Source organism: Aliivibrio sp. 1S175, from assembly GCF_001690985.1.
GTDB lineage: Bacteria > Pseudomonadota > Gammaproteobacteria > Enterobacterales > Vibrionaceae > Aliivibrio.
In genome coordinates this window covers 105,200-162,870 of the sequence record NZ_MAJS01000035.1, presented here as the reverse complement: position 1 = coordinate 162,870, position 57,671 = coordinate 105,200, and the positions used below count along the sequence as shown (strand labels likewise).

52 protein-coding genes (2 of these 52 running past the window's edge) are annotated in these 57,671 nt (G+C 38.5%); 36 read left to right on the top strand and 16 right to left on the bottom strand.

The window, feature by feature from the left end:
* A protein-coding gene (locus A6E06_RS12180) for a hypothetical protein (RefSeq protein ID WP_065593457.1) crosses the window boundary here: on the top strand, positions 1–50 show its end. 733 nt of this gene lie to the left of the window's left edge; 50 of the gene's 783 nt are visible here — the last part of the coding sequence; its start codon lies off the left edge, out of view; the stop codon is at positions 48–50.
* A gap of 68 nt (positions 51–118) precedes the next feature.
* On the opposite strand, the gene A6E06_RS12175 is transcribed toward A6E06_RS12180, so the two are convergent.
* The 4 genes from A6E06_RS12175 to A6E06_RS12160 form a co-directional block, all read right to left on the bottom strand.
* On the bottom strand, positions 119–1,285 hold the full coding sequence (locus tag A6E06_RS12175; protein WP_065593458.1) for an OmpP1/FadL family transporter: 1,167 nt from the start codon (positions 1,283–1,285) through the stop codon (positions 119–121).
* Positions 1,286–1,471: 186 nt separating this feature from the next.
* A complete protein-coding gene (locus A6E06_RS12170) occupies positions 1,472–2,695 on the bottom strand; it encodes an HlyD family secretion protein (RefSeq protein WP_065593459.1) in 1,224 nt (407 codons plus the stop codon).
* 2 nt (positions 2,696–2,697) lie between these two features.
* Positions 2,698–3,021: an MFS transporter gene (locus tag A6E06_RS12165; protein WP_065593460.1), complete on the bottom strand. Its 324-nt coding sequence runs from the start codon at positions 3,019–3,021 to the stop codon at positions 2,698–2,700.
* A 271-nt stretch (positions 3,022–3,292) separates the two neighbouring features.
* Complete coding sequence (locus tag A6E06_RS12160; protein ID WP_065593461.1) at positions 3,293–4,069, bottom strand: response regulator transcription factor; 777 nt, start codon at positions 4,067–4,069, stop codon at positions 3,293–3,295.
* Between the two features lie 296 nt (positions 4,070–4,365).
* Between A6E06_RS12160 and A6E06_RS12155 the strand changes: the two genes are divergently transcribed.
* From A6E06_RS12155 to A6E06_RS12115, 9 genes are all read left to right on the top strand, one after another.
* Positions 4,366–5,883 (top strand): arylsulfatase, encoded by a 1,518-nt coding sequence (locus tag A6E06_RS12155; protein WP_255312091.1) that lies wholly within the window; start codon positions 4,366–4,368, stop codon positions 5,881–5,883.
* Between the two features lie 335 nt (positions 5,884–6,218).
* Positions 6,219–7,466: an anaerobic sulfatase maturase gene (locus A6E06_RS12150; RefSeq protein ID WP_369688550.1), complete on the top strand. Its 1,248-nt coding sequence runs from the start codon at positions 6,219–6,221 to the stop codon at positions 7,464–7,466.
* 11 nt (positions 7,467–7,477) lie between these two features.
* A complete protein-coding gene (locus tag A6E06_RS12145; RefSeq protein WP_065593464.1) occupies positions 7,478–8,011 on the top strand; it encodes a hypothetical protein in 534 nt (177 codons plus the stop codon).
* 14 nt (positions 8,012–8,025) lie between these two features.
* On the top strand, positions 8,026–9,012 hold the full coding sequence (locus A6E06_RS12140) for a HEAT repeat domain-containing protein (protein ID WP_065593465.1): 987 nt from the start codon (positions 8,026–8,028) through the stop codon (positions 9,010–9,012).
* 764 nt (positions 9,013–9,776) lie between these two features.
* Entirely contained in the window at positions 9,777–10,208 is a 432-nt protein-coding gene (locus A6E06_RS12135; RefSeq protein ID WP_065593466.1) for a PTS sugar transporter subunit IIA, read from the top strand.
* A gap of 23 nt (positions 10,209–10,231) precedes the next feature.
* Positions 10,232–11,632, top strand: a complete 1,401-nt coding sequence (locus tag A6E06_RS12130) for a fructose-specific PTS transporter subunit EIIC (RefSeq protein WP_065593467.1) — start codon at positions 10,232–10,234, stop codon at positions 11,630–11,632.
* Between the two features lie 145 nt (positions 11,633–11,777).
* On the top strand, positions 11,778–14,231 hold the full coding sequence (locus A6E06_RS12125; protein ID WP_065593468.1) for a GH92 family glycosyl hydrolase: 2,454 nt from the start codon (positions 11,778–11,780) through the stop codon (positions 14,229–14,231).
* Positions 14,232–14,287: 56 nt separating this feature from the next.
* Complete coding sequence (locus A6E06_RS12120) at positions 14,288–17,023, top strand: GH92 family glycosyl hydrolase (RefSeq protein ID WP_065593469.1); 2,736 nt, start codon at positions 14,288–14,290, stop codon at positions 17,021–17,023.
* Positions 17,024–17,081: 58 nt separating this feature from the next.
* Entirely contained in the window at positions 17,082–19,925 is a 2,844-nt protein-coding gene (locus tag A6E06_RS12115; RefSeq protein WP_065593470.1) for a GH92 family glycosyl hydrolase, read from the top strand.
* A 191-nt stretch (positions 19,926–20,116) separates the two neighbouring features.
* Here A6E06_RS12115 and A6E06_RS12110 read toward each other — a convergent pair whose 3' ends face one another.
* Positions 20,117–20,683 (bottom strand): HdeD family acid-resistance protein, encoded by a 567-nt coding sequence (locus A6E06_RS12110; protein ID WP_065593471.1) that lies wholly within the window; start codon positions 20,681–20,683, stop codon positions 20,117–20,119.
* 316 nt (positions 20,684–20,999) lie between these two features.
* Between A6E06_RS12110 and A6E06_RS12105 the strand changes: the two genes are divergently transcribed.
* The 12 genes from A6E06_RS12105 (at position 21,000) to A6E06_RS12050 (ending at position 32,152) form a co-directional block, all read left to right on the top strand.
* The gene (locus A6E06_RS12105) at positions 21,000–22,256 is read left to right on the top strand and encodes a mechanosensitive ion channel family protein (protein ID WP_065593472.1); all 1,257 of its coding nucleotides are present in this window, start codon (positions 21,000–21,002) and stop codon (positions 22,254–22,256) included.
* Positions 22,257–22,466: 210 nt separating this feature from the next.
* Positions 22,467–24,503, top strand: a complete 2,037-nt coding sequence (locus A6E06_RS12100) for an EAL domain-containing protein (RefSeq protein ID WP_369688354.1) — start codon at positions 22,467–22,469, stop codon at positions 24,501–24,503.
* Positions 24,504–24,678: 175 nt separating this feature from the next.
* The gene (locus A6E06_RS12095; protein WP_065593473.1) at positions 24,679–25,287 is read left to right on the top strand and encodes a sigma-70 family RNA polymerase sigma factor; all 609 of its coding nucleotides are present in this window, start codon (positions 24,679–24,681) and stop codon (positions 25,285–25,287) included.
* Positions 25,280–25,939: a ChrR family anti-sigma-E factor gene (locus tag A6E06_RS12090; RefSeq protein ID WP_065593474.1), complete on the top strand. Its 660-nt coding sequence runs from the start codon at positions 25,280–25,282 to the stop codon at positions 25,937–25,939. The genes A6E06_RS12095 and A6E06_RS12090 overlap by 8 nt, the downstream gene beginning before the upstream one ends.
* A 140-nt stretch (positions 25,940–26,079) precedes the next feature.
* Positions 26,080–26,508 carry a nuclear transport factor 2 family protein gene (locus A6E06_RS12085; RefSeq protein WP_065593475.1) on the top strand — a complete coding sequence of 143 codons (429 nt, stop codon included), beginning with the start codon at positions 26,080–26,082 and terminating at the stop codon, positions 26,506–26,508.
* A complete protein-coding gene (locus tag A6E06_RS12080) occupies positions 26,505–27,242 on the top strand; it encodes an SDR family NAD(P)-dependent oxidoreductase (RefSeq protein ID WP_065593476.1) in 738 nt (245 codons plus the stop codon). The genes A6E06_RS12085 and A6E06_RS12080 overlap by 4 nt, the downstream gene beginning before the upstream one ends.
* On the top strand, positions 27,242–28,519 hold the full coding sequence (locus tag A6E06_RS12075) for an NAD(P)/FAD-dependent oxidoreductase (RefSeq protein WP_065593477.1): 1,278 nt from the start codon (positions 27,242–27,244) through the stop codon (positions 28,517–28,519). Before A6E06_RS12080 ends, A6E06_RS12075 begins: the two co-directional genes overlap by 1 nt.
* Positions 28,516–29,247 (top strand): DUF1365 domain-containing protein, encoded by a 732-nt coding sequence (locus A6E06_RS12070; RefSeq protein WP_065593478.1) that lies wholly within the window; start codon positions 28,516–28,518, stop codon positions 29,245–29,247. Before A6E06_RS12075 ends, A6E06_RS12070 begins: the two co-directional genes overlap by 4 nt.
* Positions 29,248–29,257: 10 nt before the next feature.
* The gene (locus A6E06_RS12065) at positions 29,258–30,532 is read left to right on the top strand and encodes a cyclopropane-fatty-acyl-phospholipid synthase family protein (RefSeq protein WP_065593479.1); all 1,275 of its coding nucleotides are present in this window, start codon (positions 29,258–29,260) and stop codon (positions 30,530–30,532) included.
* 81 nt (positions 30,533–30,613) lie between these two features.
* Entirely contained in the window at positions 30,614–31,183 is a 570-nt protein-coding gene (locus tag A6E06_RS12060; RefSeq protein ID WP_065593480.1) for a DUF2878 domain-containing protein, read from the top strand.
* Positions 31,131–31,631 (top strand): chalcone isomerase family protein, encoded by a 501-nt coding sequence (locus A6E06_RS12055; protein ID WP_065593481.1) that lies wholly within the window; start codon positions 31,131–31,133, stop codon positions 31,629–31,631. The genes A6E06_RS12060 and A6E06_RS12055 overlap by 53 nt, the downstream gene beginning before the upstream one ends.
* A gap of 2 nt (positions 31,632–31,633) precedes the next feature.
* On the top strand, positions 31,634–32,152 hold the full coding sequence (locus A6E06_RS12050) for a DUF3833 domain-containing protein (RefSeq protein WP_065593482.1): 519 nt from the start codon (positions 31,634–31,636) through the stop codon (positions 32,150–32,152).
* A gap of 129 nt (positions 32,153–32,281) precedes the next feature.
* Here the strand turns inward: A6E06_RS12050 and hxpB are convergent, their stop codons facing one another.
* From hxpB to dalD, 4 genes are all read right to left on the bottom strand, one after another.
* Positions 32,282–32,959 (bottom strand): hexitol phosphatase HxpB, encoded by a 678-nt coding sequence (hxpB, locus tag A6E06_RS12045; protein ID WP_065593483.1) that lies wholly within the window; start codon positions 32,957–32,959, stop codon positions 32,282–32,284.
* Positions 32,960–33,027: 68 nt separating this feature from the next.
* Positions 33,028–34,293: an MFS transporter gene (locus A6E06_RS12040; protein WP_065593484.1), complete on the bottom strand. Its 1,266-nt coding sequence runs from the start codon at positions 34,291–34,293 to the stop codon at positions 33,028–33,030.
* Between the two features lie 87 nt (positions 34,294–34,380).
* A complete protein-coding gene (gene xylB / locus A6E06_RS12035; RefSeq protein ID WP_065593485.1) occupies positions 34,381–35,844 on the bottom strand; it encodes a xylulokinase in 1,464 nt (487 codons plus the stop codon).
* Positions 35,845–35,853: 9 nt separating this feature from the next.
* Positions 35,854–37,221, bottom strand: coding sequence for a D-arabinitol 4-dehydrogenase (gene dalD, locus A6E06_RS12030; RefSeq protein WP_065593486.1), 1,368 nt, complete (start codon positions 37,219–37,221; stop codon positions 35,854–35,856).
* A gap of 206 nt (positions 37,222–37,427) precedes the next feature.
* Here dalD and A6E06_RS12025 point away from each other — a divergent pair, with 206 nt between their 5' ends.
* The gene (locus tag A6E06_RS12025) at positions 37,428–38,369 is read left to right on the top strand and encodes a sugar-binding transcriptional regulator (protein WP_065593487.1); all 942 of its coding nucleotides are present in this window, start codon (positions 37,428–37,430) and stop codon (positions 38,367–38,369) included.
* A gap of 69 nt (positions 38,370–38,438) precedes the next feature.
* On the opposite strand, the gene A6E06_RS12020 is transcribed toward A6E06_RS12025, so the two are convergent.
* A complete protein-coding gene (locus tag A6E06_RS12020) occupies positions 38,439–39,386 on the bottom strand; it encodes a ChaN family lipoprotein (RefSeq protein WP_065593488.1) in 948 nt (315 codons plus the stop codon).
* A 181-nt stretch (positions 39,387–39,567) separates the two neighbouring features.
* Here A6E06_RS12020 and A6E06_RS19830 point away from each other — a divergent pair, with 181 nt between their 5' ends.
* Positions 39,568–39,705, top strand: coding sequence for a hypothetical protein (locus A6E06_RS19830; RefSeq protein WP_141676960.1), 138 nt, complete (start codon positions 39,568–39,570; stop codon positions 39,703–39,705).
* Positions 39,706–39,744: 39 nt separating this feature from the next.
* Here A6E06_RS19830 and A6E06_RS12015 read toward each other — a convergent pair whose 3' ends face one another.
* Genes A6E06_RS12015 through A6E06_RS12005 form a run of 3 tightly spaced genes read right to left on the bottom strand, consistent with a single transcriptional unit; the run spans position 39,745 to position 44,051 of the window.
* On the bottom strand, positions 39,745–41,625 hold the full coding sequence (locus tag A6E06_RS12015) for an alkaline phosphatase D family protein (RefSeq protein WP_065593489.1): 1,881 nt from the start codon (positions 41,623–41,625) through the stop codon (positions 39,745–39,747).
* Positions 41,626–41,677: 52 nt separating this feature from the next.
* On the bottom strand, positions 41,678–43,117 hold the full coding sequence (gene phrB, locus A6E06_RS12010; protein WP_065593490.1) for a deoxyribodipyrimidine photo-lyase: 1,440 nt from the start codon (positions 43,115–43,117) through the stop codon (positions 41,678–41,680).
* The gene (locus tag A6E06_RS12005) at positions 43,107–44,051 is read right to left on the bottom strand and encodes a DUF523 and DUF1722 domain-containing protein (RefSeq protein ID WP_065593491.1); all 945 of its coding nucleotides are present in this window, start codon (positions 44,049–44,051) and stop codon (positions 43,107–43,109) included. Before A6E06_RS12005 ends, phrB begins: the two co-directional genes overlap by 11 nt.
* Before the next feature lie 151 nt (positions 44,052–44,202).
* Between A6E06_RS12005 and tyrR the strand changes: the two genes are divergently transcribed.
* The 3 genes from tyrR to A6E06_RS11990 all read left to right on the top strand — a co-directional run bounded on the left by tyrR (position 44,203) and on the right by A6E06_RS11990 (position 46,657).
* Positions 44,203–45,747: a transcriptional regulator TyrR gene (gene tyrR, locus A6E06_RS12000; protein ID WP_065593492.1), complete on the top strand. Its 1,545-nt coding sequence runs from the start codon at positions 44,203–44,205 to the stop codon at positions 45,745–45,747.
* An 11-nt stretch (positions 45,748–45,758) separates the two neighbouring features.
* Positions 45,759–46,316 carry a ribosomal protein S5-alanine N-acetyltransferase gene (gene rimJ / locus A6E06_RS11995; RefSeq protein WP_065593493.1) on the top strand — a complete coding sequence of 186 codons (558 nt, stop codon included), beginning with the start codon at positions 45,759–45,761 and terminating at the stop codon, positions 46,314–46,316.
* A 131-nt stretch (positions 46,317–46,447) separates the two neighbouring features.
* Complete coding sequence (locus A6E06_RS11990) at positions 46,448–46,657, top strand: hypothetical protein (protein WP_065593494.1); 210 nt, start codon at positions 46,448–46,450, stop codon at positions 46,655–46,657.
* A gap of 90 nt (positions 46,658–46,747) precedes the next feature.
* Here the strand turns inward: A6E06_RS11990 and bioA are convergent, their stop codons facing one another.
* A complete protein-coding gene (gene bioA / locus A6E06_RS11985; protein ID WP_065593495.1) occupies positions 46,748–48,028 on the bottom strand; it encodes an adenosylmethionine--8-amino-7-oxononanoate transaminase in 1,281 nt (426 codons plus the stop codon).
* A 159-nt stretch (positions 48,029–48,187) separates the two neighbouring features.
* Here bioA and bioB point away from each other — a divergent pair, with 159 nt between their 5' ends.
* Genes bioB through bioD form a run of 4 tightly spaced genes read left to right on the top strand, consistent with a single transcriptional unit; the run spans position 48,188 to position 51,876 of the window.
* Positions 48,188–49,240, top strand: coding sequence for a biotin synthase BioB (bioB, locus tag A6E06_RS11980; RefSeq protein ID WP_065593496.1), 1,053 nt, complete (start codon positions 48,188–48,190; stop codon positions 49,238–49,240).
* On the top strand, positions 49,224–50,375 hold the full coding sequence (bioF, locus tag A6E06_RS11975; RefSeq protein WP_065593497.1) for an 8-amino-7-oxononanoate synthase: 1,152 nt from the start codon (positions 49,224–49,226) through the stop codon (positions 50,373–50,375). Before bioB ends, bioF begins: the two co-directional genes overlap by 17 nt.
* Positions 50,376–50,381: 6 nt before the next feature.
* Positions 50,382–51,203: a malonyl-ACP O-methyltransferase BioC gene (gene bioC / locus A6E06_RS11970; protein ID WP_065593498.1), complete on the top strand. Its 822-nt coding sequence runs from the start codon at positions 50,382–50,384 to the stop codon at positions 51,201–51,203.
* Positions 51,196–51,876 (top strand): dethiobiotin synthase, encoded by a 681-nt coding sequence (gene bioD / locus A6E06_RS11965; protein WP_065593499.1) that lies wholly within the window; start codon positions 51,196–51,198, stop codon positions 51,874–51,876. The genes bioC and bioD overlap by 8 nt, the downstream gene beginning before the upstream one ends.
* An 85-nt stretch (positions 51,877–51,961) precedes the next feature.
* Here the strand turns inward: bioD and A6E06_RS11960 are convergent, their stop codons facing one another.
* Positions 51,962–52,843: a LysR family transcriptional regulator gene (locus A6E06_RS11960; protein WP_065593500.1), complete on the bottom strand. Its 882-nt coding sequence runs from the start codon at positions 52,841–52,843 to the stop codon at positions 51,962–51,964.
* A 295-nt stretch (positions 52,844–53,138) separates the two neighbouring features.
* Between A6E06_RS11960 and A6E06_RS11955 the strand changes: the two genes are divergently transcribed.
* The 4 genes from A6E06_RS11955 (at position 53,139) to A6E06_RS11940 (ending at position 56,819) form a co-directional block, all read left to right on the top strand.
* Positions 53,139–54,206, top strand: a complete 1,068-nt coding sequence (locus A6E06_RS11955) for an HlyD family secretion protein (protein ID WP_065593501.1) — start codon at positions 53,139–53,141, stop codon at positions 54,204–54,206.
* Positions 54,207–54,219: 13 nt separating this feature from the next.
* Positions 54,220–55,245 carry a DUF2955 domain-containing protein gene (locus A6E06_RS11950; protein ID WP_065593502.1) on the top strand — a complete coding sequence of 342 codons (1,026 nt, stop codon included), beginning with the start codon at positions 54,220–54,222 and terminating at the stop codon, positions 55,243–55,245.
* Between the two features lie 122 nt (positions 55,246–55,367).
* On the top strand, positions 55,368–56,372 hold the full coding sequence (locus A6E06_RS11945) for a glycosyl transferase family protein (protein WP_065593503.1): 1,005 nt from the start codon (positions 55,368–55,370) through the stop codon (positions 56,370–56,372).
* Positions 56,373–56,549: 177 nt separating this feature from the next.
* Positions 56,550–56,819: a DksA/TraR family C4-type zinc finger protein gene (locus tag A6E06_RS11940; protein WP_065593504.1), complete on the top strand. Its 270-nt coding sequence runs from the start codon at positions 56,550–56,552 to the stop codon at positions 56,817–56,819.
* Positions 56,820–56,918: 99 nt separating this feature from the next.
* Here the strand turns inward: A6E06_RS11940 and A6E06_RS11935 are convergent, their stop codons facing one another.
* Positions 56,919–57,413, bottom strand: a complete 495-nt coding sequence (locus tag A6E06_RS11935) for a GNAT family N-acetyltransferase (RefSeq protein ID WP_065593505.1) — start codon at positions 57,411–57,413, stop codon at positions 56,919–56,921.
* 200 nt (positions 57,414–57,613) lie between these two features.
* Here A6E06_RS11935 and A6E06_RS11930 point away from each other — a divergent pair, with 200 nt between their 5' ends.
* A protein-coding gene (locus A6E06_RS11930) for a hypothetical protein (protein ID WP_065593506.1) crosses the window boundary here: on the top strand, positions 57,614–57,671 show its 5' portion. 590 nt of this gene lie beyond the right edge of the window; only the first 58 of its 648 coding nucleotides appear in the window; the start codon lies at positions 57,614–57,616; the stop codon falls past the right edge of the window.

Here is a 57,671-nt window from a genome sequence, read left to right as displayed (position 1 = left end):
TATCATCAAATGAAACAACAGCCTCTCTTGGTGTTGATTATCGCTTTTAATTACTCTTGTTTACGCCTGATTTATGCTAGAAATGAAGCACTTACAACAGTGCTTCACTTTTAACTCACTAGAATGTTACGTTCATACCGACAAAGTGGATATGTCCTTCGAATGTACCGTCAAGATCAGGAAGAGGAGCGTTAGGGCCACGAACTGGACCAATTTCACGATCCATTGCCATTGTGCCGAAATCAGCGTATTCATAAAAGAAATCGATTCGGTTAGTGTTCCAGTAGGTACTTGCTCCCATTGAGTAACGGTATTGTTCTCCGACAGGAAGGTCTACCCACTGCATTGATGGGTCATCTTGTGGAGAGGTCTCATAAGAGAAGCCCGCTTTTAATGCCCATTTTTCATTGAGTTGGTAGTCAGCACCAATGGCGAATTTCCAAACATCTTCCCAATTACGGTCGATTGATTTTGGAGAAAGCGAATCAGTATAAATTGGTGTGTTAGCGAAATCACTCCAACCGTGGTATTGAACTGAAGCCAATAATACCAATTGAGGAGTTAAGTTATAGTTACCGCTTAGATCTATGATGGTTGGGATAAGCAATTCAGTGCCAAGTGGAATAGTTCTATTTATGGTATTAGCTTCAACATCAAACTCATGTGTAACTTTTGAGCGATAACTTAAACCTATAGCCCATTTGTCTGCTTGGTACATGGTTCCGGCATTAAATCCATAAGCCCAATCGGTATCTAAATTGGTTTGAAGAGAAGAGGTAGATACTTCTAATAGACCGTAGCTAAATTGAGCGCCAACAGCAACAGAGAGGTTGTCATTAATTTTATAACTTAGGCTTGGGTTGATCTGCATTCCTGACATGAATGCTTTATCTAAATATGCGGCACCAGCCCAATCATCCCCATACTCAATGGATGATCCGCCAACGATACCAAAGTTTATGCCAAGATGAACGGTCTCGCTTAATTGGCGAACATGAAAAATGCCGGCAGAGGGCATAACAGTATGAGCCTCACCGTTGTTGTTCTGTAGATTGTCGTCATAGTCCATGCTGAGATCCAATACCATCAAATTAACGGTGGTTTTGCTTTCTCCCATGTAAGACATGGTTGCAGGGTTAGTCCAGTTTGCGGTGGCTGTTTCTGTATAAACGCCATCACCCGCGCCAGCAGTACCGGCATTGGCGGTGACTGCCTCTTGCAAGAGTAAGCCGCTTGCCTGTGAGTAAGAAGAGCAAAGAAGTAATGCAAGTAGTGTCTTTTTCATAATGATCCCAAAAAAGAATAAGCTGAGTATGAACCAAAAAATAAATAAGGAACATAACTCAGCTAAATAGTGGTTTTATCGGTAGTTAATTAGTACACAAAATAGATAAACAATATTCATTGGCTTCTCTTTCTGTGAATTTTATTAATATAATCATGAGATTGATGGAACTATTTCAAGGTTTATCTACATACTGTATATGTAATAAATCTGTGCTTTCATACGGATGATGATGCCGCGTATAACATTTAAGAAATTTAAAAACGGAACGGGTTTTTCTGCGTTCACCCAAGCTAAACCAACAGCGCCTACAGGTATATCGTAGCCTTCAGGTTCGTTTATTTTTAAGCGGACAAAGTGATGTTTGTTTTTTACATTTTTGCCTGTTGTTGCACGAACGTTTGTTTCGCGGGCTATTAGAGAACCTTGAGATTCGCCTGTTGCTTCAACAATGCCTTCTACTTGGGCAGAAAAGACTTTTCCAGGGTAGATAGCGGTTGCAAATTCAGCGTCTTGCCCAACATGGATATTACGGAATGCTTGATGATTAATACGCATAAGAACGAATTTTTCATTGCTGTACATTTTAAGACGAGGAGCGGCCCCAATAAATTGCCCCTCACGAGCCATAAAGTTAGTTACGTAACCATCAGCAGGTGCATAAATTTTGGTTTGAGATAAATCCCATTCCGCTTGTTTTAACGATGCCTGTTTATTTGAGTAATCCGCTTTTTTACTCATTACGGTGATGTGTGATTTCTGAAGTAGATTTTGGTTCTTTTTCGATGTAATTAGAGATTTGTCGTATTGTGAGTTAAGAATGGCTAACTGGCTTTTTGCTATTTCAACGATTGTTTTTTGTTGGTCAATCACGCTTTCAGTAATGGTGTTTTTTACTTTACTGTTTTGATCCATATAACGTTTTAAGGTACGCTTTTTAAGTTTTAAATCGTGTTGCGATGCCATTATTTGGTTTTTGATTATTTCGATGTCTTCCAGTGCGGCTTGGTAATTTGTTTCTGAAATTTCAATGTCTTGTTCAGACGACTTATACGCCATATCCGCAATGGACAATTGTGCTTTAGCTTTATCAAGCGCAGTAATAAATGAGTCGTCATCGATCTCATAGATTAATTGACCTTTAGTGAGTTCTTGGTTTGGGGAAATATAAAGGCTTTCAATGTTGCCAGTGATGCGAGTTGAACCCGGACGAAGTTGAATGTGTGGAGATTGCACAACAGAGCCACCAGAAAGATCCATTGGTGCCCAAGTAATTAATCCTACCCATACGAATAATAGCCAAGCGGAGCCACCACCATAAGCAAATATTTTAAAGGGTTTTCCCCACGGAATACCAACCAGACGGAGTATATAAATAAAGAGCGCCCAAACAGCTAAGCCTTCTAACATAACTATTCTCCTCGGTTTGGTTGGTGTTGTGGCGTACTGTCGTTCCAGATAGTTCTGATACGTCGAATGGTTTCTTCTGAATCAATAAATGCAATTATGACTGCTAGTACCCATACCCAATGCCAGATAAATCCTATCCAGGTAAGAGTGGTGACAAGGGCCATTTGACCATGCTTCTTTTTATCTGCATGATGAATTGGCAGTTCGTGAAATTTCCAAAAGCCATACAGTGCACCAAAAACAGTACCAATAAGTACAATGGTAGCAACAACATGGAGACCAGTATCAAAGCCAGTATCAACGAATGGCATGGAGATCAAACTCATATCGTTTCCCAAAAGGTGTAATACCCATTTAAATCAGCATTTGATTAATCAACTATTTAAATAGGTATAAATTAAAAGAGAGCTTTATCTTTGGAGATAAAGAAATTAGGAGGGATGTTACGTATTAAATTGATGGGATTAATCAGTAAATTTACTGTTTTTTGCTAAAAAAGATAAAAAAGATAAAAAAGATAAAAAAGATAATAAAGGAGAGGGTTGTATCGCTTTATTAAAAATAGAACTAAAACTAAAAATAAAGCGATAAGCGTAGCTAGTCTTTAATTCCTAATCCATTTCGCAGGGCAAATTGGATAAGTTCGTTGTGATTATCTAAGTTGAGAATATCGAGCATGCGATATTTATGAGACTCAATAGTTCGAGAACTTAAAAATAATTTATCTGCGCATTGTTTTGCGGTTAGCCCCTGAGCTAATAACGTTAAAACGGAACATTGCTTTTTACTTAAAAGCAGTAATTTCTCACCTTCATTGTCTGTTTGCTGAGAATCAGTTTGAAGACTACGAGAAATTGTTGTGTGCTGCCAATAGCATAACCATGTGTCAGATAACAATTTAAGCCGAGTCATATCTTGGTGAGAAAGTTGAACATGTTTGTCATCAAAACGAGAAAAAGTTAAAGCCCCCCAAGTTTGACCAAACAGCTGTAAACTAACAACACCATGCCACCTAACGCCTTCCACATAAAGTTCTTTTATGACATCAAGTTTATGCGTTTTTAATGTTTCGCCATCAAATGTTTGCCAAGGTTGTTTGGATTTTAATAGATTGAGGTAATCTTTATAGTTTCCTTTTAAAAAACGGTTTTTGACTAAATCTGGGATCTCATTACGAGCAACTGAAATGGTTTTTCCATCGTTGAGTAAGATCATCGAATTTGGGAATAAGCTCAATCTATCAAGGTTAAACCATTCAAGAGCTTGAGTTGCGACAATCTTAAATGTCTTATTAAACTCATGGGGTTTGCTGGCAGTTAAAATGTTTGACTGTTCAATAAGTAATGATTCAAAGCTTTTAAAATTATCAGACACTTGAGTATAAACCCTTTGTTTTTATAATAATTTCATTATTTAGTTTTGTTGGTCTGTTGTCAATTTTTCTCAATGAAAGTGTTGCATTTGTTGGGGTTGGTTGTGGATGTCTAATTGATCTTCAAAATAAAAATAAAAAATGGTAAGCAGTAAATATACTGATTACCTAAAACCACAAAGATCGAATAATAAAAAGGTATCCACATTTTATTTTTAATTATTATAGGTCTGAACTTATGTTTAATAAAAAAACCTTTTTACAAGTAGCAATCGGTGCGGTATTAGCGTCTACAGCTATGTCTAGTTACGCAACAACTGATACGAGTCGTCCAAATATTCTTGCAATATGGGGTGATGATATCGGTATGGATAATTTAAGTGCTTACACCAAGGGCCAAGCGGGTCATTGGACGCCAAATATCGATCGTATCGCTAATGAAGGTGTGTTATTTACTGATTTTTATGGTGAAAACTCGTGCACCGCTGGCCGCTCTGCATTCATTACTGGTCAACACCCAATGCGAACTGGTCTAACCAAAGTAGGTATGCCGGGGGCAACTCAAGGCATGAGAAAAGAAGATCCAACCATTGCTACCATGTTAAAACATAAGGGGTATATGACAGGACAATTTGGTAAAAACCATTTAGGTGACTTAGATTCACATTTACCAACAAAGCACGGTTTTGATGAGTTCTTCGGTAATTTATACCACTTAAATGCAGAAGAAGAGCCTGAACATCCTGATTACCCAAAAAGCCCTGAGTTTAAAAAGCAATTTGGACCGCGCGGTGTCATTCACTCATACGCCGATGGAAAAATTGAAGATACAGGTCCATTAACGCGCAAACGTATGGAAACAGTGGATGAAGAGTTCTTATCAGCAGCCCTGGGTTTTATTGATAAAGCTCATAAAGAGAAAAAACCTTTCTTTGTATGGTTTAACTCAACACGTATGCATGTGTGGACGCACTTAAAAGAAGAATCTAAAGGGATATCTCAACGTGGTGGTATTTACGGCGATGGGTTAGTGGAACACGACAATATGGTGGGTGAGCTGCTAGATAAACTGGATGAGTTAAAAATCGCAGACAATACCATTGTTTCATACACCACAGATAATGGTGCAGAGAAATTATCTTGGCCTGATGGTGGTACAGTACGTTTCCGTGGTGAGAAAAACTCATCGTGGGAAGGTGGACACCGTGTTCCTGCAATGATGCGTTGGCCTGGTAAGATCCCTGCTGGATCATTTGCAAATGAGATGGCAGCACATAACTATTGGGCTCCAATGTTCTTAGCAGCAGCAGGCGAGAAAAATATTGTTGCGGAATTAAAAGAAGGTAAAACACTAAATGGCACTAAATACAAAGTGCATTTAGATGGCTATAACTTGCTGCCTGCGTTAGAAACGGGTAAAGCAAACACTCAGCATAACTTAGCATCATGGCCTCGTAAAACTTACATCTATGCAACGGATGTTGGTGATATTTCTGCGGTTCGTGTTGGTGATTACAAAATAATGTTCAGCGTAAATAATTGCCATGGTTTAGAAACATGGAACTGTTCATTTAATGAGCTTCGCGCTCCGAAAATGTACAACTTACGCCAAGACCCTTATGAGAATGCAGACCGTGAAGGTCAATACACTAAGTGGTATGTTGAACATCTACCATACATGTACTTAGGTGCAGCTTCGACTGCTCAGTTCTTACAAACATTCCAAGAGTTCCCACCACGTCAAGTTCCTGGTTCATTCTCTATCGATCAGATGGTTGAGAAAATGAATATTTGGCAGCGTGCGCAATATCAATAAATAAACATATATTTTTGGTGAAAAATCTAAGCCCAGCACTTGTGTTGGGTTTAGTTCGTTAGGAAAGAACAGAAATCACACTTCATGGTATTAAATGGCGGCTATTGAAGCGATTCGGATGTCCTGTCCCTACCTAAAATCAGTATATTTACTGGTTATCTTTATGAATAAATTCTCGATAATAACCCTTCAAACATCATCATCTATTTTGATTTGGACGTTATTAGCACAAGGCGTGTGCATTTATATCGAGGTTTACTATGTTCACAACAGCTCAATCTACACAAGCCCAAGATTTAAATTGCCTATCTACTAGTAGCAAACCAATCCAAAGAATGAACATCATGACAAAGCCGATTGGCTCTGCGTGTAATATTGACTGCACTTATTGTTATTACTTAAGCAAAGAAGAGTTGTTGGGGCATGAAAAAGGCTGTGGTACTCAAATGTCTGAAGAGATGCTAGAGACCTATATCAAAACCTATATTGAGCAACAAAACTTCCCTGACATAGTCTTTCACTGGCAAGGTGGAGAACCCACATTATTAGGTGTTAATTTTTTCAGAGATGTCGTGAAACTGCAAAAAAAATATTGTCCCAAAGGTGTCACCATTGAGAATAACTTACAAACAAATGGTACTTTATTAACGGATGAGTGGGGCAAATTTTTAAGCAAAAATAATTTTCTAGTTGGTTTAAGTATTGATGGCCCTGAGATGATCCACAATGCGTATCGTACCAATCGCTCAGGTCGTGGTACGTTTAAGCAAACCATGAAAGGCGTAGATATTCTTCATAAATATAAGGTTAGATTTGCAACATTAACCTGTGTTAATAATCTTACTGGCTCAAATCCATTAGAAGTTTATCGTTTTTTAAGAGACGAAATTCGCTCACCTCAACTGCAATTTATTCCCATTGTTGAGCCAACATCATTCCGTGATACGGCACCTCAAAAATGGACAGATGATGAAATTCTATTTCAAGGCATGCCAGAATTAGAACCAAGCCATCCTAACTCCGTGGTGGAGTCTTGGTGCGTCTCTCCATCACAATGGGGTTCTTTTTTGTGTACGATTTTTGATGAATGGTTAGCAAACGATATTGGGCAAGTGAATGTTCCTTATTTTGAGGCCTGTATCGAAACATGGATGGGGCGTGTGAACCCATTATGTACATTTGCGCCTATGTGCGGAAAAGGCTTAGCTATTGAGCATAACGGAGATATTTTTGCTTGCGACCATTATGTTTATCCAGATTACAAACTAGGAAATATTAATGATGAAAACCTAGAGGATATGCAGTTTTCATCAGGACAAGAAGCCTTTGGTAAAGCCAAAGAAGGTGATTTACCAAATCAATGTCGACAATGCACCTATCAATTTGCTTGTTATGGCGAGTGTCCTAAGAATCGTTTTACTAAAACGCTTGAGGGGGATACGGGGCTAAATTACTTATGTGCAGGTTGGAAGCAATTCTTTAGTCATATTGACCCTTATATTTCAATGATTGTTGCAACCATGGGGTATCCCGTACATAAGAAAATTAACGCTGACGCAATGAAAATTAAGTTCATTAAATAAGGAAAGTGATTATGAGATTACCGAAAAAAACAGTATTACTCGCCGTGTGTTTATTTGGTTTATCAAGCTATGCACAGTCATCAGAAAAAAAGGAGTACGAGTTTGATAGTGTGCAAGTAGACAAAATAATGTCAGTGGCTTATGAAAATAAAAAAGCGCGATATACCGAGTTTGCACAGTTATTTAATTTCTGTCAGCAGAAGCCAAACCATCAAGATTGTCAGCAAAAATATGAGAAAGCAACATCAAATTATGAGTCAGTGAAAGCAAATTACAGTGTAATTAACATGGTGAACACGCCAGAATTACAAACACTTTTAATGCCAGAAATTACCTACCCAGAGTTAGTTGATAGTTTAAAAGGTTTGGGTTATTTAAAAAACGGTATGACTAGCGATATAAATTATGAAGATACGCTTTCAGCGTTGAATGAATGGTTAGAAATACATGAGATGGAAAAGACGTCAACAATATACTTATTGCACGCTTTAATGGTACAAACTGAAGAGCTGTCTCAAATTATTTTGGATGAAAAACTCAGCTAATGAAAATACTCTCAATGTTGAAAATATTTATCCCTATATTATATTTGATATTTTATGCTGAATTTTCTCGTGCAGATGACGCAGCACTGACTCATGGTAGTTGGCGAGATATTTCTATTGAGGAGCAAGAACAATATTTATCTGAATCCTCTCAAAATACAAGTTTACCAATATCACAGCGTGTTTCTGCAACCATTGAGCTTGGTCGCTTTTCAGGGGCTAATGCGATTATAGCGGTTGGTAGAGCCTCTCGTTCGGCGGATCCTGAGCTTCGTATTGCGTCAGTTCAAGCGGCAGAGCAATGGCAAGGAAGAGCAAAATGGGATGTGGTGTCACCTTTACTTGACGACGACTCAGAGTTAGTAAGATCGGTAGCGGTAAGGGCGTTAATTCCTATTTGGCCAATATTACCTGAATCTTATCAAAACTATCTGGGGCAAAATATAGATATTTATTTACGAGGCTTACCTGAAACACTAGAAGCGGATCTCGAACGTGCGTGGTTTTACTCGATTCAGAATGACTTATTAAAATCAAAAGACAACTATCAGCGACTTAATCGAAAATATTCTGATGCTCGCATCAGTGTAGCCTATGTTCAAGTCTTGAATAATAATCAGGAGCATGATGAAGCAAAACGCATTTTATTAGAGCAGCTTACCGTATACCCAAAAGATGCAAACTTACATTACCGTCTAGGATTAACAAACCATCAATTAGGGTTGGTGGAACAGTTCAAATCTCACCTCTCGATTGCTTATGAGTATGGGAAAGATAATGCAAAGATTGGTTACACTTATGCACTTTCAATTAGAAGTACACAGCCTAATAAAGCGATTGATACGTTAACCCAAGCGTATGCAATTGATCCCAATCCAAGTTACTTATATGCAAAATGCGACACGCTTCTTATGGTAAATAAAGAGGCGAATCGTTGTCTTTCCCAATTAGAAACGGTAGCGCCGGAACACATAGTGACAGAGCTAAAGTCACATTACTGATTACTTCGTAGGGGGGGAGTTTAGACTTTAACGTTACCTCTATTTAACTTTGAAGTAAAAAAGTGTGCCTTCCTTAAACGTTGACTTGATATTTAAGCAGATAACTTGAGTGTTTATAACAAGGTGATATTAATGCGTATTCTTAGTCGTAATATTGCAAATCGTTGTCGTTTTCAGGACGTGAATTACTTTTATCAATGATTTAAAAATAAACCACTTATGCACCATTAGATTATCGAATCATGGTGAAATAATTATTCATGAATGCTAATTGAACAATGTAAAATATAAGTGGAATTTATTTTCATATCACTTTTCTAGTGACTCTTTATGTTCTTTCTCTCTGTATTACTTATTCATTAATCCTGGAAGGGAAATAGAAAGTAAATTCATCTAGTTTTCGCATTTAATACCAGTCTAAATCACTACTCCTCTATTAATTGCTACAATGTTGTCTAGTTCAAAATTCTGTGTTCTCTATTTAATTGTCTGTTATTTTATCCGCTTCAGTATATTTAACCTCTCGTTTCGTAATCTATCGCATTGATTATTATGTATTTTAAATGGCTATTTCAGTGCGTCAATGGTTTTTGTTTGGTCATCATCGTAGATTTGTTATCGCCATCACAGTTTGATTTCTCGGGTACAAAAGTCCAGTAAATGCTTTAAATGTCAACTTACCAAGAAGTCGTTTAATTCATATTATTCCCTTATCAACTTAATGCAGTTTGAATTAAGTAAAAACATTATTTAAGGGCAATACCATGATCACAACACTAGTAAATACTAATCTAATTAAATTGAATCTAGAGGCTACAACGAAAGAGGGCGTATTTTCTGAACTTGCTGAAATGTTATTAAAAAATAACAGAATTGATAATAAAGAAAACTTTTTAGCGGGTATTCTAGCTCGTGAAGCTCAATGTGTAACTTCTGATATGGGAATTGCTTACCCTCATACTAAAAACGCCGCTGTTATTGAACCAGCCATTGCTATCGGCGTATCAAAAACAGCAATTGAATACGATGCAGAAGACGACCAACCTACGGTATTTTTCATGATTGCGTCACCTGAAAGTGGTGATCATCATATTTACGCTCTACAAGCTTTATTTGAAAAATTTGGCGATGACCTAATTGCCGACATGCACAAGGCGACAACAGAACAAGAAATTTTAGACCTACTGACTAATTAATCACACTTTTAGGAATACTTTTTATGTCAACGATGACTGCAACGCAAAGTCCAAGTGATTGGAAAAAAACATTGTCCACCCTTAAAGGACACTTACTTTTTGGTACGTCTCACATGCTTCCATTCGTGGTTGCTGGTGGGGTTTTATTAGCACTGGCTGTAATGGCTACAGGTAAAGGCGCGGTTCCTGATACAGGCATTCTGGCTGACATTTCTACTATCGCTATTAAAGGTTTAGTTCTTTTTCCAATTATCCTTGGTGGTTTTATTGGTTACTCAATTGCTGATAAACCTGCATTAGCTCCTGCTTTTATTGCATCAGGCATCATGGCTGATTTGGGTGGTGGTTTCCTTGGTTGTATCGTTGCTGGTTTCATCGCTGGTGGTGTAGTTCTTCAACTTAAGAAGCTTCCTATTCCTGCACATCTAAGTGCATTAGGGGTTTACTTTATCTACCCTCTAGTTGGTACATTAGTATCTGCGGGTATCGTAATGTGGGGCCTAGGCGCAGCTATCTCTTCATTCATGATCGCAATGAACGAATTCTTAGCATCAATGGCGGGTTCTTCTAAAGCGGTTCTAGGTGCAATTCTTGGTGGTATGACTGCATTTGATATGGGTGGCCCAATCAATAAAGTGGCAACTTTGTTTGCTCAAACGCAAGTAAACACACAACCATGGTTGATGGGTGGCGTTGGTATCGCGATTTGTACTCCGCCGCTAGGTATGGCTCTTGCTACTTTCATGTTTAAGAAAAAATTCTCTAAAGAAGAGCAAGAAGCAGGTAAAGCAGCAGCAATCATGGGTTCAATTGGTATCTCTGAAGGTGCTATCCCATTCGCAGCAAATGACCCAATGCGTGTTCTTCCGTCTATCGTTGCTGGTGGTATGGTTGGTTGTGTGTTCGGCTTCATGACTGATGTTTTACTTCACGCACCTTGGGGTGGATTAATTACTGCTCCTGTCTCTAGCAACATCCCAATGTACGTGGTTGGTATTGCTTTAGGTTCATTAACAACAGCGATGATTGTTGGCTTCTGGAAGCCGGTTTATGTAGAAGAAAATGAGGTCGTTGCAGCAGCGCCAGTACAAGCACAAACACAAACAGCGGCACCAGTTGCTGGTGAAGGCGAGTACGATGTTCTTGCAGTTACTTGTTGTCCTTCAGGTGTGGCTCACACATTCATGGCAGCAAAAGCGCTAGAAAAAGCGGGTGCAGCAGCAGGTATCAAGATTAAAGTTGAGACTCAAGGTTCTAATGGTTTAATGAATAAACTGACGGAAAAAGATGTTGCGAACGCGAAGTTCATCATCCTTGCTCACGATATTCCAGTAAAAGAAGGCGAGCGTTTCACGAATATTCGCCAAGTTGAATGTTCAACTAAACAAGCAATGAAAAACGCGTTAAGCCTTATTCAAGGTTAAGTTTCAGCCTAAATAAAGTGGGGATCGAAAGGTCCCCACTCTAAAGAGAGTTTTGTTATTAATCTTGATTAAGGTTAATACCAAAATCATCAAAGAGGATGAGTTTACTCATCCTCTTAAACTTTAGAATAAAGGTATAATAATAATGAAGTTTAAACGCAGTATACTTTCACTTGCGATATTTGCTAGCTTGATAGGATTAACTGGCTGTAATGAAGAAACCACGAACATTACCAATGTAGAACCTAATGTATCAATCCCTACAACACCTCTAGAACCAAGCACCTCTGTAACGCCTATTGTCGTCGATATGACCTTAATTCAGTATGTAAACCCTATGATTGGAACTGCGGCTAGTGGTCACACTTTTCCGGGTGCGGTCGTTCCTGCCGGTATGGTTCAATTATCTCCTGATACGTTTATTGGTTCAGGGAAAGATAATGAAGTAGATCAAAACCCATGGCATTCAGCATCGGGTTATTGGGATTCTTCCGATTATTCTGATTCTGGAATTATCGTAGATAAAGATGTGCCTATTTACGGTTTTTCACACACTCATTTATCGGGAACCGGCGCAACTGATTTAGGAGATATCTTAGTTCTTCCTTATAGTGATATGAAAGACAATATGATTAACTCGTTTGATAAATCAAATGAGGAAGCGACGGCAGGTTATTACAAAACAACGTTAAATAAAGGCAATATTGATGTTGAGTTAACAACGACAAAGCGTGTTGGCTTGCATAAATATACGTTTGAAAAAGGCGCAGATCGTAATATTAAATTTGATTTAGGTCATACGTTGTTAAATAACAATGGCGAGGCGCTTAGCAGTAAGATTGAAATTATTGATGATTACACGATTCGAGGACGTAAGACATCAACCGGTTGGTTCCAAGGTCAAGATCATCAAGGCCAAGATATTTTCTTTTACGCTAAATTCAATGAGCCAGTTGTTAAAGCGCTACTAGGTATTGGTGATAATGAACCTACTCGTGAGATGCGCCAAAATTATGTGTACAAAGAGAGTGATCTTACCGCTTACCTTAACTTTGGTATTAGCGATAAAGAGATAGAAGTTCGTGTCGGTATCTCTCCAGTTAACTGGCATGGTGCGCAAAAAAACCTAGAAGCGGAAGCAATGGTTTATGATTTCACGAAAGTACAAGAGAGTGCAGAGTACGCATGGGCAGAAAAATTATCGAAAGTAAAAGTAGAAGGTGGTTCTAACGCTGAGAAGACGAATTTCTATACCGGTCTATATCATACGATGATCGCGCCTATCGAGTTCTACGATGTCGATGGTAAATACGTTGATATGTTAGGGACAATCCGGACTTTAGCAAAAGGTGATACTCCAAATTACTCAATTTACTCTACATGGGATACTTTCCGTGCAGTGCACCCACTCTGGACAATCATCGATCCTAAACAAGCGACGTTATATGTTGAGGATTTAATTCGTAAGTCTAACGATGAATTTGGCATGCTTCCAAAATGGGAAGGGCATGGCTCAGAAACAGGAACGATGATCGGTTACCCTGCAACCGCCATTTTGGGTGATGCGGTAACAAAAGGATTGACGGACGCTCAAACGGCGTTAGACGCTTCAATCAAATCGGCTCGTTATCGTCCGTATGATTTCCCTCAAATTAATGATGGTATTTTAGGTTCTTTAATGGCGGGACAATTGAACTACCATGAAAAAGAGCAATGCGTTCGCGCGCCCAATTGGAACTCGGTGTCTTATTCTTTAGAGTTTTCATTCTATGATTGGACTATTGCGGAAATGGCGAAAGCCGCAGGCGATGAAATAACATACAGCGAATTTAAAGCGCGTTCTTATAACTCGTTAACTCATTGGGATGAGAGTGTTGGTTTCTTTGTTCCAACTGAATTGAAAGATGGGGACCCGTGTGTCTTTAAGTATTCAACAGAAACATTTAATCCATATAAAGCAGACCCATTGTACTTTACTGAAGGCAATGCCTGGCAGTGGAAGTGGTCGTTCATGCAAGATTTGGACAAGCTAACGGAAATCATGGGTGGGACGGATGGTCTGAATACTCAATTGAATGATTTGTTTGCGGCGGATTCAAGTAGTGGCGATCAGCACCAAGATATGACGGGTTACATTGGGCAGTATATTCATGGTAATGAACCTTCACACCATGTGATTTACCTTTACCAACGCACAGAAGAGTCATACAAAACGCAAGAATATTTAGACAAAGTGTACAAAGAATTTTATACCCCAACGCCTGATGGGATTATCGGAAACGAAGATGTTGGACAGATGTCGGCGTGGTACATCATGTCTGCGTTAGGTTTCTATCAGATATCACCAACCGATCCAACGTACACCATTGGTCGACCGATCTTTACTCGTGCGACGATTAACTTTGGTTCTGGTTTGTTCACGGTTGTGGCAGAAAACAACAGTGCTGAAAACATGTATGTGAAATCAGTCAAAATTAACGGTAAACCACTGAACGACTTTAATACTTTTGAGCACGAAGAGATTAAGGCCGGTGGTGAATTACGTTTTGTGATGACTGGTGACAAAGCGCAAGCGATGAAAGCCAACCTTCCTAAGTAACCATCCATATCAATTAAGGGGTTTCGACCCCTTTTAATGAAAGAGAAAAATCGAAAATGAAATTTAAACGGAATTTATTATCAATTGCCGTACTTATTGGTATGGTCGGTTTAACTGGCTGTAATGAAGAACAAATAAATCCAAATACATCAATACCACCAACGTCGGTTAGTCCGACTGACAACGTCTTGAAATATGTAGATACATTGATTGGTACAAAAGGGCTTGGTAATGTGAATCCATCTCCTGTGATGCCAGAGGGAATGATTCAACCTTCACCAGATAATTATGATCCAAACGGATGGAATGGGAAAGGCTCACCGTCTGAATACGACCCTTCTAATAAATACCTTTCCGGTTTTACCATGACACACATTTCAGGTGCAGGAAAAGGGGACTTGAACGATTTCGCATTTTTACCGTATTCAGAATTCAATACCGACGCACCAACAATGAACAAAGAAACCGAAACCGCCGAAGTGGGTTACTACTCGATTGAATTGGTTGAAACGGGTGTGAAAGCTGAGTTAACCGCAACGGATCGTGTTGCGTTTCAACGTTTTACCTTTAATAAGGGCGGAGATCGTAAAGTTCGTATCGACTTACAGCATGAGTTATTAGAACAATACGGAAACCATTCACGCAGTATTTATTATAAACGAATTAATGATACAACAGTGGCAGGGGCTCGTACCTCAAATGAATGGGGACAATGGCAAACCGTGTTCTTTGTGGCTGAATTTTCAGAACCTATTATGGAAGAAAATTTATACGCAAAACTGGCATCAGAAAGTAAATTAACGCCTGTTGATGCAACTGAAATAGGCCTTGCTGATTATCGTGGCTATGCTGAACACCAAGTCATGCCAAACGAGCCAGAACCGGATGCCACGCGTTTAGCCCGTCGTGCAAACGATGTGATGACACACCTTAACTTCGGTTCAGGCAGTGCACCAATCACGGTTAAAGTGGCAATTTCTGGAACGAGTGTGGAAGGCGCAATTAAGAACTTAGACGCTGATGAAAATGACTTTAATTTTGATTCGGTTGTGACGAAAAACCGTCAAGCATGGTTAGATGTCCTGGGCGATTTTGAACTAGAAGGTGCTAAAATTGCGGATAAAACCATGTTCTTTACCTCACTGTATCGTACTTTTGTTGCTCCTTTTGTGTATCAAGATGTTGATGGCAAATATCGCGGAATGGATGGTAAAGTACACCAAGCAGACGATGGTTTTACAAACCTATCTGTCTATTCTATGTGGGATACTTTCCGTGCGTCACATCCACTTAAAACGATCATCGATAAAGATCGCTCAATTGATTATGCCCGTGATTTAATCAATAAATTTAAAACCGGTGGAGTGCTTCCTAAGTGGGAACTTCATTCTGATTATACGGGAGAAATGGTGGGCTACCCTGCGGTGTCGGTCATTGCCGATATCATGGTTAAGCACCCAGAAGCCTTTACTCAGGCTGAATTTGAATTGGCGTTGAACGCGGCTGATGTCTCTGCGAATTTTGATGAATCGATTACTAATAGTTGGGTTCCTTACAAAGATGCATGGAGTGGAGATAAGCGATTTACAGTAATGACTCGCCATGGCGAATACGCAGAAACACTAGGGTACGTGCCAGCTAACGTTAAATGGAATCCAGGCGAAACGAATAAACCAAGTTATGTAGAAGGCCTAAAAGTAGACAAATATGATGAGTTAGTGAATGAGTCGGTCGCGTATGGTTTAGAAAATGCGTACTACGATTGGACGATTGCACAAATAGCACGATTAGCGGGTAATGACGAAATGTTTGATCGTTATATGAAGCGCTCTGAAACGTTCAAAAATTATTTTGATTATAACCCTAATTATTACGGAAAAATGCAGGGTAAAGATAAACAAAGCCTAGGCGTAACAGGGTTTATGCGTCCACTGTATCAAGTATCTGGTTCTGTTGACCCCGTGTTTGCAAATAACATGAGTAGCCAATGTTTGGATGAGAACCTGACGTTATCTATTCCTGAGGGTAAAGATTACGACTGGTGTAAAGATCGTAAAAATTTAATTCAGGGTGATAGCTTTTGGCCTTATCGTGCAGAACATCGAGGTGAAGATTTTACGGAGGGTAATCCGTGGCAGTGGACATGGTTCGCCCCACAAAACTTAAATGGTTTGGCGAACATCATGGCGGGTGAAGTGATAGATCGTACGGATTACACCTTACCTGAGCAAATAACAGCTCAAGGAAAGGCAGCATTCTTAGCAAACTTAAATGCTTTGTTTAATGCCGATTCAAACGCGGACACAACTCAGTCTCATGATATGTCAGGTTTCATTGGGCAGTTTGTTATGGGGAATGAACCGGACCATCACGTTCCTTATCTTTATAACTGGACATCAGAGCCGTGGAAAACTCAAGAATACGTGAATCAAGCTATGAACGAATTTTATCATCCAACTCAAGAAGGTTTGATAGGAAATGAAGACGTCGGACAAATGTCCGCTTGGTACATCATGTCGGCATTAGGTTTCTATCAAGTTACTCCAGGCGATCCAACGTATACGATTGGACGACCAATTTTCGATAAAGCGATCATTCCTGTTGGGGATGGTGGGGCGTTTACCATCACGTCAACGAACAACTCTGAAGAAAATATTTATGTTAAGAGCGCAACGATTAACGGTAACGAACTTGGTGAAAACCTGTCGTTCAATCATAGCGATCTTAAGGATGGCGGTGTTCTTCACTTTGTAATGACGAATGATAAATCTCAAGCTTTGAAATCTAATTAATTTGAACACTAAAAATGAGGGGGAGCTTTCCCCTTTTTACTAACAATAAAGGCATAAAATGAAATTTAAACGGAATTTATTATCAATTGCTGTAGTAATGGGTCTAGTTGGCTTAACTGGCTGTAATGAAGAAACAACGAACAATAATTACGATGTGAATACAGAAGTTGCACCACCGACAATTAATCCTGACGATGAGAAACCAGTGTGTCCACCCTCTGACGAAGAATGTAATGATAAACCAAGTCCAGAGAAACCGGTAATTGACATGGGCGTTCATGTTCCGGTTGATTTTTCTGATATGGACATTACTCGCCATGTTAATCCATTTATTGGAACGGGAAACTTAGGGAATAACTACCCAGGAGCAACAACGCCTCATGGTATGGTTCAGCTTTCTCCAAATAATGGTTCAAATGGGTGGGAGTATATTTCGGGTTATTATTACCACGATGCACGTACTTCAGGTTTTTCACATACTCATCTTTCTGGCGCCGGAGCGGGCGATTTGAATGATATTCTAGTGATGCCAATTAATACCCGTTCTGATTATATGCTAAATGAAGGCTCTCCAACTTTAAATCTTGAAGCGTCTCGTTTCCAACATAAAGATGAGCAAGCGACCGCGGGTTATTACAAAGTTGATCTTATTGATTATGACATTACCGCTGAGTTAACGGCATCAGATCGTGTAGGGGTACACCGTTATACCTTCCCTCGAGATGATCGTTCGGAAATCATTGTTAACACAGGCTTTAAAATTAACTGGGATTACACGTCAGATTCTTATCTTAAATGGGATAAAGAAAATAACCGTTTAGAAGGGCACCGTTTCTCTGATGGTTGGGCTGCAAACCAAAAAGAATTCTTTGTTATGGAATTCGATCAGCCAATTAAAAATATTCGTTTTGCTTACTACGATAAATCAACCAAGCAATACATTGATGCGCCTGCAGATATGACAGAAATTGGTAATGAAACTCTTGGTAAATATCAATATGCCCGAGCATATGTCGAATTTGATACAGCAAAAGAAGGGCTAACAGTCGAAGCGAAACTTGCCCTATCAAACGTTGAAATTGGCAAAGACGGCAAGAAAGGGGCTTCTTTAAACATGACAGAAGTTGCGGGCATGAACTTTGACCAAGTTCGTCAAGCCGCAACGAAAACATGGGAAGATGAATTAGGTAAAATCCGTGTTGAAGGTGATGAAGAATATAAGCAAACCTTCTACACCGCATTGTATCGTTCTTACTCTGGCCAAACGATGTTATCAGATTTAGATGGTCGTTACCGTCAAACACATCAAGGTCGTAATGCTTACCCTGATGGAAATACGCCGTGGGGCGAAACAATAGATACCCTGAAAGAATCGATTCGCACTGCTGATGCGAACAAAGATGGTAAAGCCGATTATATTCGTTACGATACGTTCTCACTTTGGGATACATATCGTGCCGTTCAACCGTTAGCCTCTATTACAGAGCCTGCTCGTATCGCGGACATGGTGCTGTCTATGCTGTCTTATGCAGAAGAAGAATGGACCAATGATAAAGGTGAAACTAAGCGTGGTCGCTTACCTGAGTGGACATTTAAGGGCAATGAAACGGGCATGATGATGGGAATGCACTCCACGCCAATTATTTATGATGCTTTGTCTAAAGGGTATTTAGACACTCGAATGATCGATTTAGGATTTACTGGTGCTGAGCGTCAAGATATAAAAGAACGTTTAGTGAAGGCAATGATCACCGATGCGCGAGCAATATCGAGCCAAGGTGTCGCGTGGATTGGCGAGTATGAAAAACAAGGTTATGTTCCTGCACAATTGCATGATACACCACCAGATTCATATGGTTCTCATTCACCATTTAAAGATGCATGGACAGCCTCATACTCTTTAGAGTACTCAATGAATGACTGGAACATTGCAAAATCCATTGCACTTGTCTTGGGTGAAGATTCTCCAGATTACAAAGAGTTTGCTGATCGATCGAATAACTGGCAAGCACAGTTTGACTTTGGGGGCTCTAAATATCAAGGATGGTTTAAAGCCCGTGATTATGACGGTAAATTCATTGATTCAAATTGGACCGATCCAATAACAGGCAAAGCGATTGGTAAAGATTGGCGACCTGATATGTTCAACTGGGCGTTCTCTGAATCTAATGGATGGCAGTATTCATTCAGTGTTCAACATGACATTAATGGCCTTGTTGATCTTATGACTGAATTTGAACAATCGACGCTTGAGGCGGGTGAAATTGCCGACCGTGGTGGGTTGTTTGCAGCTCGTTTGGATGAGTATTTTAGTACTTACCCTGATCGTAATGCGGGCGATAACCAATTTCCTGTCTTTAACACCGGTAATGTAGGGCAGCATGTGCAAGGTAATGAACCCGATATTCATGTTCCTTACCTTTACAATTACGTAGCTCAACCATGGAAAACACAAGCGGCAGTGACCGCGGCAACAAATATTTGTTATGACAATACCGCTGATGGCATTTGTGGTAATGATGACTTTGGGACGTTATCTTCTTGGTTTGTGTTCCGTGCGTTAGGTTTCTTCCCTGTGAACTCTTCTTCGGGTATTTATGAAATAGGTACACCGATGTTTGAAACGGCATCTATCGCGGTAGAGAACGGGCAGACGTTTACGGTAACCGCTAAGAATGTAAGCCGTGAAAATATCTTTATTCAATCGGCTTCGTTAAATGGTCGAGATTTCAATAGAACGTACTTAACGCATAAAGAAATTATGCAGGGTGGTGATATTGAGTTTTTGATGAGTGATAAACCAAATCAACGTTGGGGTGCAAACATTCACTCGGATACGCCACCTGATTTAGGCATCGGTGAATTTAAACACGCGGGTGAACTTCCAGTAGGTTCTCGTTAATGTAGTCAAACGATTTGTTTGATTCAATATAAAGCCTCTTAATGTTCCTAAGAGGCTTTTTTGTCTAATCAAATCGATGTGTTTATAACCAGAGAGCGGGTTACTGAGAGTCATTTAAACAACAAAGCCCACCATACTTATTCTCAGAAAGAAGCATCGTGGGCTAGGTATATTATTGGGTGCGTGTTGCTCTAGTTAGTATTGTTAAGCAGTTTTTTCATATTGAAACCAAGGAAGATAAAGCTGATCCCTTCGATTAATAATGAAACACCAACAAATGTACCTAGTAGTGATAATGAAAACTCAGGATTATTTAAAAGGAAGAAGAAATATCCACCAATAACAACAGAGAGCAAACCACTTAGAACCACCATATTGCTACCAGGAAGGTTTTTGTTTGTGAACCCAAAAATCATACGGGATAGACCATTAAAGATCATTACCACGACCATGATGGTTGTGATTGTCATCAAACCTTCTAACGGTTTAAAAAGAATAGATAAACCACCAATAATATAAAGCAGGGCACTAACAACGTACCATAGCTTTTCTTTCCACGAATGAATTCGGAACGTATGGTAAGCCTGAACCAAACCAGTAATGAGCAATACGACCCCAATAATCGTTGAAATCGTCATTCCAGCCATTACCGGTAGGCTTGTTGCGCCTAATCCTGCTACTGCTGCAATGACACCAACAGTAATAAAGTATTTCCAACTTTTTGAAATTAATGCCTGACTTGGCGTTTGAGTTTCCATTTTAACCTCTGAGTTAAATGTAAGGGACCTAGGTAGTGTAGTGTATAAAATGCTGATTAACTGATAAGCAAACTAAGTTTCCATATTTTGTGATTTCGCTCACGTTTTATTCTTATCGTTCAAGAAAGGGGCTTGTTGGTAATAATTACGTCTATTTTAATGGCGCTCTTTTGGTTTGTGAGAGCTACACTTTAAATAGCGCTTGTAGCAAACAATTCAAGAGCTTATGATTATTATCATTTCAAAGCGGTATGCGCATACGGTATTCTTCATTATCTTTATGGTATAAGAGTAATAAAATAATAAGGACAGTAACTTGCTAGATCATCATGTTCGTAACTATATTTCAGGCAAATTAAGCACCCTTGGTATAAATAGTGACCCCTATGGTTTAGAGCTTACGGGCGTGTTTGTTCTTTCTGTCATTGGCGTTTCAATTATTGGCTACTTGATTACTCGTCATATCATTGTGAGAACAATTAAAAATATTCTGCACCGTGCTGATGAACCGCTAGCTGAGGGGTTTTCAAGTTACAAAGTGTTTGAAAAACTAACGCTTCTTGTACCTATTATTATTTTAGACGTATTGCTTCCTCTTGCTCTTGGTCATTACACATTACTTTCTACGATAGCAGACAAGCTTTTGAGTATTTCGATTCTTATTGTCTTTTTATCTATGTTGTTTGCTTTGCTTGATGCCCTTAATGATATGGCTATTGCCAAGGGCATTACGCGCCGTATGCCGATTAAAAGCTTTGTTCAACTTATTAAATTGTTTGCATTTTTTGTTGGCATCGTCGTATCAATGTCTGTTCTTGCTAACGAATCGGTGGTTATTTTCCTTAGTGGCTTAGGAGTTGCGACGGGTTTTGTTATGCTGGTATTTAAAGACACTATTTTAGGGTTTGTTGCGGGCATACAACTTTCAGCTAATCGGATGATTAGTCTAAATGATTGGATCGAAATGGACTCCTACAAGGCTAATGGCACGGTTGAAGAAATTTCATTAACTACGGTTAAGGTTAGAAATTTTGATAATACAATAAGCATGCTACCGGCTTACGCACTTGTTCAAAATGCGTTTGTGAACTGGCAAGGAATGTCAGATTCTGGTGGCCGACGTATTAAGCGCGCGGTTAATATTGATGTTAATTCGATCCGTTTTATGACAGATGAAGAGATTGAATCACTGAAAGACATTCGAATTCTTAGAGAGTATCTATTTGAAAAAACAAAAGAGATAAAAGCATTTAATGAAGAGTTAGAGGATATTCCTCATCTGGGCAATACCCGTCAAATGACTAACATGGGGATATTTCGCGCCTATTTAGCCGCTTATTTACGTACGCATAAAGACATTCACCCATACATGATGTTTATGGTTCGCCAACTGGAACCTACGGCTGAGGGTCTGCCATTACAAATCTATGCGTTTACGAATAATACTGACTGGGTCTTCTATGAAGGGGTACAGGCAGATATATTTGATCATATTTACTCGATCATGCCATTGTTTGATTTACGTCCTTATCAAGCATTAAGCGGGCATGATGTATTGAAATATAGCAAATAGAACGCTCGACACGGTAGGGATAACAATCTGACTTATAACGCATTTATATACTTTGATTCAGTCAATATTATGGTTTTGAAAATGAGATGCAGTTAATATATTTGTAATCGTTTTGATGATAGAGTTAATTTTAAATACAAATAAAGTGTTACTTCTTAATTTATAGTATATCATGCATTAAGTTTGATTGGTTAACTGCAGGGAGTCGCAGTGTTTACTTACTTAATGAAGAATTTGCCTGCGAATAAATATCTTGCGGGTATAAGTAACGTATTTATTATGTTGCTTCCTGTCTCTTTAATTTCATCGTTTTCTTTATTGGCCTCAAATGGAGCTACATTATTTGAATGGAATTACATTAGTGATGAATTGAAAACAATTAGTGTGCTTATCGCACAGTTATTCCCTGTTTTACTTGTTGTTTTTTTCGCTCAATACCTTGCTTCCCTTTATAAACAGCCAGTCATTGCTGTTATTACTTCCTCTGTTTTATTGTATTTTATTATTTGTTTACAATGGGAACTGCTGCATAAAGGCAGTATTATTCCTATTAACTTTCCATTTGCTATCATTATCCCTATTGTTGTTAGTTTTATTTATCAATACCTTAAGTTATGGTCAGTATTTAAAGATTCACATTTACCTAATGTAGTAGAACGCTCTATCAATCTGGTTTTTTCAGTTTCTATTGTTAGTTCCATTTGTCTTTTTATTAGTTATTGTTTGGAATATCTCATTTTAGAGGTATTACATTTACAGTTAACAATGCCTAAATTAAATCCAGAATCGTTGGTTGATGGTGTAATTTATGAATTCATAAGAGGAATACTGTGGTCTATCGGCATAAATGGACACATCATATTAGCGTCTTATAAAATAGAATTATTTAGAATAACATCAGAAAGTCTTGCTCTGATTGAATTAGGGATGGGAACCATGCCTATTTTAACCAGTAATTTCTATGATTTTTATACAGGCATGGGCGGTTCAGGTAATACGTTAAGTTTGGTGATTTGTGTTTTGCTGTTCGCTAAAAATAAGGGGTATAGAACCTTAGCAAAGGCCGCATTATTATTAAGTATTTTTAATATTAATGAACCTATCCTGTATGGATTGCCAATCATGTTTAACCCAATCATGATAATCCCATTTTTATTAGCCCCCATTGCAGGGCTAATTATTGCGTATTTTGCTACATTATGGGAAATTGTCCCCCCAATTATGGGAGTGATTAGCTGGATGACTCCTCCTATTATTGGGGGGTATTTAGGAACCAATGGTGCTATTTCAGGGTCTATTCTTCAAATTTTGATTTTATTGATAGGTATTGCTATTTATTACCCATTTTTCATGAGAATGGATAAATTAAGCATGGGAAGAACCGCTTTAGATTCATTAACCGAGCGATTTTTTTCATCAGAGAAAATAGATACAACAAAAGCGATTGGCAGTTACATTCCTCATCTTTCGATAAATATGGCGGCTCAGAAAACAATTGAGCACTTACATAAAACAGGTGATTTTATTCTTTATTATCAACCTCAATATGATATTGAAAAACAAAAGGTAATTTCTTTAGAGGTGCTAATTCGACATCGTTCTTACTCTGGTTTTATCTCGCCACCAAGCTTTATTGAATCGTTTTCAGAATTAGGTTTATTGCCGGAATTAGACTTTTGGGTACTTGAAAAAGCCATAGTTACTGCCAGTCTTTATGCTGATGATCCTGAGTTTAAAATATCCGTAAACATATCGCCAGAAACAGTATTGGTTCCCACTTTCTTATCAACATTAACTCAGTTAGTAAATTCAAATGCACTCAATTTTACGCAGCTCGAATTGGAAATCACAGAAGAACTCTTAATTAAAGATGAAAAAGAAACAAAGAAAACACTCAATAAATTAAGATCATTAGGAATAACCATAGCACTGGACGATTTTGGTTCTGGGTATTCTTCTATTGCGTATTTATCTCGTTTTGACTTTGATAAAGTAAAAATCGATCGTTCTTTATTACTTAACATAGAGACAGAGCGAGGGAAAAAATTATTTAGACTTGCCGTTGAACTTGGTCAAATTACGGGGGCTAATATTGTAGTTGAAGGGGCAGAAAGTAAAAGTGAGGTCGATTTTATACAATCTTTAGGTATTTCCTGTATTCAAGGTTTTTTCTTTTATAAACCAATGCCATTGGAAGAAATTATTAAGCTGGGTTTAGTAAAAAGTATTGACGATAGAGTGACGTAAATAGATTTCTATTCGTTGCCCCCCCTAGAGTTACCGAAGTCAATTTTATTTCTAATAGTGTGATAAATATACTTAAGCTGATAATGTTAAAAATAAATGTAATGTTATAGTGCTAGTTGTGATCCAATTTTTTTGCATCGTCGTATAACAAGGTATCGAAACTTTGGAGATGATTATGCAAACTCACTATGTAGAGGTTAGCAATCAGGTGAACCCAATACAATCTCAATCAGAAAAAGATGACAAAGCACGTCTTGATTCTTTGTTACAAGACGTTGCTTTATCTCAGGATAAGCGGGCTTTCTCCGAGCTATTTTCTTGGTTTTCTCCTAAAATTCGAGCGTATGGACTAAAAAAATTTAATGATCCAACGTTAGCGATGGATCTCGTGCAAGAAACAATGACACTTGTATGGCGAAAAGCCGCATTATTTAATTCAGAGAAAGGCAACGCATCCGGTTGGATATTTACGGTAATGCGAAATCACAGCTTTGATATGTTGCGAAAAATGCAATCAAATAAAGAGGATACAGTCAGTGATGAATTGTGGCCATTATTTGATAAGCAAACAGAAACTGTTGAACTAGATTGGTTAGAAATTAAAAAACTGAAAAATGCGGTTAATGTGTTACCTCATAATCAACGAGTTGTAGTTGAAGGGATTTATGAACAAGGTCTTACACAACAAGAACTCTCACATCAATTGAGTGAACCCATAGGAACGATTAAGTCGCGATTACGTTTAGCATTAACTAAATTAAGACAGGAGTATGAGCATGAATAAAATTACCCACCATCCTAGTGATGCATTATTGTATTCTCATATTGACGGTGATTTACCTGAATCTCTGTCTGTTGCAATGACTTTGCATTGTGATATGTGTGAACATTGCAAACAGAAAGCACAACGGTTAACGAATCAATTTGCAGATAAAGCATGGGAAGATTCTAATGTTAATGAGGCAGAGGCGGTCGATTTCACTCAAATGCTAGATGATATTTTAAATAGTGACGTTGATGTTAGTTATTTAAAAACGCCTTCAGTTGAGCATATCTTTATCGATTCTTTTCATTATGAACTACCTCATGTACTAACCCGTTATGCAGATATGAAATGGAATCAATTAGGGGCAGTCAGTCGAGCTAGTTTAATCGAAGAAGGAGCAACTCGCTCTAATCTATTACGCATAAATGCTGGTGGCGTTATCCCTAGTCATACGCACAAAGGTTTCGAGTTAACTCTTTTATTAGATGGTAGTTTTGAAGATGAATCAGGGCATTATCATGCAGGTGACTTTATTTGGTTAGATGCCACGAATGCACATAGCCCAAAAACCGATGATGGTTGTTTGTGTTATACCGTTCAAAACGCACCATTACATTTTACTCAAGGATTAAGTAAATTATTTAACCCTATTGGTCGATTATTGTATTAGTGTTAATTGTACTCTGTCTAATTTCTGCCTATATTTAATATAGTTAAATAACTAGAGCATCCTATTAAAAGATCACAGGAAGTGATCTTTTTTGAATACTATCGCGTAGTAATTCATAACCTCAATAAGGATATATCATCATGAAGCATTCAACTTTCATTAGTACATTCATTTCTCTTTATGGTGATTTAAATCGCTCCAACCTTCATCGACTCCCTGAAATTTATTCAAATGACATACAGTTTGTAGATGCTATTCATCAGATTAATGGTTTACCTCAACTGACACGTTATTTTGAGCATCTTTACGAAAATATTCTAGATTGTAAATTTAATATCCATAATGTGATTGAATCTGATAATGAAGCTAGCCTTTTTTGGACGATGGAGTATAGCCATCCTAAAATAGGTAAAGGAAAAGTAATTTCGGTGGATGGAACTTCTCATATTAAGTTTAATGAAACGGTTTATTACCATCGAGATTATTTAGACATGGGGCAAATGTTGTATGAACATTTACCGGTTCTTGGTTCAGCAGTAAGGCTGATTAAAAAGAGAATGCAGTCATGAAAACAATATTAATTACAGGAGCAACATCTGGAATAGGCTTGTCGTTAACTCAAAAATATCTTAAGCAAGGATATCTAGTCTATGCCTGTGGGCGCAACTTTACGTCGTATTCGGATATTGAGATATTAAAATCGTCAAAGATATCAGGAAGCTTAATTGAAGTTGTTTTTGATCTTGATGATAGCGATGCCATCGTTGCTGCTCTTTCAAGCGTTGATATGTTAGACATTGTTATTCTAAATGCAGGGACGTGTGAATATATAGATGATGCCCTAAATTTCGATGCTGCATTATTTGAGCGAGTGATCACAACGAATGTAATTTCAATTGGTTATTGTTTACAAGTATTAATACCTAAAATGAAAAGAGGAGGGCATTTAGCATTAATGGGATCGAGTGCTTCCTATGTCCCTTTTCAACGAGCGGAGGCTTATGGCTCTAGTAAAGCCGCGATTCATTATTTAGCTAAATCGCTTCAGTTAGATATATCACCAGATAAGTTCACGATCAGTGTTATAGCACCAGGCTTTGTGAAGACGCCATTAACGAATAAAAATGACTTTCCAATGCCGATGCTAATTGAAGTAGATAAAGCTGCTCAACATATTATGCTTGGTATAGAAAAGAATAAAAAACACATTTATTTTCCATTTCCATTTACGAGTTTTTTAATTTTGATGGGAAGTCTCCCTGACCGTATTTGGCATTGGCTCGCTTTAAGGATGAAACGATAATGAAAAAAATTGCAGTGGTTGGTTCTGGAGTTTCAGGGTTAGTTTGTGCGCATTTATTATCACGAGAGCATGACGTGACAGTATTTGAAGCCAATGATTATATTGGTGGGCACACCGCAACAAAACAAGTGAAGGCAGAAGGAAAAGAGTGGGATATTGATACGGGTTTTATTGTTTTCAATGACAGAACGTACCCAAATTTTATTGAACTATTGACTCAATTAGGGTTAGCAGGGCAAGAGACAGAAATGAGTTTTAGTGTTAAGAATGTAATTTCTGGTCTTGAATACAACGGGCATAATTTGAATACACTCTTCGCTCAACGATCTAATTTATTTAATACTAAATTTTTATCACTGATCAGTGAAATCCTACGTTTTAATAAACAATGTAAAGAATTGTGGAGTGAAGAACAAAGTGATGATCATATCGAACTCGATATTGATGGTACGTTAGGTGATTTCTTGTATCGTAATGATTACAGCAGTTACTTTTCGGAGCATTATATATTACCTATGGGGGCTGCAATTTGGTCTTCTAGCCTGCAAGACATGAAAGCTTTTCCATTGCATTTTTTCATTCGTTTTTTTCATAATCATGGTTTATTGGATATTGCGAATAGACCGCAGTGGTACGTTATTCCTCAAGGTTCTCATTCATACATTCAACCGTTGATTGCCTCGTTTAAAGATAAAATTCATTTAAACAGCCCTGTAACAAGTGTGACTCGACGTCCACAAGGTGTGACATTAGAGATAAACCATCAAGATAAATATGAATTTGATGACGTGATTTTGGCTTGTCATAGTGACCAATCTCTTGCGATGTTGAGTGACATCACAACGGCTGAAAAAACAGTATTAAGTAAGCTAACTTATCAAGAAAATGAAGTTGTTTTACATACAGACGAGAGCCTATTACCAATACAAAAACGCGCATGGGCTGCTTGGAATTACCACCTTGATACCGGCAATAAAAATAACCCATCAAGCGTTACTTATAATATGAACATACTGCAAGGGCTAGAGACAGAAGAGACGACATTTTGTGTGACCCTTAACAATTCTCCTTTGATACATAAAGATAAAATACTAGGGACTTATAAGTATGATCATCCTGTTTTTAATACTGACACGATAGAAGCTCAAGCACGCAGAGAAGAGATTTGCGGCCGACATCATACCCATTTTGCAGGGGCGTATTGGTATAATGGTTTTCATGAAGATGGCGTAAAAAGTGCGCTTGATGTATGTCAGCGTTTTGGTATTAGCCTATGATACATTCTTGTCTCTATCAAGGCGACGTAAGACATCGACGATTTCAAACAAGGCCACATAGCTTTAGTTATCGTATGTTTTTTGTTGCCTTAGACTTGGATGAGTTAGATAAAACAGAAAAAATAGGATGGTTTAAAAAGGGGGATTTTGCGCCCTTGAGTTTCCGTCGCTCTGATTATATAGGTTCTAAAGATGAATCATTAAAAAAATCGGTATGGAATAAAGTAGCGGAGTTGGGAGGGAAAAGAGAGAAAGGAAGAGTGCTTTTTGTCGGACAGGTTCGTTGCTTTGGGATCTACTTTAGTCCAATCAATTTTTATTATTGTTATAACTCTCAAGGTCAACTCACCGATTTGCTTGCAGAGGTGAGTAATACACCTTGGAATCAAACCCATTATTACTTAATAAAAATTGGATCTGAGCAAATCATAGATAAAACCTTTCATGTTTCTCCATTTCTGGATTTAAACATGAAATATCATTGGTTTATTAAAGAACCGAGTAAGCGATTATCCTTACATTTAGAAAACCGTAGCTTAGGTGACCAACAAGAAAAAATTTTTGATGCAACGATAGCGATGACGCGTAAAGAATTTAATTCAAAAAATATACGTCAACAAGTGATCTCTATTCCGATGATGACCGTAAAAATAGTATGGGGCATTTATTGGCAAGCATTGAAATTATTCATAAAAAAAATTCCATTTGTGCCACACCCTAAGCAATAAGGAGAGAGCAATGGCTAACAATCAAATAGACGGACCAGCATTGAAGAATTCAACATTAATCGATGTTAAAAACAATAAATCAATGCGTTGGATTGATAGTATGGCACGTAAAGTGTTATTGGATTATTTAGGTAAAATGACTCAAGCTTCACTGACGATAAACGATGAATTAGGACAAGTTGTTTTGGGGGACCCCTTAGCCTCCCTGCAAGCAGTTGTAGAAATCAATAACACAGAAGCGTATCGAAAAATTTTATTCGGTGGTGGGATTGGTGCGAGTGAGGCATATGTTGCTGGTTGGTGGACAAGTCCAAATTTAACGAAGGTTATTCAGGTATTAGGGCGTGAAGAAGGTGTGCTTGATAGAGTAGAAAATAGCTTTAGTAAATTGGTTCAGTTTTTTGATTTAATAAACCATAAGCGCAACAAAAACACCAAAGAAGGATCGAAAAAGAACATCTTAGCGCACTATGACTTAGGCAATGAAATGTATAAAACGTTTCTTGATAAAGAGATGTTGTACTCAAGTGCTATTTACCCAAATGCCGATGCAAATTTGGAAGAAGCGCAACTATTTAAGTTACACACCATTTGCGAGAGACTAGAACTCAAAGAAGGTGAAACCTTACTTGAAATAGGCACGGGTTGGGGAGCCTTAGCTATTTATGCAGCACAGCAATATGGCGTAAATGTGACCACGACGACAATTTCCGATGCTCAATATGAATTTGCAGAGCAGAGAGTAAAAGCCTTAGGATTAGAAGACCGAATTACGCTTCTAAAACAAGATTATCGTACGCTGGAAGGCCAGTATGACAAATTAGTATCAATAGAGATGATAGAAGCGGTAGGACACGAATACCTAGGCACCTTTTTTGATGTATGCAGCCGACACCTTAAACCTGAAGGCAAGATGCTAATTCAAGCAATTACCATTGCAGACCAACGCTATGACCAATACCGTAAAAGTGTCGATTTTATTCAGCGTTATATATTTCCGGGGGGCTGTTTACCATCGGTTAGTGTGATGGCAAATAAAGTGGCAGAGAATACCGATATGGTGATTACTTCTCTACATGACATAGGGTTAGATTATGCAAAAACATTACGTCATTGGTATGAACGTTTTGATGAGGCGAACAGTGATTTAAAACAAATGGGGTATGGGGATGATTTTATTCGCTTATGGCAATTCTATCTTTGTTACTGCGAAGGTGGTTTTTTAGAGCGTAAGATAAGTACTGTGCATTTAGTGGCTGCAAAACCACAACATGGGGTGTGCTAGTAGTCGACCATTACTTGTATTTACCAATCTAAATATATTGTTAACAATCAATTATTTAGCTTGGTAACTTAGGAGGCTTCAATGTTACGTTATTTCCCTCTAATTAATGCAATCTGGTTTCAATTAGTTTGGTTTGCTGTCATCCTTTATCAACAGCAAGCGATTCCTTTTTTACTTGTTTCAATATTACTTCACCTTTTAGTTTCGCCAACACGGAAAATAGACTTTTATTTACTCATTCTAATTTCAATATTAGGTGTTTTTGGTGATGTATTATTATCATTTACAGGTGTATATCAATTTTCTAATGATGCACTAATACCCGTTTGGCTCATTTTATTATGGTGTCATTTTGGTTTTGCTATTAATCACAGTTTAGGGTGGTTATCTCGTTTTCATCTTGGACTAATCGTTTTAATTGGTGCGGTTGCAGGCCCATTAAATTATTTAGCGGGACATAGATTAGGCGCTGTGGACTTCTCATATTCATATCAAATAACTTTATTTTCAATTGCAGTGATCTGGGCGGTCAATCTACCCGTATTTATTATTATTCAAAAGCGTTTAAGAGCAAAAATAAATAATGAGGGGAAGAGCCATGAGAACACTGATAAGTATACTCACCATAGCAAGCCTGTTAACTATAAATAGTGTGGCTGCGGCGCCATTGCAAGGTTTACAAAGCAGTGGAAAATCAGAGCTGTCATGGTTCTTAATCTCAGTATATGAAGCGCAGTTGTTTACCACCTCAGGACAATTTGTGTATGGGCAGTACCCACAGGCGCTTGAGATTGAATATTATCGTAATATAACAAAAGAAAACCTAATTAAAGCGACCAAAGAACAATGGGAAGAGCAATCAATCAAGCACCCAGATTTAGATTTTTGGTTAGTTGAGTTAGAGCAAGTCTTTCCTGATGTGAAACCTGAAGATAAATTGGTTTTTAGTATTGATAAAATAGGAAATAATCAATTTTTCTTAAATGATAAGCCTATTGGAGCAATAGCAAATAAAGATTTCTCCCAGCTTTTTCTGGATATTTGGGTTTCAGAAAAAACCACTTACCCAGATCTACGTCTTAAATTAATAGGAGAATAATAATGAAAAAGATAGTGCTGCTTATTTTCAGTATTCTATTAGTTGGCTGCTCTTCTCAAGATATTGATGACTATGCAAATATAAGCCCTGAGTTTTCAATGAAAGCTTTTTTTCAAGAGAATTTAAAAGCAGAAGGGATAGTTAAAGATTTCAATGGCACTGTCATCAGAACGTTCACCGTCGATCTTCAAGCTCAATGGAATGGAGATACATTAACACTAGACGAACAGTTTCTATTTAATGACGGTGAAGAACAAGAGAGAACGTGGATTATTCAAGATCTAGGTGATAACTCATACACAGGAACGGCGAGTGATATTCTTGATACGGCTTATGGAAAAAGTGCAGGCAATGCTCTTAATTGGCAATATTCGATGATATTAAAAGTAGATGATTCAGAATATGAAGTAGATTTTGATGATTGGATTTATCAAGTCTCAGATAGTATTGTTATCAATCAAACTGAAATTTATAAATGGGGTATACAAGTCGGTGAAGTTGTACTTGTTATCCGAAAATAAGTAAAACCTTGAAATGAAACATGCCGCTAAACCAAAACCACTCACTTTATTCCCTCGTCGAAGTGAGTGGTTTTTTATATAAGATTAATACGAATAAATCGTTTATTTAAAATAAGAGTAATTTAGTTTTTATGCTACGGCAAAGTCATTTGATAGCATTAATTCATGAGCGAAGAAGCGCTTTAATGTGGTTAAGTTTTCATAATGGCCATCAGCTGAAAGAAATTGCACCTCATTACAATTAGCAGCGACTAAATAGGTGGTCATCTCAGCGTTCTTTGCTGCAGAAAGTCCAGTAAAGCTGTCTTCTATTACGATACATTCATGAGGAGATATTCCCAGTTTTCTTGCTGCAGTCAAATAAACATCGGGGTGAGGTTTTCCAAATTGTTCATTTTCAGCACTGCAAATAACATCGAATGATCCCCATAAATTAAGTCGATTAAAAACGGCGTTGATCACTGTATGAGTTGATGACGTTGCGAGTCCGATTTGATAGCCTGATTCTTTAAAGAATTGAATGATATTAGCTAGCCCCTCCATTGCCTGACCTCGTGTTGAAATACGAATGCAGAGTCGCGTCAGTATATTTTTTTCAAGTACTTTTGGATCAATCTCGATATGATAAGCATGACACCATATTCTGGCTATTTCATCTATTCGCTTCCCCATTGTTAGTCGTTCACATTCTTGAGTGGAAAGAGTAATGCCATATTGCAACAAAGATTCTTTTTGAGCTTCTTGCCAGAATGGTTCTGAATCAATGATGACGCCATCCATATCAAATATAACTGCTTTCTTATTCATATATTCCTTCGTTCTAAAAGTGGATGTGGTAATTATCAAGTTGTATTTACCACATCAAAATAAAAGCGTTATGCTATTTTAATTTCATTTATACTATGGCTAAATCCCGGTTGTTCGACTTTCACTAGATAGGTAAAAACAAACGCAAGAAGATAAAGTACGGTATAGGCAAGTACGACTCCAATCGTGCTGAAATAAGGCAATAAAAGAGCGGCAATTGCCGGAGCTAAGAAGTTAGATAAGCCAGAAGATAGGTTATAAACAGATATAGCAGCACCTTTGTGTTTTGGTTCAAGTGCAGGGAACACTGCCGCCATCGGAACAAATGCTGCGACAAAAATACCTAGAGATATTGCAGGGATCAGTGCCATATAAAAGTTATTGCCAAAGTGTTGAGGTATATAGTAGAAGGCAAGGGTAGATGCGGCCATTCCTAAACAACCAAACCAACGTACTATTTTTATCCACCCAAATTTTTCGCCCATAATCCCCCAAAACACATTTGAGAAGATAGTAGTGAAGAAGAAAACCGTCCATACCTGTAACCAACTTGAGGTAGTAAATCCTAATTCATCAACAAACATCATTGGCATGATTACAGCAAAACCAAAGAGAGATAATGTATTAATAATGCGAATGAAGCTTGAATAGAGAATATTTTTATTTGTATATAGCAAGGTGACTGCACGGCTTAATTCGGTTAATTTCTCTTTAGTAGTCAAATTTTGCATGTGAGTAGAGGTTTTTATATTTCGTAATGAAATCATTGCGATAATGCCACCTATGAAACAAAAGACTAACGATAACCATAGTGTGCCTAATTCACCGATCCACGGAATAGTAAAGCTAGGGATATAACTGCCCGCAACGCCAATACCAATTGAATAGACAGTCCAAAACCAACCTAATGATGAACTCACACTATCACTGCGTACGTTGTGAATAATTATGACAATGAAAGAATATAAGAAGAGGGGATAAGCTAATCCTCTGATCCCGTAAAATAACAGTATGAGGCCATAGTTAGAATTGCCTAATCCAAAAATCAAGAACAGCACGTGGAAGATACACCACATTATGAATCCAATTTTCATTGTCTTTTGTGGTGTAATTATTTCAGCAACAACCCCTGAAACCCAAGCGGATAGAGCAGCCGCTAAACCATATACTGTGAACGCAAGAGAGGCCTGAGTTGGTGTGAACCCAAGTTCTGTCATGTAATGAGATAAAAAGGCCAATTCAAAACCATCACCAGTCATGAATACGGCGATAGCGATATATCCCCATAATAGATTTAGTGGTAATCCTAACCACTGCTTGTTTGTATTTTCCATATATTTCTCTTTCTGTAGGGTAAAGAAAATGAGCACCCTTAATCAATTAAGGGTGCGTAGTTTTTTATTTTTTTAATAATGTATGTTTTATTTATTTCTTAGTATTAAATCATTGGTGTATAGATTTCTAAATTGTGTATATCGAGCAGACAAGTAATCGGTATTTATTGGTTGAGGTTGGTACACTTTATGTATTTCTGGTTTCTTACACACATCAGATAGTGCTTTTCCAGAGGACAGGCACGCGAGTCTCGCAGCACCCAGTGCGCCGCCAGTTTCTCCCCCTTTGTGAGTAACAATTGATATCGTTAATGTATCGGCAAGTAATTGTGCCCAGAATGGGCTTCTTGCTCCACCGCCTACAAGGGAGCACTGTGAAATCTCAGTGCCACTGTCGTTAAGCATTCTGAGTCCATCTGCGATACCAAAACTTACCCCTTCAATTACGGCGTAACCAAGTAAGGCTCGGTTGCTTGAGTGAGTAATACTATGAAATATCCCCTTTGCATTAGGATCGTTATGAGGAGTTCGTTCGCCTGATAAATAAGGTAAAAATAAAGGGGCCTTTGATTTATCTTCTTGGCTTAATTGCTCGATTTCTTGTAGCAACTCGACTTCAGTAATATCAACGAGGCGACAAAACCATTGTAAACAACTGGCGGCACTCAGCATGACGCTCATTTGATGCCAGCGGTTAGGAAGTACATGACAGAATGCATGTACCGCGGCTTCTGGTGCAGGGCAGTAGCTATCATTTACCACAAATAATACGCCTGATGTGCCTAGAGAAATAAATGCATCTCCAGGAGATACGGCACCGATCCCAATTGCACTAACGGCGTTATCTCCGCCGCCACCAGCAACGATAACCGACGGATTTAATCCCCATTGGAGGGCTATTTCTGGAGATAAAGAGCCTGATGAATCGCACCCTTCGATAAGATCAGGCATTTGGCTGCGATTTAGTTCGCACTTATCCAATAAGTAATCAGACCAATCTCGTTTTTCTACATCTAACCATAGTGTGCCTGCAGAGTCGGACATATCTGATATTTTCAAGCCTGTCATCTTGAATCTCAGGTAATCCTTAGGGAGTAAAACGGTTGCTACGTTGGTAAAGTTTTCAGGTTCATTCTTTTTGACCCAAAGCAATTTTGGTGCTGTGAATCCTGGCATTGCTAAGTTACCCGTAATTTTATTTAATTCGGATGCGTTAGCCTCTAATTCAATACATTCCTGGTAACTACGCGTGTCGTTCCATAAAATAGCAGGACGGATCACGTCTCCTGCTGAATTTAACAACACGGCACCATGCATTTGACCAGATAAACCGATGGATTTAATGGTTGCCCAATGTTGTTCGTATTTTTTCCTAAGTGTATTAATCAGATAATCTGTTGTTTCCCACCATTCTTGCGGGGATTGCTCTGACCAATGAGGTTGAGGGCGTTGAATAGTTAACGGCGCACTATGTGAAGCAACAATGTCCCCATTTTCATCGATAATGAGTGCTTTAACTTCAGAAGTACCAAGGTCGATTCCTAAATACATGCTTTTCTCCTATCGAATGAGTGATGAAACGTGGTGAATTTTTTCACGCAGTAGTGCTTCAAAATCATCTCGTTCTGCTAATTCACCAAATAGTGCTTTATCTCGAGCATATATTGCGATCGGATCAGCTGAATTAAACATGGTGTGAACGGATTCACTGTCTAAGATCCCATCTTGGTATTCATAAGGAAGTTCCCCCTTATGCCATTGTTCCATGAAGGTGTAGAAAAGAGCGGGTAATAATGCGGTTGCTGATGGAACTGCCCCACGTTGATAGCATTCGATCATGGTTGGCGTGATCATTGCTGGTATTTTTGAGAAACCATCTGCGGCTACGCGTTGGTTGGTATCTTCAATGTAGGGATTCGTAAATCGTTCAAGTACGACGTCACGGTAGGTAGGTAAATCAATACCGTTGTCACCTAAGCAAGGAATAACATCTTGAGTGATATATTCATCGGCGATGTTGTAGATGTAATCGGTTAATGTACTTTCATGAATAAATGTTTTTCCAACTAATGTTCCAGCCCATGCAATGCAGCTGTGAGAGGCATTAAGAATTCGAATTTTTGCTTCTTCATAAGGAATAACAGAGTCAACCATCTCAACATTAACAGTCTCTAAATTAGGACGAACGTCTTTGAAGTTATCTTCAATAACCCACTGAATGAAGGTTTCGCCCATTACAGGAGCATTATCTGTGATGCCTGTTTTTTCTTTTATGCGGTTTGGAAGTTCAACGGTTGGGCGTGGTGTAATACGGTCAACCATTGTATTTGGGCAGGTTGTGTTGTTTGTAACCCATTCAAGAACGTCTATTTTTCCTGTTAAGGTTAAAAATTCAACGAGTCCATCTTGGAAGCGCTCACCGTTGTGACGTACGTTATCGCAATTCAGTAGAGTTAAACTGCCTGATTTTTGCTCGATACGTTTTTCAAGGATCTTCGTGATCGTGCCATAAATCGTGTCAGAACCACCAGAAAGATCGTGTTTTATAGCGATGTTATTGATCTCTAGTTTATGGTTTGTATCTAAATAGTATCCTCCTTCAGTAACGGTAAAAGCGATGACTTTTGTCTCTGCTTTTGCGCCTTCCTTGATCAGTGGTGCTAAATCATCTTGCCATGGAAGTAATTTTTTTATTGATGTTATTTGTTCATATTTACATTCGCCAGCAGGGCTAATTGTTTCAAGAACGTATTCACCATTTTGTTCGGCTAACGTTGAAACGACATCTTCAGCGTCATTGCGAATGTTTCCTGCTGAAATACTCCATGTATCGTCTCCTGATTCAATCAGTTTATGTAGATACCATGCTTGGTGCGCGCGATGAAATGACCCTAAACCAATGTGTAGCCATGTGTATTTATTGTTCATGTTTTAATCCTCTAGTATTTGATAGCTTGACTATAATCGAACAATTGAAATGATAATTGATCATGGATCACAAATGGTCAAAAGATATTTAATTGGTCTTTTGCTCATTTTAAATCGATTGAAAGGTGTTGAACTAAATGTGTATTAAGAGGAAAATGTATTTTTACTGCTTTTGGTGAGTTACAGAGTGATTAAGGGAGTTTACATTGGCTAAAGATGACAGTTTTAAGCTTGACCAAATGGTGCGATCTGCGTGGATGTATTATGTCTCAGGGAAAAACCAAACAGAAATAGCATCCCAATTAGGATTATCTCGCCCAGTAGTTCAGAGGTTGATAGCGAGCGCAAAAGAGGAAGGGGTTGTATCTATTGGTCTTCATCACCCGATTGCAAGGTGCCTAGACTATGCGGAGCTTCTAAAAGAAAAGTACCAACTAATTGAGTGCAATATTGTTCCTGATAGCAGCGAAGAAGAAAGATTAGATAATGTATCCTTTGGTTGCTTTCAGCTTATGTCTAAGTATTTAAAGAATCAAACCAACAAAATTATTGGTATTGGTTCTGGCTTAACGTTAAAAAATGCAATTTACCGAATAGATTTTGAAACTCCAGAGAGTAAGTGTGTTGCGCTGATCAGTGCAATGGCAGTAGATGGTATATGTAATTATTATGATGACGTACCGCTGTTGTTAGCTCGAAAGTTGCAAGCGAATTATTATCAATTACCAGCACCAAGATACACGCTTTCTCTTGAAGAACATGATTTTTGGCGTAATACGAATGCCTTTAAAAATGTGTCACAAGTAGCTGAATCATCAGATATTATTTTTATCGGAGTGGGTGCTCTTGATAATGCGAGTGCGATTGTGAAGGATGGGTTTATTAGTTTTGATAAAGGTGAAGAACTAAGAAAACAAGGAGCTGTGGGAGAAATATTAGGACGGTTTATTAGTGAGGATGGACAAGTTGTTGATTGCGAAATTAATTCAGTGATCACTAGTTATGACATCCGTCAAAATAATTGCCCTCGAATTGCTACCGCTTGTGGTGAAGAAAAGCGTCCTGCGATTCTTGCTGCTTTAAAAGGTAAATGGATTAATGGGTTGGTTACCGATGAAGGAACCGCTAGATGGTTACTTGCAAGATAAATAGATCTTACTTAGAACGCAAAAACGCTGAGGATCCTCAGCGTTATTTATTTTTTCTTGCTCTAAAATTTACTTGCAAACAAGATTATTGTTACGGTTCTTTAACCCCTTATAGGCCTTCATCATGTTTTCTTTCTTCACAAAACGCTTTGGTGGTGACAATACTTCTAATTGGTAATCCGTATTATTATTCGTAATATTTTCTGTTGGGGAGATAATAACGACATTAAGCTTTGGGTTTAACTTTATTATTTGTGCCGCAGTGCCTAATCCATTTTCAATATGGAATTTCCCAGCAATGTGCATAACTTGAGAATCAGGATGCTCAATTAAGTAATCAACAATACTTTCTGCCATTGTGGCGTCCCATACCATTTGAGCGGCAAATTGCTTTTGCGTTTGCTCTTCATCACCATGATGCATAGAAGCGAGAAATTTTGATTTATAAGGAGATTCTGAGACATCAATGTTTTTTGCTAACCATGACGTTTCCATTGCATCCAATTTGTCTAGGTAATTAATACCTTGTTGGCCTATGCATTTAACAATGGGTTTTGGTGCATTAGACGCAATAATGTCACGATTTCCCGCTTTTGCTATTTCCACCAACGGGCGATAATCACTTTCGTAATTAGGCCATGCATTCGCGTCAGACATTAACGTTTGCTCACCTATTTGACCGGTTAAATATTCGTCAACAACCGTTTGTTTATCACGGCTGAACTGCTCCATAGATAATGCTAATTTAGGGTTTGTTGCAGAAAGTTCTTTAAATAAATCGGTTTGGAAGCGGTGAACTGCCGCGTGAGTGTGCCATTCACCAACCAGAATAACATCAGCTTTTATTATTTCATTAGGTAAGGTTGAAAGAGATAAAGGCAAGCCTGTTGGCGATAGTAATTGATAATCATAGAAACTGGTGATAGCTTGGGAAGGTGCTGATGTTGATTGAATTTGTTGACTGCAACCAGACAACAAAAGAACAGAAGCAAGAGAAAATAAAAGCGTGGATTTCATAATAGAGATTCAGTAGAGAACAGTCCTATAGAGTAGGATAAAACGAGAGATAATTCAATCTTAATAGTAATCATTACCATTCGTAATTGTAAGGTTTGGATTAGATCTTGTATCTCTGTCACAGTACTGCAATTCAAGACTCGTATAATCGGGCTCTTGGAACTCACATAAGGATATTAATATGAGTGCAAATTACCTTGATGAAACGAGGTATCATGAAGAGGTGGAATTAGAGTGGCTAGACGCAATTGAAGCGGGCCTGTACTTCCATAATTCAATAGAGGTTGAGAGTGGTTCTGATACTACCCTCAACGATTAATGTTTTCAATTCTCACTATTTTTAATAGTACAAAGTGATTTAATCACTTGATTTAGGCAAGAAGGAAATAGATTCGCCTTCCGCGGTTAAAATCGAAATCTGTTCCGGCTTGCCTTTTTCATCCAATCTCAATTCCCCGATCGAACTTTTGTTGATTAATTTATCGTTGTTTGTCACTGACGGATCTCGTTTGGTAACAACCAAATTCTTACGTTTAGTAAACCAATTCAACGGAGAGTGTGGGCTATAAAGCACTCTGTCCATAAAATCACAAAAACGAAGTAAGGTATTAGGAAACTCGTTTTTAAACCCACTACAAGTAATTTGGTAGATATCAGGGCTTGATTTGCTGTGACGTAATTTAATGTCATAGGCAAAAGAGTAATGCACATCACCAGATAAAATAACAAAGTTTTGTGGTGTTTTAGGATGAGTAAGAATACTCAATAATGTATTTGCTGAACCGGGATGAGCCATCCAGTTTTCAGCATCAATTACTAACGGTTGTCCTAATAGTGTCATTGTTTTTTGCAAGGCTTCAATAAATTTAACCCCAAAAATAGGCGCAGCAGAAATGATGATAATCGCGTCTTGTCCAATGAGCTCATGCTGAAAATCAAGCATAGCTTCCCAATCCATCAAACCAGAAGGCTTATTAGAATTTGATTCAGAGCGCCAACGACGAGTTCGTGTATCTAAAACGACGACTTTTGGGGTGGTATTAATTGAATAATGCCATTGTTCAAAGCGAGTTAGATCTCTGATGAGAGCGGTGTGTTCGCCATGATCATAACAATGGAAAAGGTGACGAAAACGAGTCAAAAATGTGTCATCAAATTGTTCAGGGTTATTTCCCCAACCTTGGCAAAGAAAGTAACCCATTAAGCCGTTACCGATAACTTGAGCAGCAAGGGGGTGGCCATTGACGGCATTTTCCCAACCAATCGTTAAATTCCAATCATCGGTAATGTCGTGATCATCAAAAATCATATATGTCGGAATATGAGCAAACAATTGTTGAACGTCAGTCAACCCTTGTACAAATTGCTTTATAACAGTTTTTTCTGTTTTCCAGCAAGCTTGCCATTTTTTATCCCATTTCTCTTCGGCATCAGGAAGAGAAATGGGCAAAGTAATGCAATCCCACAAGGTTGGTGACCAAACTAATAGATACATGACGAAGAACTCGGCACATGTCATTAGATGGTTCTCATGCTCACTAGAGCTAAAAATAGGGCGTGATTTATAGACATTCCATCGAGAAAGGAAATTAGTATTGTCTGTATAATGCGGTAAGATCTTATCCCTATGATATAAATTATGTTCATGCGAATACAATTCAGAGCTGGTTGAAATTAGCTTATCGGGCAGCTGTTCTTCGAATAAACCTAACAACGGTATAATTTGTTGAATTGCCATTAACATTGGCCCTGCAACATCATCGGCATAGATCTGATCGCCACTCATCATTAGTAAAGACGCACGATCTTCAATCGCTTGTGTTTTCACTTGTTGATTGGCAATAACTAAACTGTCTTTACTTGGATAATGCGGATTACGGCAAGAACCATGCAAAACGTAATCAGCTTTATCTTTAATTATCAAAGAGAAATGTTCTTCAGAAGGATAGAGCGCATTAGGTATTAATTCGGATAATGCACCATATTGAGTAATGATGTCGTAACCAAGAGCTTGATTTACGGGGAAGCTCTCTTTGCATTGAAGTAGATAAACCCAAGCATGATGGCCAATTTTGATGCATTGTTCATCGGTGATCATAAACTTAAATGCATTACCTTCCCATTGAATTAGGGTATGACCGTCGAGGGGTTCTGAAGTCGTTAGCCATAAGTTGACTTCAGTCGCACTCGATTTCCTAATAATAGGCCCAGCAAGAACTAATGGTAGTGTGTTAGACATCAATTAATACAACTCTTAATAATGGATGAGACCATCATAATACTTGGTATGGCTAACTTGCAACATCCTGAGCTTTGGCATTTTTGTAGATTTCTAGTGTTTTTAATCGTTGTACTGCATGTTCAATAATAGGTTCTACATAATTATCAGGTGTTAATAGTGGTTTGCTATTGGGTTGATGTAATAGTTTTCCTGTTAGTATTGTTAATTCTGGCAACCAATATTTAATAAAAGTGCCATTATTATCAAAGCGTTCACTTTGTGTTGTCGGGTTAAAAATACGGAAATAAGGCGTACTGTCACAGCCAACAGATGCACACCATTGCCACCCTCCATTATTCGATGCAAAATCACCATCAATAAGTTTTGACATAAAATACTGTTCGCCCCAACGCCAATCAATGTGTAAATCTTTAACTAAAAAACTGGCGGTGATCATTCGTAAGCGATTATGCATCCAACCTGTATTATTAAGTTGTTTCATTGCAGCATCAACAATAGGAAACCCAGTTTCGCCCTTGCACCATTGGTCAAATTTATTACGGTCATTATTCCATTGAATATATTTGTCAAAGCTAAGGAACGCTTGGTTTTTAGATAGCAAAGGGTGAAAGTGAAGCAGGTGAGTGTAAAACTCTCGCCAGATGATCTCATCAAGCCAAATTTCTTGTCCCTGAGTTAATTGATTATTTGCTTCTAAATGAAGGCGCATAATGCATTGTTTGGCAGAGATTGCCCCAATGGCTAAGTAAGGCGATACCTGACTTGTACCTTCAATGGCGGGGTAATCCCGTTGTTCGTGGTAATGTTGTGATTTTTCACGACAAAACTGACGCATATTGTTAAGTATTGCTTTGTTTGAAACAGGCCATGCTTTACTTTCACTACTCATCGAGTTAGTAAAATCGTTCTCACTATAACGCAGCAGTGAGTTCAATTGAGGTGTCGATAATTGAACTGAAGCTGTTATTTTTTCAATGGTTGGGAAGTGCTGATAAAAGTACTCTTTCCATGCTTTTTTAAATGGCGTAAAAACCTTATAAGGTTGTTGAGTTTTATTTAATATTTTACCTGGCGTTATTGTGCATTTATCGTCATAAAAAGTGCAGTGAATATTTGGTAATAGATCGGTTAGTTTATGATCTCTATCGAGTTCGTTTGCTTCATACTCTTTATTTGCAAAAAGGTGTGAAACATTAAGATCGTTAAATACCGGTTTTAACGATAAGTGAATGTCTTTGAACCAAGGACAAGAGAGTATGAGTAATGGAATATTGAGTTCACTAAGCTCTTTTTTAAGCTCAATCAACCGTCGTTTAATTAAATCAATTTGAATGGTTGATTTATGATGCTGCTGCCATTGAGATTCGCTGATGATATAAACAGCGATAGTCGGTGCTTGATTAGCAAGGGCCGAGGATAACGCCTTGTTATCCGCGACTCTTAAATCATGCCTAAACCAAACACATTGCATTGTTGGTTTATAAGCCATAGCGTAATCTTAATTCTTGTGGGTATGGATTGAGGAACGATTGTTTAGCTAAATATTCATTAGAATGAATCCCTAAATGATGCTTAATTAAGGTAATAGGGGATAATAAAGGAAGTAACCCTTGATTGTAGTCTTGGATAATTTGAGCTAATTCAACTTTTTGTGGTGATGCGAGTTCTTTTTTGAAATAACCTTGGAGATGCATCAATACATTCGTATTGTTTTTACGAGACGCTCGTATTGTCATTGTTTGCATCAATTGAGTTCGATAAATAGCAAAGAAGTCATTAATGTCATAATCGGCTACTTTGGCCACTAATTTGCCTAAATTTTTGTACCCTACGGTAGAGTGTGACATTAAGGTATATTTATAACGAGAATGAAAGGCAACGATTTTACCGGCAGTAGGTTCACCATCCATTGATTGGTATAAATCGTGTAAACAGAACACACGAGTAATGAAGTTTTCTTTAAGTACAGGATCACTTAATCGGCCATCTTCTTCTACTGGTAGCCAAGGCATTTCTTTCATTAGGATTTGAGTGTAAAGACCAACCCCATTTTTTGTGGCACTGTTTTTACTGTATACCTTAACGCGTTCCATTCCACAGCTTGGCGAATTAGCACATACAATATAGCCACACATATCGGTTTCTTTGAGTCTATTAACTGTTTTTTGAGAGAATTCGATCATTGAATCGGTGTAATCGAGCGATGAATCTTTTGAATCAACCAGCGCGATTCTTTGCTCGTTTGTTATCAAACGTATTGTCGGTCGGGGAACAGACATACCACTGCCAACTTCTGGGCAAATAGGTACGTAAGTAAAGTACGGGGCAAGTACTTTAGACGCGAATTTGTTGCTTTTGTGTCCGCCATCAAAACGTACACTTTCGCCATTTACGCAGGAACTAATACCAACTTTAATATCCATGATTTGACACTCCATTGCTTATTTTTATTATCAATAGCTAATTAAACGAATTAACTCTCTATTTGGTTCACTTCAGCTTGACTCTTTTTTTTTACTCGCGCAAACTGCCTGTAAACATATTGTGACACCCATCTTAGTTAAGGAAGTATTTGTGCGTCTTGAAGTACAATGTAAAGATCGATTAGGACTAACCCGTGAATTACTTGATATTTTGGCTTCTCAAAACATCGATTTGAGAGACATTGAAATAGAAAAAACAGGGTTAATCTACCTTAACTTTCCAGAAGTAGAGTTTGATGAGTTTAGTCTATTAATGGCAAAAATTCGTCGAATTGAAGGCGTAATGGATGTTCGTAAAATCCCATTCCTACCAAGTGAGCGTCGCAATACTGAATTACTAGCGGTATTAAGTACACTTCCTGATCCTGTTTTTTCTATTAGCTTGAAAGGAAAAATAGACAATGCGAATCAGGCCGTTGCTTCTTTATTTGATTTAGATAAAGAGACCTTGATTGGGCAACCAGCGAGCTTATTATTATCTAATTTTAATGTTATTGATTGGCTCGAGAATTCACGTATTCGCCAGCGAGAATCAATGGTAATTGAAGGCATGAATTACCTCATGGAAATCATGCCTGTTTATATTACGGATGATGATAATGCCTCTATTTTAGCCAGCGCGGTTGTCATTATTAAACCGTCAATTGAATCGCAACGAGTTCGTCCATTTTTGTTAGAGCCCTCTAATATTGGGTTTGAACATTTTGTTGGATCATCCACTAAATACAAAAAATTAATATCCCAAGCTAAAAAGCTGTCGGATATTGATCAATCTTTACTGATCCAAGGTGAAACTGGTACGGGCAAAGAAATGTTAGCGCGTGCGTGTCACACTGCGTCGATTCGTTCAGGCAAAGCTTTTATGGTAGTTAACTGTGCAGCGATGCCAGATGATGTCGCTGAAACTGAATTGTTTGGTTATGCTTCGGGTGCATTCCCTAATATGCCAGAAGGCAAAAAAGGGATCATTGAACAAGCGGACGGCGGCACGGTCTTCTTTGATGAAATCAGTGAAATGAGTCCGCTTCTGCAAATAAAATTATTGCGTTTTATTCAAGATGGTAACTTTCGTCGTGTCGGTGAAGAAAAAGAAATTCACGTTGATGTGGGGATTATTGGTGCAAGTAAAAAAGAACTTCTAGATTTAGTTGAACAAGGCCTTTTCCGTGAGGACCTTTACTACCGCTTAAATGTATTGTTTTTAGAAATTCCACCATTACGTGAACGTCCATCAGATGTAGCAACATTATTCGAGTTTTTCGTTGCTCAACTATGCAAAGAATTAAATATTGTTAAGCCTTCGATCTCTGAGGATGTGCATGATTATTTACGCAGTTATTCATGGCCTGGTAATGTACGTCAGCTAAGAAGTTCTACGTTAAAAGCATTGACGCAAATGGATAGGAATCAATTGAATACTTCTCACTTTATGCTGCCAACTGCGGATAGTAGTACTAATATTATAAATATTAATACTGATGGGACATTAGATGAGATCATGAAGTCATACGAGTCAAACATACTTTCTGGATTGTACAGTGAGTTCCCATCAAGCCGTAAATTAGCGAAGCGCTTAGGGGTTTCGCACACCGCTATTGCGAATAAGTTACGTGATTACGGTATTGGTAAGAAGTAGGGAGAAATAACATGGATGTGCATTTTGATTTTGACCATTACCAAGTTCGTTTAATTAAAAGTACAGATTCAGTGATGATTGCGAATTATTTTATGCGTAATCGCCATCATTTAGAGCCATGGGAACCAAAACGTGCGAATGCTTTTTTTACACCAGAGGGGTGGAAACAGCGTTTATTGCAGTTAGTTGAATTACATAAGCATAATTTGGCGTTTTATTTTGTTGTTTTTGATAACCAAAAAAATCAAATTATTGGCACGGTGAGCTACAGTAATATTACTCGTTTTCCTTTTCATGCTTCTCATCTTGGGTACTCTTTGGATGAGAAATACCAAGGAAATGGCATTATGCAACGAGCAGTAAAAAAGACGGTAGATTGGATGTTTTCAGTACAAAAACTTCACCGAATTATGGCGGCTTATATTCCCCATAATGAAAAAAGTGGCAAGGTATTATCTGCCCTTGGTTTTGAGAAAGAAGGTAAGGCAAAAGATTATTTGTTCATTAATGGAGCGTGGGAAGATCATATTCTTACATCAAAAGTGAATAGGGCTTGGAAGGCTGAATAATCGTATTTCGTCATAAAAGTAAGAAAAAATGAGAAAATTGGAAAAGTTAACCATAGAGATGTACTAAGTTTAGTGTAATCTATGTAAGTTAATTTCAATTATTTTAAGATAATGATAAAGAAGGAATTTAAATGCTGAAGTTCATCAAGTTTTTACAGTTATTGATTTTAGGTGTGGTTGGTGCGTTTGTGATTCAATCAACCGTGCTACACGGCATTGGTATTTTTAGTGAGCGCTATGTCATCATGAGTTTAGTGCTAACGGCATTGTTAGAGTTAGCTATCTTCATTATTTATAAGTTAGTAGAAGATGATTTTACTAATGAAGCCAAGAAGAAATAATAGCTATTTAGAATTGTAGCTAAAATAAAAGCCGATATATTTAAATGTATCGGCTTTTTTGTGCTTATAGATAAAGGCCTGTTATGTGAGTTAAAACAACTCACATAACGCGCTATCAATGGCCTTTACTAGTTTGGTAATATGCTCTGGTTGTGAAATAAATGGTGGCATCATATAGATCAGCTTGCCAAATGGACGTATCCAAACCCCTTGTTTAACAAAATGCGCTTGGATCTTTTCCATATTGACCGGTGTCGTTAATTCCACCACACCAATAGCTCCTAACCAACGCACATCTGCAACCACATCGTATTTTTTAAGCTGTGGCAGTAATTCTGAAAAACAAGTTTCAATCTGTTTAGTTTGAGTCTGCCAATGATTCTGTTGAATTAATTCTAGACTCGCATTAGCGACAGCACAGGCCAATGGATTTCCCATAAAAGTTGGTCCATGCATAAAGCATCCGGCGTCTCCACTGCATACAGTATCAGCGACAATTTTACTGGTGAGAGTTGCAGATAATGTCATGTAACCACCAGTAAGCGCTTTACCAATACACATGATGTCAGGTTCAATGTCGGCATGCTCACAAGCAAACAATTTTCCTGTTCGACCAAAACCAGTCGCAATCTCATCCAAAATTAGCAATAAGCCATATTCATCACACAAACGGCGCACTTCTTTTAAATATTGAGGGTGATACAAGCGCATTCCGCCAGCGCCCTGAACAATTGGTTCAAGGATCATGGCAGCGATCTCTTCGTGGCGTTCTGCCAGCATCTTTTCTAAAGGAATAATATCAGCAGGGTTCCATTCACCACCAAAACGGCTATCCGGAGATTCAACAAACAGGTGTTCAGGTAAAAAACCTTTATATAAACCGTGCATTGAATTATCAGGATCGGTGACAGACATCGCGGCAAAGGTATCACCATGATAACCATGTCGAACAGTGACAAATTTAGAGCGAGGTTGACCTTTTGCGTGCCAATATTGCAGAGCCATTTTTAAACTAACTTCAACCGCTACTGAGCCTGAATCAGCTAAAAAGACTTGCTCTAATCGAGAAGGGCTTAGTTCAACTAATTTTTTACATAAATCGACCGCAGGCTGATGAGTAATGCCACCAAACATCACATGGGCCATTTTATCGGTTTGATCTTTAATGGCTTGATTTAGATGAGGATGACAGTAACCATGAATGGTAGACCACCAAGAAGACATTCCATCGACCAACTCTTGACCATCCTCTAAATAGAGATGTACGCCATTAGCATGGGTAACAGGATAGCAAGAGAGCGGGTTAATAGTAGATGTGTAGGGATGCCAAATGTGCTGACGGTCAAAATCCAAATCGACGTTACTGTTCATTAATTCACCGGTTGTAAACTTAATCTTTTCATTAAGGTTGACAGTGTATCGTTTAACCGTAGACTAGCCAAGTATAAATATAAGCTAAAACCACAATAGAAAGTGGTCGGATGTTAGTAATAGCAATGGTTATAGCATGTTAATGGAAGGAATTTACACGTGGAAGTGAGACATAACTGGACAGTCGCCGAAGTACAAGAATTGATGGATATGCCGTTCATGGATTTAGTTTTTGAGGCTCAATTAGTGCATCGAAAACACCAACAAGCGAATTATGTACAAGTCAGTACCTTGCTATCAATTAAAACAGGTGCCTGCCCTGAAGACTGTAAGTATTGCCCTCAAAGTGCTCATTATCGTACAGATGTTGATCGTGAACGCTTGATGGAAGTAGAAAGCGTACTTGATGCAGCTCAGAAAGCGAAAAACTCAGGTTCGACTCGTTTTTGTATGGGTGCAGCGTGGAAAAATCCAAAAGAGCGTGATATGCCATATCTTCTTGATATGATTAAAGGCGTGAAAGAAATGGGCCTTGAAACATGCATGACGCTAGGCATGATCACTTCAGATCAAGCAGGTGAATTATCGGGTGCGGGCTTAGATTACTACAACCACAACCTAGATACTTCGCCAGAATTTTACGGCAACATCATTACGACTCGTACGTATCAAGATCGTTTAGACACGTTATCTCATGTTCGCGATGCAGGAATGAAGATTTGTTCTGGCGGCATTATCGGTATGGGCGAAAGTGACAGTGATCGTGCGGGTCTGTTTGTTGAACTAGCGAACCTTCCTCAACATCCAGAATCAGTTCCTGTGAACATGTTAGTGAAAGTGAAAGGTACACCGCTAGAAGACGCAGAAGATGTCGACCCATTTGATTTCATCCGTCTGATTGCGGTTGCGCGTATCATGATGCCAGAATCTGCAGTTCGTTTATCTGCGGGTCGTGAAAGCATGAATGAGCAGATGCAAACGCTATGCTTTATGGCGGGTGCAAACTCTGTATTTTATGGTTGTAAGTTGCTGACTACCCCAAATCCAGATGAAGACAGTGATATGCAACTGTTTAAAAAACTGGGTGTGAATAGTCAACAAGTAGCGCAGAAACCAGATGTGGTTCAAGAACACGAATTATTAGATCGCGTTGCTGAACGTGTCGCTTCTCGTCCTGAAAAAGACGATTTATTTTATGAAGCAAGCGTTTAATCAACGTATTAGCTCCGCGCTTACCCAACGTAGGCAAGCGGGGCTAACTCGTTCTCGAAGAGTAATAGAGCAAGGTAATCAATCAAGGTTAGTGGTGGATGGTAAATCCTACATTAACTTTTCGGGTAATGATTACCTTGGCCTTGCAGGCAGCAAAGAACTAACTCAAGCATGGCAACAAGGGTTATCTTTATATGGCAGTGGCAGTGGTGCTTCACCATTAGTGACGGGTTATTCAAAACCGCATGCCAATTTGGAATCTCAACTGGCTGAATGGCTTGGGTTTGATTGTGCATTACTGTTTAATTCAGGTTTTAGTGCCAATCAAGCGGTGCTTTTTTCATTATTAGAAAAAGGCGATACGTTGTTACAAGATAAATTCAACCACGCTTCATTAATGGAAGCGGGAATGTTCTCACCTGCGACCATGAAACGCTTCAAACACAATGATATTGCTCACTTAACTAAATTATTAGACGCTTGTGATGATTCACCTTCTTTAGTTGTGACTGAAGGGGTTTTTAGTATGGATGGAGATTTATCACCACTTTCAGATATTGCTAAAGTAACCAAAGATAAAAATGCGTGGTTAATGGTGGACGATGCCCATGGGTGTGGCGTGTTAAGCAATAATGGCCGAGGTTGTTGTGATTTTTATCGAGTAACACCAGATATTTTAGTCGTCACGTTTGGTAAAGGGTTTGGTCTATCTGGCGCTGCGGTTTTGTGTAATCACGAATCTGGTGATTACCTCGCACAATTTGCTCGTCATCATGTCTATTCAACAGCAATGCCTCCAGCTCAAGCTCATGCGTTATCTCATGCCTTATTGATGATCCAACAACAAGAATGGCGACGTGAAAAACTCAAAGAATTAAATCAACAATTTGAATCAGAATTGACTGGTTTTTCAGGAGCGGTGAAAACAGAGACGCCGATAAAGCCGATTATTATCGGCGAAGCGGACGCGGCAATTGGCATGTCAGATAAATTAAAAGCACAAGGTTTATGGACAACAGCGATTCGCCCTCCAACGGTACCAACAGGAACGGCACGATTAAGAGTGACATTAAGTGCTAACCATTCGATACAAGATATTACTCAATTAACGCAAGCAATAATAAAATTAGGATGATGAGTTATGGTTAATCAAGCAGTCGCCATAGAAACCTCACATTGGACACCAAGCCAAGAGAAACAAGCCATTCAAGCAGCCTTTAGTAAAGCCGCGAATACGTATGACCGCTCTGCTGAATTTCAACGTCAGGTGGCGGATACCTTATTATCTTACTTACCTCAAGACCTATCAGGGCAGCGTATCGTCGATGTAGGTTGTGGAACGGGTTATTGCAGTGAGCAACTGTTAAAGCGCGGTGCAACAGTGGTGGCGTTTGATCTGTCTCAATCAATGTTAGATAAAGCCAAAGAGCGCTGTGGTGAGTTGAACATATCTTATGTGCAAGGTGATGCAGAGCATTTACCCTTTATCAATAATGAATTTGATGTGGTTATTTCTAGTTTAGCACTGCAGTGGTGTCAGGATTTATCCGTACCTTTACGTGAAATGAATCGAATTACCCATAACAAAAGCAAGGTTATATTTTCAACTTTGTTAGATGGCTCACTATTTGAGTTGAAAAAAGCGTGGTCAAAGGTTGATTTATATCAACATGTTAACGATTTTATTACCTCATCTATGGTAAACCTTGCGTTAGCGCAATCTGAATGTAACAAGTTTACACTAGACTGCACGCCAGTCGAGATGACGTATTCTTCTGCTCTTGCTTTAATGAAAGATTTAAAAGGAATTGGAGCAACGCATTTATCTAATGGTCGCCACTCAGGTTTATTGAGTAAAGAAAAGCTATTAGCAGTAGAAGAAGCGTATCAAGTTTTTAAGAATGAATTTAATAAGTTACCTGCTACTTATCAGGTAGGCTTTGGAGTTATAAGTAATGATTGATGCATTTTTTGTTGCAGGTACAGATACCGATGTAGGTAAAACCGTCTCTTCTAAAGCTATTTTAGACGCTTTAAATATGAAGGGGCTAAATACAGCCGCATATAAACCTGTTGCCGCAGGATCTGAAGACAAAGGTGAAGGCGTTCAAAACTCTGATGCAATCCATTTACGCTCTGTTGCCAATGTTGAATTAAGCTACGAAGAAGTAAACCCGTATGCATTATTATTGCCTTCATCACCTCATATTGCAGCGGAAGCGGAAGGCGTAGTCATTGATTACTCTGTACTGTCTCAAGGTTTAGCTGCGTTAAAAGCGAAGTCAGATGTAGTATTAGTGGAAGGCGCTGGCGGTTGGCGTGTTCCAGTCTCTAAAGACGATTGTTTGTCTACTTGGGTAAAACAAGAAAAATTGCCAGTTGTATTAGTTGTTGGTATTAAATTAGGTTGTTTGAGCCACGCGATGTTAACGGCAGAAGCGATTCAACAGGATGGGTTAGAGATTATTGGTTGGGTTGCAAACCGAGTAAACCCAGGTACTGAGCATTACGCTGAGATTATCGCGATGTTAGAAGATAAAATGCCTGCGCCAAAATTAGGCGAAATCCCATACATGCCAAGTGTTAAGCGTAAAAATATGGGTAAATATATTAATCTAGATGTGTTAGGAAGCTAACTTCTATTGCTATAAACACAGTTAAGAACAAGAAAAATAAATGCAAAAGCCAATATCTTTTATGATGTTGGCTTTTTTGTTGGCGTTAATTAGAAAACGTTTCTCTAAATAACGTTACCATCGCTCGCGTTTTTTCAGGTAAGTAGCTTGGTGTTGGGTAAACCAAAGTAATGGTTAAATCAGTAAATGAGGTTCTTGGTAAGACCTCAATGAGTTGGCCATTTTTGATTTTATCTTCAATTAAGATCGAAGGCAGAAGGGCAATGCCTTTACCTGACAGTGCTAATCGTTGAAGCAGATTTAGATCATCACTAAATAATTGATAATCAATCCCTTGAGGAAGTAAGCTTTTATTATAGCGACTGGCGAGCAGATGAAAGTCATTTAACTGAGCCACATTATCAGGATTGCCATTAAGCGCTAAATACTCTGCAGAGGCAACCATACTATAAGGAATTTGAATTAAGCGTTGCTGAATATAGTCATCATGCAAAGGTTCGATATAGCTAGGTAGAATTTGTAGATCAATATTTTTACGACGAAGATCCAACGATTGAACATGATGCTCAATCTCTAATTTAACCTCTGGAAATTCCTTCATATACTGTTCAATTAACTGGGAGAAAATCTCGGTCATTCCAAGAGCTGGTGGGATAGCCACCTTTAATCTGCCTCTTGGTGTTAAGTGATGATCCTTCATTAGTCGGCTCGCATCCACTAAGGTATTGATTGGGTTAGAGGTTTGCTCATACAGCCATCTCCCTTGCTGGGTTAATTCAATCGCTCTTGTCGTTCTGATGAGTAATTGATGGCCAAGTGCTTTTTCTAATTCTTGCAGTCGACGGCTGACTTTTGAGCGCTGTAATCCTGCAAATTGTGCGGCAGAGCTAATGCCTTTATGCCTAACAATAAGAACAAATAGGTAAATATCATCAAATGAAACGGTGCTTTCTGGCTGGTTGCTCATCTCTATTGTCCTGTTAATAGGTCATATGTGGGCTATTTTGCCATCTATTCGGAATGAAATCACGCACTATAATGATACCAATCTACATAAGTATTTGATCATTCTTGCTTGTTAAAATCGATTATATCTGCGTTATACCTTTCTATTGCAAAAATTAGGTGTAATTAGAACCACTAGTTACTGTAATTTATGCCTTGCTCTAATCAATTTTTCCTGCGCAATTATCTGAACAACTACTTATCCAGAATGGTATGAGAACCAGATCACGGAAACTTTGACTTTATTGAGAACTTCTATGCAAGCTGCAGAGCAAAAATTCAAACAATGGATGCGTATCCTAATCGTATTATTTTTAATCGTTACTGCCTATTTAGTGATGGCAGATAGATTAACGCCGTTAACGACCCAAAGTAAGGTGCAAGGATTTGTTGTTCAAATATCACCAGAAGTGTCTGGTCGAGTAGTTGCAGTTAATCACACAAATAACCAATTAGTTAAGCAGGGCGAGTTACTGTTTAAGATTGATGATGAAAAATATCAATTAGCTGTTCAAAAAGCCGAAATTGGATTAGCTCAAGCAAAAGAACAAGAAGCGTCATTAGTGGCGGATATCGAAGCGGCACGCTCAAATGTTAAAACGACTCAAGTAACGGCAGATAATGCGAACCGTGAATATCACCGTATTAAGCGATTAGCAAAATCAGGAGCAGTATCTGCATCAGGTTTAGATTCAGCAATGACTAAGCGTGACCAAGCCGCTGCCAATTTCATGGCTTCAAAGCAAAAGTTACACGCATTGGAAGTTAAACTAGGTAAAGGCGATGGCCAAAGTAGTGCCGTACTTTCTGCAAAGAATGCCTTAAAACAAGCGTTACTGAATTTAGAAAATACTCAAGTAATAGCGCAAAGTGAGGGGATAATTACCAATATGCAGTTGCATGTCGGTTTGTTTGCAAATGCTAATCAGCCATTACTGACGTTTATTCCAACCGATTCATTGTGGATCTCTGCAGATTATCGTGAGAAAGCGACTTCAGAGATGAACAAAGGAATGTATGCAGAAGTGGCTTATGATGCACTGCCGGGTGAAGTGTTTCCATTATTGGTAGAGAGCCGCGATTATGGGGTTGCTTCTGCCCAACAAAAAGCCAATGGCCAATTGAGCACGGTAGAAGTGAGTAACCGTTGGGTTCGTGATGCCCAACGTGTGCGAGTGAATTTAATTAGTGAAGAGGCTATTTCACCACGACTATTTGTTGGCTCGCGAGCAACCGTTATTATTTATACGTCAGGCAATACCGTCATTGATTACATTGGTCATAGCTTAATTACCATGATCAGCTATCTACATTACATATACTAGGTGGAATGTTGATATGAAAGCATTACGGATATGGTTTGGTTGTGTTCTAGGCTTTGCAATATGTACTGTATTTGGTTGGTCAAACGGCATGTTCGGAACTCTGTTACCACTGTTTATTTTATCTAATCTGAATCGTTGGAACTGGGGAATGTTCATTCAGTTGGTTGTCAGTGTCGTTTGGGTGAGTATTCAAGTGGTATTAATTGTCGGTTTTTTACAACCATATCCACTATTGATGACCGTAGCTGTCGGCATTATGCTGCTATTTAAATGCCACGCAATGCACTATAAAGCGAGTTACTTATTCGGTTATACTGGCTTATTAGTCGGTTCAATTTTATTGAATTTTGGATCGTATGTGACATTTGATTTAGAAAACTTCATTGTCGGGGCATGGGTTGCTGCCATTATGGTGATCCCTATTTGTGCTTTAGCTTTCTATCTGTTTCCTGATCCTATTGACAGTAATGCACCGATTTTAAAAGTAGAAGGCCAGAGCAAAGATCCACGAGAGATGCTAGAACAAACGGCATTGGGCTGGATGGTTGCCATGATCGTATTTTTGATATTTGAAATCGGCACATTAAATGATTCATTATCAGCCCAAGCCTCAATGCTTATCATGCTCTCTCCAATGACACTCGTTGGTTCGTTGATGATGGCTCGAATTCGTATCGTAGGGACTATCTTAGGCTGTTTGGCTGCGATGGCGATGCAATTGATACTTTATGATCTGTATGACAATCCAATTTTATACATTCTAAGTTTTGCAATTGCATCAGGCTATTTTTGTAAATGGTTAGCCAGTGAAAACCCAATAATGAAGGGCGTTGGGTTCTCAGCAATGGCGGCATTAACCATTCCAATTACAGGCGTGATCCCCGGTCAAAAAGATGCATTTTTTGCTATTTTGTATCGAGTCTCATCCATTATGGTGGCAGTGATAATAACCAGTATATTAATTTGGGTATGTTATCGATTAATTAAACTGTTCCCTGTATTTTTCCGTGGGGTTGAGCGAGAAGAAAAGGCTCACTAACAATTTGAATTAGTAGATAATAAGCCAAGAGGTTAGTACATTGTTACGAACCTCTTGGCTTTTTTTGTTTATGTGATAACGTCTGTGTAGTTGAAAATTATAAGAAAATAACAAGGACAGTCATGAGCTCAATTATTGAATGTATTAAAACCGTCGGCCGTGGTGAGCGCAGCCGTAAGCCATTAAGTTTTGATCAAGCCTATCAAGTAATGAAAGAATATCTTGCTGGTGAAGTCTCTAGTGACAAGATGGCAATGCTGATGATGCTTATCCGAGTTCAAAACGAAACGGTTGAGGAGATCAGCGGCTTTACCACTGCAATTCGTGAATTTATTCGTAACGAACAAACGCCAGAGTTAAAAGATCTTAACGTTGATATTGATTGGGCGTGTTTTGCCGGTAAGCGTCAGGTTCAAGGTCCATCATGGCAGTTATACGCAGCACAAATTCTAGCGAACAAAGGATTTAGAGTATTGCTTCATGGCCACTTACAACTGGGCAGCACGCGTGAACACGTATCTCAAGTGATTGATAAACTAAATATCCCTCGCTGTTCAAGTATTGCAGAGACACAGAAAAAACTAGATGAAGGAAATATCGCTTATTTACCTCTATCGGTTTACGCCCCTCAAGTAGAAACCATGCTGTTATGGCAACATGAGTATGGTCTGCGTACCCCCGCGAATACCTGTGCGCGTATGTTAAACCCGGCATCAGCTCCAATTTCATTACGTGGAAGCTTCCACCCAGGCTTACCACAGCTGCATGGTGAAGCGGAGTCTCGTTTACAACAAGCGACAGAAGATTGCTCAGAATTGGCACTGTGCTTTAAAGGCATGGGCGGAGAATCTGAATTTAACCCTAAAGTTAGCCAGTCTCTATGGTGTGTATCAAAAGGGGTATGTGAAGAGCTGTATTGGGAAGAAGCATTAATTGAAGAGTTACCAATCCCGCAAATTTGTTTGTTAGGGACTAAACCTGAGCAATTACAACTAATGGCAAATACCGTGATTTTTAATGTCGCGAATGTTTTATGGGCAAATAAACGTGAAGAAAGCTACCCAAGATCAGAGGCGATTAAGCTTGCTACTCAATATTGGGAAGAGTATGTAAATACACTCGATTAACTCTTTATTAAGCAAATGAATCTGTTAAGCCGTAACTTTATCGTTGCGGCTTTTTTTCGACCACAACCATTTAGTTTATTACATCAGTGTAATAGTAATTCACATATAGCTCTATTATCAAAACACAGTTAATAATTGATAATGTTCTCCTAGTCAATCATACATTTGGAGACCATTATGGCGAATGGATTTACAAGAGATGGTGGCGTACAAGAACAAATTGATGCCACTGTGACTGATGCAATTAATCGTGCGAGAGCACACCTTAACCATGAACATAACGACACAGATTATTGTCTTGAATGTGGTGAGTTGATCCCTGAAGGCCGACGTAAAATCATCCCCGGCGTTGAATTGTGTGTGGGATGTCAATCTAAAGAAGATACACGTGAAAAAGCATTCAGCGCTTACAACCGCAGAGCAAGTAAAGACAGTCAATTACGATAGCAATGGTTACTGTCTAGATCTGCATTGGTATAACAATGGCGAAGTATCATACTTCGCCATACTATTACTGAGAAATGGTTTTGAATAAAAAAAGAGAGGCTATTTACGATTGATACGTGCCAAGAAATAGGTATTTACGTACTCACCCTGTCTAAACGCAGAATCAATTGCCTCACCTTCAATGACAAACCCGAATTTTTTATACAGTGAAAGCGCGGCATCGTTATCAACAAAAGCATCAATCTCAATGCGGCGAACATTAAGCCAGTTGTCAGCAAGTTCTATAACGGTTTCGATTAGCTTACTACCAATACCACGGCCATGATAATCATCGTGAACGCCCATTCCAAAATGAGCAACATGACGAGTCCTAGGTTGTGTCACTTGTTCAAAACCAATATTACCGACAACCTTGTTATCAATAAGGGCAACATAGCTATAGACGTTATCAGGTTTGCTTGAAATGCGTTTTTCCCAGAGAGCAGGCGATGGGAGTGGCAGTTGAAGTGTTTGCGCCTGAGCTTGTGGTTGATTATACAACTCACATAAACCATCAATGTCTTTTAACTCTGTTGGGCGAATCACTATTTCCATTACCTGCATCCTTTGCCTAATAAACATACACTTAACTTAACCAGAATCGCCTTCGATGACAAGCACTGATCCCATTTGAATCTAATAATTACCATTTATTCCTGTTATTTACCATTCGTCGCATCCTCCAGTTTTTTGTTTTTACCTTAGCTAATCTGTAAACATCAAAAAGGGATCTCATACTAACTAAGGACAACCTAATGAAACATAAATTAACGACACTAGTAGTCAGCATATTTATGAGTGTGATGACTTTCT

What these genes read in the sequence shown, in the direction of transcription:
- A6E06_RS12175 (WP_065593458.1), bottom strand. Translation starts at nt 1,285, where the DNA reads ATGAAAAAGACACTACTTGCATTACTTCTTTGCTCTTCTTACTCACAG.
- A6E06_RS12170 (WP_065593459.1), bottom strand. Translation starts at nt 2,695, where the DNA reads ATGTTAGAAGGCTTAGCTGTTTGGGCGCTCTTTATTTATATACTCCGT.
- A6E06_RS12165 (WP_065593460.1), bottom strand. Translation starts at nt 3,021, where the DNA reads ATGAGTTTGATCTCCATGCCATTCGTTGATACTGGCTTTGATACTGGT.
- A6E06_RS12155 (WP_255312091.1), top strand. Translation starts at nt 4,366, where the DNA reads ATGTCTAGTTACGCAACAACTGATACGAGTCGTCCAAATATTCTTGCA.
- A6E06_RS12150 (WP_369688550.1), top strand. Translation starts at nt 6,219, where the DNA reads ATGAACATCATGACAAAGCCGATTGGCTCTGCGTGTAATATTGACTGC.
- A6E06_RS12145 (WP_065593464.1), top strand. Translation starts at nt 7,478, where the DNA reads ATGAGATTACCGAAAAAAACAGTATTACTCGCCGTGTGTTTATTTGGT.
- A6E06_RS12140 (WP_065593465.1), top strand. Translation starts at nt 8,026, where the DNA reads ATGTTGAAAATATTTATCCCTATATTATATTTGATATTTTATGCTGAA.
- A6E06_RS12135 (WP_065593466.1), top strand. Translation starts at nt 9,777, where the DNA reads ATGATCACAACACTAGTAAATACTAATCTAATTAAATTGAATCTAGAG.
- A6E06_RS12130 (WP_065593467.1), top strand. Translation starts at nt 10,232, where the DNA reads ATGTCAACGATGACTGCAACGCAAAGTCCAAGTGATTGGAAAAAAACA.
- A6E06_RS12125 (WP_065593468.1), top strand. Translation starts at nt 11,778, where the DNA reads ATGAAGTTTAAACGCAGTATACTTTCACTTGCGATATTTGCTAGCTTG.
- A6E06_RS12120 (WP_065593469.1), top strand. Translation starts at nt 14,288, where the DNA reads ATGAAATTTAAACGGAATTTATTATCAATTGCCGTACTTATTGGTATG.
- A6E06_RS12115 (WP_065593470.1), top strand. Translation starts at nt 17,082, where the DNA reads ATGAAATTTAAACGGAATTTATTATCAATTGCTGTAGTAATGGGTCTA.
- A6E06_RS12110 (WP_065593471.1), bottom strand. Translation starts at nt 20,683, where the DNA reads ATGGAAACTCAAACGCCAAGTCAGGCATTAATTTCAAAAAGTTGGAAA.
- A6E06_RS12095 (WP_065593473.1), top strand. Translation starts at nt 24,679, where the DNA reads ATGCAAACTCACTATGTAGAGGTTAGCAATCAGGTGAACCCAATACAA.
- A6E06_RS12090 (WP_065593474.1), top strand. Translation starts at nt 25,280, where the DNA reads ATGAATAAAATTACCCACCATCCTAGTGATGCATTATTGTATTCTCAT.
- A6E06_RS12085 (WP_065593475.1), top strand. Translation starts at nt 26,080, where the DNA reads ATGAAGCATTCAACTTTCATTAGTACATTCATTTCTCTTTATGGTGAT.
- A6E06_RS12080 (WP_065593476.1), top strand. Translation starts at nt 26,505, where the DNA reads ATGAAAACAATATTAATTACAGGAGCAACATCTGGAATAGGCTTGTCG.
- A6E06_RS12075 (WP_065593477.1), top strand. Translation starts at nt 27,242, where the DNA reads ATGAAAAAAATTGCAGTGGTTGGTTCTGGAGTTTCAGGGTTAGTTTGT.
- A6E06_RS12070 (WP_065593478.1), top strand. Translation starts at nt 28,516, where the DNA reads ATGATACATTCTTGTCTCTATCAAGGCGACGTAAGACATCGACGATTT.
- A6E06_RS12065 (WP_065593479.1), top strand. Translation starts at nt 29,258, where the DNA reads ATGGCTAACAATCAAATAGACGGACCAGCATTGAAGAATTCAACATTA.
- A6E06_RS12060 (WP_065593480.1), top strand. Translation starts at nt 30,614, where the DNA reads ATGTTACGTTATTTCCCTCTAATTAATGCAATCTGGTTTCAATTAGTT.
- A6E06_RS12055 (WP_065593481.1), top strand. Translation starts at nt 31,131, where the DNA reads ATGAGAACACTGATAAGTATACTCACCATAGCAAGCCTGTTAACTATA.
- A6E06_RS12050 (WP_065593482.1), top strand. Translation starts at nt 31,634, where the DNA reads ATGAAAAAGATAGTGCTGCTTATTTTCAGTATTCTATTAGTTGGCTGC.
- hxpB (WP_065593483.1), bottom strand. Translation starts at nt 32,959, where the DNA reads ATGAATAAGAAAGCAGTTATATTTGATATGGATGGCGTCATCATTGAT.
- A6E06_RS12040 (WP_065593484.1), bottom strand. Translation starts at nt 34,293, where the DNA reads ATGGAAAATACAAACAAGCAGTGGTTAGGATTACCACTAAATCTATTA.
- xylB (WP_065593485.1), bottom strand. Translation starts at nt 35,844, where the DNA reads ATGTATTTAGGAATCGACCTTGGTACTTCTGAAGTTAAAGCACTCATT.
- dalD (WP_065593486.1), bottom strand. Translation starts at nt 37,221, where the DNA reads ATGAACAATAAATACACATGGCTACACATTGGTTTAGGGTCATTTCAT.
- A6E06_RS12020 (WP_065593488.1), bottom strand. Translation starts at nt 39,386, where the DNA reads ATGAAATCCACGCTTTTATTTTCTCTTGCTTCTGTTCTTTTGTTGTCT.
- A6E06_RS19830 (WP_141676960.1), top strand. Translation starts at nt 39,568, where the DNA reads ATGAGTGCAAATTACCTTGATGAAACGAGGTATCATGAAGAGGTGGAA.
- A6E06_RS12015 (WP_065593489.1), bottom strand. Translation starts at nt 41,625, where the DNA reads ATGTCTAACACACTACCATTAGTTCTTGCTGGGCCTATTATTAGGAAA.
- phrB (WP_065593490.1), bottom strand. Translation starts at nt 43,117, where the DNA reads ATGGCTTATAAACCAACAATGCAATGTGTTTGGTTTAGGCATGATTTA.
- A6E06_RS12005 (WP_065593491.1), bottom strand. Translation starts at nt 44,051, where the DNA reads ATGGATATTAAAGTTGGTATTAGTTCCTGCGTAAATGGCGAAAGTGTA.
- rimJ (WP_065593493.1), top strand. Translation starts at nt 45,759, where the DNA reads ATGGATGTGCATTTTGATTTTGACCATTACCAAGTTCGTTTAATTAAA.
- A6E06_RS11990 (WP_065593494.1), top strand. Translation starts at nt 46,448, where the DNA reads ATGCTGAAGTTCATCAAGTTTTTACAGTTATTGATTTTAGGTGTGGTT.
- bioA (WP_065593495.1), bottom strand. Translation starts at nt 48,028, where the DNA reads ATGAACAGTAACGTCGATTTGGATTTTGACCGTCAGCACATTTGGCAT.
- bioF (WP_065593497.1), top strand. Translation starts at nt 49,224, where the DNA reads ATGAAGCAAGCGTTTAATCAACGTATTAGCTCCGCGCTTACCCAACGT.
- bioC (WP_065593498.1), top strand. Translation starts at nt 50,382, where the DNA reads ATGGTTAATCAAGCAGTCGCCATAGAAACCTCACATTGGACACCAAGC.
- bioD (WP_065593499.1), top strand. Translation starts at nt 51,196, where the DNA reads ATGATTGATGCATTTTTTGTTGCAGGTACAGATACCGATGTAGGTAAA.
- A6E06_RS11960 (WP_065593500.1), bottom strand. Translation starts at nt 52,843, where the DNA reads ATGAGCAACCAGCCAGAAAGCACCGTTTCATTTGATGATATTTACCTA.
- A6E06_RS11955 (WP_065593501.1), top strand. Translation starts at nt 53,139, where the DNA reads ATGCAAGCTGCAGAGCAAAAATTCAAACAATGGATGCGTATCCTAATC.
- A6E06_RS11950 (WP_065593502.1), top strand. Translation starts at nt 54,220, where the DNA reads ATGAAAGCATTACGGATATGGTTTGGTTGTGTTCTAGGCTTTGCAATA.
- A6E06_RS11945 (WP_065593503.1), top strand. Translation starts at nt 55,368, where the DNA reads ATGAGCTCAATTATTGAATGTATTAAAACCGTCGGCCGTGGTGAGCGC.
- A6E06_RS11940 (WP_065593504.1), top strand. Translation starts at nt 56,550, where the DNA reads ATGGCGAATGGATTTACAAGAGATGGTGGCGTACAAGAACAAATTGAT.
- A6E06_RS11935 (WP_065593505.1), bottom strand. Translation starts at nt 57,413, where the DNA reads ATGGAAATAGTGATTCGCCCAACAGAGTTAAAAGACATTGATGGTTTA.